Below are 57,671 nucleotides of genomic sequence, written 5' to 3'. Positions count from 1 at the left end.
TATCGGCATCCAGATGTGAATCACTAAATACGCCAAAAAACAGACGTTCATTATCAATAACCTGCGACACCACCCGGTAGTTCAGCGGCAGCCCGGATGGCGCGCCGTACTGCGCAGGGGTGACGGAAACTTCCGTCGCGGTGTCGGCGACGCTGACCAGCAGACCATCTGCTTTGCCGCCTACCAGCATGACCTTAATTAACGGGTGCACTGTGTTCCTCCCGAGTGGGGTCAAAAATGTCATTGAACAAGTCCCAGGCCACGCCCAAGCGCCGCAGGAAAAAACATCGTCGTAAGTACTTTTTTATAGTTCATAGCGGCCTGGAATATAAAAAAAAACAAATTGCACTTTGTAAGCACGCATTATTAGTAGTAAAGGCCGACAAATGATGAAGGAAAAAAGTGGAATTGTGAATCTTAACAACTCTTATTTGTTGCGCCTGGCATTGAGAATGGTCGCAAAATGTACATTGGTTACAGTGGCATGCCGTGCGTTTTGATAGCCCGTACAAGGCGCAAAGCGTCGCCTCCGGGGAAAAACCCTGGCGGCGACGGGTCGCACAGTATCTACAAGCCGCGATTTTTCAACATCGGCTCGATCAGCGGATCGTGCCCGCGCCAGTCGCGATACAGCGCGTCGAGATCGCTGCTGTTACCGCGCGATAAGATCGCCTCGCGGAAACGTTGACCGTTTTCCCGGGTTAATCCCCCCTGCTCGACAAACCACTGATAACCGTCGTCGGCGAGCATTTGCGTCCACAGATAGGCATAGTAGCCCGCCGCATAACCGCCGCCGAAAATATGTGAGAAATAGCTGCTGCGATAGCGCGGTGGAACCGCCGCCAGATCCATCTGCTCCTCGCGCAGCGATTGCTGTTCAAAAGCATCGACATCCTGCGGCAGCGCCTGCGTGGTGACGCTGTGCCAGCGCATGTCCAGCAGCGCCGCCGCCAGCAGTTCGCTCATGTCATAACCCTTATTGAACGTTGAGGCGCGGAACATGCTGTCGCGCAGATCGTCCGGCATAGCGTCGCCGGTCTGGTAGTGCTTCGCATAATGGGCGAAGACCTGCGGCTCGCGGGCCCAATGTTCATAAATCTGCGACGGAAACTCGACGAAATCGCGCGGCGTGTTGGTGCCTGAAAGGCTCGCATAGCGCTGGTTAGCGAACAGGCCGTGCAGCGCATGGCCAAATTCGTGGAACAGCGTGATGACGTCATCCCACGATAGCAGCGCGCAGCCGCCGGCTTTTGGTTTCTGGTAGTTGCAAACGTTGTAAATTACCGGACGCTGGGCACGCAGCGTCGATTGCTCGACGAACACGTCCATCCAGGCGCCGCCGCTTTTGCTGTCACGCGAGAAATAATCGCCGTAAAACAGCGCCATGCCTTCGCCGTTGGCATCAAAGATTTCCCATACCCGCACATCGGGATGGTAAAGCGGAATATCAAAACGTTCGACAAAACGGATGCCAAACAGCTGGGAGGCGGTCCAGAAAACGCCATCTTCCAGCACCCGGTCCAGAGCGAAATAGGGTTTTAGCTGCGCTTCATCGATGGCGAATTTAGCGCGCCGCACCTGCTCGCCGTAATATAACCAGTCCCAGGCCGCAGCCTGAAAATCGCCGCCCTCTTCATCAATAACCCGCTGGATGTCGGCAAGCTCCTGTTCGGCGCGGCGGCGGGCCGCAGGCGCGATGCGGCGCATAAAGGCAAGCGCCTCAGACGGCGTTTTCGCCATCTGGTCGGCCATCGACCAGCTCGCGTAATCGGCGACGCCCAGCAATTCAGCCTTACGCGCGCGGATTTCCGCCAGCCGCAAAACCAGTTCACGGGTGTCGTTGGCATCGCCCTTCTGGTTACGCGTCCAGCCCGCGGCGAACAAATTGCGCCGGGTCTGGCGATCGGCAAGTGCCTGCAGCGCCGGTTGCTGGGTGGTATTGGTCAGCGCCAGCAGCCAACGGTCGTGCAGGCCTTTGTCGCGCGCGGCATCGGCGGCGGCGGCAATCTCATCCGCGGCCAGTCCGTCAAGCTGGTGTTGATAATCAACGACCAGACCGCCGGACTTCACCGCCGCCAGCAGACGCTGCTGGAACTGACTTTGCAGTGACGCTTCCTCGGTATTCAACGCTTTTAGCGCAGTTTTCTGCTCTTGCGCCAACGCGGCTCCCGCCAGCTGAAAACGCTGCCAGCTCACCTCGAGCAGACGCCGCGACTCCGGATCCAGACTCAGGGCGTCGCGTTGCTGCCAGACCTGTTTAACACGCTGGTACAGCGCCTCGTTAAGCCAGATATCGTTGCCAAGCTCGGCGAGCTCGGCTGAGAATTGTTCGTCCAGTTGCTGTATCAGCGGATTGGTATTCGCCCCGGCCATCGCGAAAAAGACTCGGGTTACCCGGCCTAATAGTTGGCCGCTCTGTTCTAACGCAACCAGGGTATTGTCAAAATCCGCCGGCGCCGGGTTATTGATTATCGCCGCAATCTCCTCGCGCTGGCGCCGTACGCCCTCATCAAAAGCCGGGCGATAATGACTATCTTCAATCAAATCAAAATGCGGCGCCTGGTACGGCAGCAGGCTGACGTGTAAAAAGGGGTTATTGTCCGACATCATTCTCTCCTGAACGCGGGTATCCACTAAGATTAGGCAACTCATTGATTGGCCGCAATGATTTATCCAGCCAGCGCGCTATACCAACAGATGACGATACGATTTTCCTTTACCGCGCGGCGTTATCGCGTGCTATGTTATGACAACACAAAAAGCGTTGAGGAACAGTAAGATGATTATTCTGGTGACTGGTGCAACTGCTGGATTTGGCGAAAGTATTACTCGTCGTTTTATCGCTAATGGCCACAAAGTTATCGCCACGGGGCGTCGTGAAGAGCGCCTGAAGACGCTCAAAGAGGAGCTTGGCGATAACCTGTATACCGCGCAACTCGACGTGCGTAATCGCGCCGCCATCGAAGAGATGATCGCCGGGTTGCCTGCACAGTGGCAGGCTATCGATGTTCTGGTGAATAACGCCGGCCTGGCGTTAGGTCTGGAACCCGCCCATCGCGCCAGCGTTGAAGATTGGGAAGACATGATCGATACCAATAATAAAGGCCTGGTGTACATGACCCGCGCGGTGCTGCCGGGGATGGTTGAGCGTAATCGCGGCCATATTATTAATATCGGTTCGACCGCCGGCAGTTGGCCCTACGCTGGCGGTAACGTCTACGGCGCGACCAAAGCGTTCGTGCGCCAGTTCAGTCTGAATCTGCGCACCGATTTGCACGGTACCGCGATTCGCGTCACCGATGTCGAGCCGGGCCTGGTAGGCGGCACCGAGTTCTCCAACGTGCGTTTTAAAGGCGACGATGCGAAAGCCGGTAAAACTTATGAGAACACCCAGGCGCTGACGCCGGAAGATGTCACCGAAGCGGTGTGGTGGGTCGCGAATCTGCCGAAACACGTCAACATAAACACGCTGGAAATGATGCCGGTCAGCCAGAGCTTTGCCGGTCTCAGCGTCCATCGTGAGGGCTAACGTCCTCTGCGGCCTGGCCTGCGGGCCAGGTCTGGGCGGAACGGCAAAAAACGAGTAAAATAATGCTCATAACCCATTAAAAAGTAATCATCAATGGCCGCAGAAACGCAACTGAATCCGACCCAGCCCGTCAATCAGCAAATCTATCGCATCCTTCGCCGGGATATTGTCCATTGCCTGATCCCGCCGGGAACCCCGCTGTCGGAGAAAGAGGTGTCGGTGCGATTTGATGTCTCCCGCCAGCCGGTACGCGAAGCCTTTATCAAATTGGCGGAAAACGGGCTGATTCAGATCCGCCCACAGCGCGGCAGCTATGTGAATAAAATCTCGATGGCCCAGGTGCGTAACGGCTGTTTCGTGCGCCAGGCCATTGAGTGCGCGGTAGTGCGCCGCGCGGGATCGATGATCAACGATGAACAGCTCTATCAGCTGGAGCAAAACCTCAACCAGCAGCGGGTAGCGGTAGAGCGTCAGCAGCTCAATGATTTTTTCCAGCTCGATGACGAATTTCACCAGAAATTGTCCCTTATCGCCGACTGCCAGCTGGCGTGGGACACCATTGAAAATATTAAAGCGACCATCGACCGGGTGCGCTATATGAGTCTCGATCACGTGACCCCGCCGGATATGCTGCTGCGTCAACATCTCGATATCTTTAAAGCGCTGGAAAAACGCGATCTTGATGCCGTCGAACAGGCGATGAATATCCATCTACATGAAATTAGCGAGTCGGTATTGTTGATTCGTCAGGAAAATAGCGAGTGGTTCAGCGAAGAATAATGGGATAAACGGCAGCCAACGTTGCGTCAGCTGCCGTAAAATAGATTACCGCACCACTAACACCGGAACTTTGGCATAGCGTAAAACGGATTCAGCGTTTGAACCAAGAAGATGGGTTGAAATACCCGGTTTGCGAGAGCCAATAACGATAACGTCAAAATTCTCTTTTTCGCTCAGCGCTAATATTTCATCGCGCACATTGCCAAAAACAATGCGGGTATGGATCCGCGTCGCCGGGATTGAAAACAACCGCGAGAGATCGCGCATTTTCTTTTCCGACTCCTCTTTCATGAAGGCTTCAAATTTACGAATATCCGCCGTGAAGCCGCGCAGCAGGGAACTGGTGCTGTTTGGCAGCACGTTCAGCAACGTGATTTCACCCTCTTCGGCAGATGCTAAAAAATCCGCGTGACGAACGGCCTTATCGCTTAAATCCATTTCAAAAACATCGACCGGCAACAGTATTTTTTTGTACATAGCCTGAGCTCCTTAGTCCTGAAGAAACCGTTGGGGTGATTTTATTCTGCCATATTTAAACGTATGGGAATACGATCAATCACCCAAATAAATACTTCAGTAATAAAAATAAACTTCAACAATATATAATTAATTATAGATATTTAGAGTTATGTACAGGCGGGGAATATCACAAGATAATCGTATTGCTAATACAAAAATAGCCCAGCACGCAATACGTTGCCGGGCTATTCATCGTCGGACGTTTTTACTGGCCTTTAGCCCATTCGGCAACGGTCGCCTTCGCGCCGTGAATCTGTAAAGAGAGATACGCCGCCGTCACCGCATCGACAAAACGCGGTTCCTGCGGCAGGCTATCGCCGAAAATGGCCTTAATACCCAGCAGCGCCTGCACGCGCTCGCTACCCTCTTTACTGCCCTGCACCGCCTGTTGAATTACCGGCAGCAGCGGATCGCTGATTTCAATTGCCTGCCCCTGATCATCGACGCCGCTCACGTAGCGCATCCAGCCGGCAATACCCAGCGCCAGCAGGCTGAAATCACTGTGATGCGCCAGGTGCCAGCGAACGGAGTCCAACATACGCTGCGGGAGCTTCTGGCTTCCGTCCATCGCAATCTGCCAGGTGCGATGCTTAAGCGCCGGATTACTATAACGCTCAATGAGCAAACCAGCATAACGCGCCAGATCCACGCCCTGTACACTCAGCGTCGGCGCTTGCTCTTGCAACATTAACGCCTGCGCGGCGCGGCGGTAGTTATCATCCTGCATGCAATCATTGATATGCTGATAACCGGCGAGATAGCCCAGATAAGCGAGGAACGAGTGGCTGCCGTTGAGCATACGCAGCTTCATCTCCTCAAACGGCACCACGTCAGTGACCAGCTCCGCACCGGCTTTCTCCCACTGCGGACGACCAGCCACGAAGTTATCTTCGATAACCCACTGGCGGAACGGTTCACAGGCCACACCAGCCGGATCGCGCACCCCGGTGAGTTGTTCAATTTTATCCAGCGTATCAGCGGTCACTGCCGGAACGATCCGGTCGACCATTGTGGAAGGGAACGTCACGTTCTGCTCAATCCACTGCGCCAGTTCGTCATCAACGGCGCGGGCAAACGCACAAACTACGTTGCGCATTACGTGGCCGTTTTCCGGCATGTTATCGCAGGACATGACGCTGAAAGCCGGCAGACCGGCGGCGCGACGGCGCGCCAGCGCTTCTACCACCACGCCCGGAGCCGATTTCGGCTGGTGTGGAGTTTGCAGATCGGCGGCAATCAGCGGGTTATCGAGCTGCAGCTGGCCGGTGGCCGGAGAGTGGCAGTAGCCTTTTTCGGTGATGGTCAGCGAGACAATCGCCACCTGCGGTTCGCACATTTTCGCCAACACGCTTTCCAGGCCATCGACCTGCGCATGCATCGCCTGCTTCACCACGCCGACGACGCGCGCGGTCCAGGCATCGGCGGACATTTCAGCCACCGTATAGAGCAGGTCCTGCTGTTGCAAATCGGCAATCTGCTGCTCACCGCCAATGAGGTTCACTTCGGTATAGCCCCAGTCGCTGCCGTGTTCGGCGGCAAGGATATCGGCATACACCGCCTGATGGGCGCGGTGGAAAGCCCCAAAACCGAGATGAACGATGCGAGAAACCAGCTTGCTGCGATCGTAAGAAGGAAGCGTTGCCCTGGCGTTTAAAAGCGTGTTTTCCATGGTGTCTCTCATTTTTATGATGACTGATAAATCATTCTCAAACAGAATGTTTTGGTGAGGTAAACCATCGCACGCAATTGGTATGACATCTTTGATTTCCATCAACTACCATACAAGAAGATTCAGCGCTGTCGCGTTTCGTGATCCTGCGCGCAATGGCGGGAATGAAGCCGGGAGTAAACCCGGCTATCAAGGGTTAACGATATGATTATGATTTCGCGTATTGGCGATTCGCGCTTAGCGCCTGACGTGTACCAGCGTCCGCCGCATCATGGTCCAGACTCAGGTCACGGTCGCACACTTCCGGCATCAGTAATGACGAGATAAGACCGATAGCTGAATAGCAAATCAGCATCGCGACAATCGGCCACCACGAACCGGTTACGTTACAGAAGATACCGGCCAGTACCGGCCCGAATCCCACCGCCACCAGACCGCCGGCCTCTTTTGAGATAGCCATTCTGGTGAAGCGATTACGCGAGCCGAACATTTCCGCCATAGTGATATTTTCCAGCGCGAATAAGCCCAGCACCGCCACGTTATGAATGACAATCAGCGATAGCATAATCGTGCTGGCGCTATAACTTTTATCGACAATAATAGCCAGCATCGGCCAGGCCAGAATAATGGCGGAAATATTCACGATAATATAAGGCAGACGGCGCCCAACTTTATCCGACAGCCAGCCTAACAGCGGGATAGTAATAAAACCAATCACTGAGCTAATCATTAAGGCATCGGTCGGAATAGCCTTATCAAATAATAGAGTCTGTACCAGATATCCAGCGAGAAATGTTTGCAACAAACCGGAATTACCGGCCTGTCCAAAGCGTAACCCGGTCGCCAACCAGAATGATTTGCTTTTTAACATCGCGCCGAACGTGTTTTGCGCGGCGGCGGCTTTAGCCTGAATTTCATCGGCTTCGTTGACCTGTTCAAATACCGGGCTCTCTTTCAGATTCAAACGCAACCAGATGGCAAAGATCATTACCACGACGCTTGCGAGGAACGGAATACGCCAGCCCCAGGCGATGAGCTGTTCGCGATCGAGCAGGAAGAACATTATCGCCCAGATGGCCGTGGCGCTCAGCGTCCCGCAGTTGGTGCCCATCGCCACCAGAGAAGAGATGATGCCGCGTTTGCCCTTTGGCGCATACTCCGCCAGCATGGTGCCGGCGCCGGAAATTTCAGCACCCGCCCCCAGCCCCTGAATAATACGCAGGGTCACCAGTAACACTGGAGCAAAAATGCCAATCTGTGCATAGGTAGGTAAAACGCCGATTAACGTGGTACAAATTCCCATCATGGTGATGGTAATAAACAGAACTTTTTTACGCCCGATGCGGTCCCCCATTTTACCGAATATAAAAGCGCCGACGATCCGCGCAATATATCCTGCGCCATAGGTTCCCATCGCTAATATCAGCGCCATGGCCGCCGACTGTTCCGGGAAAAATATCTCATGAAAGACCAGCGCGGCGCCTAAAGAATAAAGCTGGAAATCCATAAATTCCAGTGCCGTGCCAAGCCAACCGGATACCGCGGCGCGGATAAGATCCGTGGTACTTCTCTCATTTTTAGCTGTCGTCATAATAATAATCTCTAAAGTAGGATACAGCGAGGTTATTTATATTTATGCGTTGAAGGTTAATAACACCTTACAACAATGCTTGCGGTCTTCTTCAAATAACGTCATGGCATCGACAACATGCTCGAAAGCAAACTGATGGGTGATTAGCCGATCCGGATTAATTAATCCGTTTGCCAACCATTCGAGAACCAGCGGGAATTTATTGGCATTAAGCCTGGACGAATAAATAGTGAGCTCTTTGCCGGTGATCCCCTGCTGAGCCACCATTGAAGGTTCGGTAGAAAAGCCCATCAGTACGATCCTGCCCGCTGGCGAGGCCAGTGCGATGGCCTCTGCGAAAATCGCCGGGTGGCAGGCGGCGTCGATAATCAGCGTCGGCCGGATCCCCTGCGCTTCCAGCGCCAGCGCCAGCGGCTGTTCCTGATTATTGATGGTCCAGTCAGCGCCGTTTTGCTGCGCCATCTGCAGCCGCTCGGGGATCCGATCGGCGACGATCACCTGCCGCACGTTATAGACGCGCTTGAGCACCTGAATGGTGGTCAGCCCCATTGGCCCGGCGCCGTAGACCAGTGCGATATCCTGTTCGCGTGGTTTAGCCTGGCCGGTGACATTCGCCGCAATGGTAAAGGGCTCCACCATTACCGCATGATGGTCGCTCACGTTCTCCGGTACCGGCCAGGCGTTTTTGGCCGGTACCACCGCGTATTCGCTAAACCCGCCATCGCGATGGACGCCCAGCACCACCAGCGAAGCGCAGACGTTGGGCTTACCGACCGAGCAGGGATAACAGTGGCCGCAGCTGATAACCGGATCAACCGTCACCCGCTGGCCTACGATTTTATCCGTCACGCCCTCGCCCACGGCATCAATCACGCCGAAAAACTCGTGGCCGATGACCCGCGGATATTTGGCGAACGGGTTATGTCCACGATAGATGTGGCTATCTGAGCCGCAAATTCCCGCCAGTTTCACCTTTACCCGTACTTCTCCATTTCCCGGCTGCGGCAGCGGCCGTTCTTCAATCGCCAGCGCGTTTGGCTGTTGGATAACAATGCTTTTCATTTTTCTCTCCTTACCAATTCCACAGCGTGCCATCTTCGAGGCGCGCCACCGGCAGACAGGCGGGTTCATAGGGGTATTTCGCCGCCAGCTTCTCGTCGAATTCGATACCCAGCCCCGGTTTATCGCCCGGATGCATATAGCCATTGTCAAAACGCCAGCTATGCGGGAAGACCTCCAGCATCTGTTCGGAATAGCCCATGTACTCCTGCACGCCGAAATTTGGCACCCACAGGTCGAAATGCAGCGCCGCCGCCATGCATACCGGAGAGAGATCGGACGGCCCGTGAGAACCGGTACGTACCTGGTACAACGAAGCAAAATCGGCGATACGCCTCATGCCGCTGATCCCGCCGGCGTGGGTAATGGTGGTGCGGATATAATCAATGAGCTGCTCTTCAATCAGCTGTTTGCAATCCCAGATGCTATTAAAGACTTCGCCGACGGCAATCGGCGTGACGGTATGCTGGCGAATTAGGCGGAAGCAGTCCTGATTCTCTGCCGGTGTCGGATCTTCCATCCAGAACAGACGATACTCCTCAACGCTTTTACCAAAGCGCGCCGCCTCGATCGGCGTCAGGCGATGGTGCATGTCGTGCAGTAAGTGCTCGTTGAAACCAAATCGTTCGCGCACGGCGGCAAACAACCGCGGGGTGAAATCGAGATATTTTTCCGTTGACCACAGCTGCTCTTCCGGCCACACGCCTTTGGTCGCCGGCTCGTACGCCTGACCTTTACCCTTGGCCATGCCGTAGGTGGTTTTCATCCCCGGAATACCGCACTGCACGCGGATCGCCTTAAAACCCATTTCCTGATGGCGGGCGTAGTCATCCAGTACTTCATCAATGGAATGACCGGTGGTGTGGCAGTAGACCATCACCCCTTCGCGCGAGGCGCCGCCCAGCAGTTGGTAAAGCGGCATTCCGGCGGCTTTGGCTTTGATATCCCACAGCGCCATATCAACGGCGGAAATCGCCGACATGGTCACCGGGCCGCGACGCCAGTAGGCACCTTTGTAGAAGAACTGCCAGATATCTTCGATGCGGTGAGCATCACGGCCAATCAGCTGCGGGCAAAGGTGATCTTTCAGGTATGAGGCGACCGACAATTCACGGCCGTTGAGCGTGGCATCACCGAGGCCGACAATCCCTTCATCGGTGGTGATTTTTAAGGTGACGAAGTTACGCCCTGGGCAGGTAACGAACACGTCGGCGGCAACGATCTTCATGGGTAATTCCTTGCATCTGTACGGTTAGTGATCAAAATTAAATCACCAGACCTACTACCATACAAGTATGATATTTAAAAAAGATGCGAAGGATCACAAACGGGTTTGGTTGTGGGGGGCGACTGGCGCCCCCCGTTAGAGATTAATTGATGCGGTCTTTTACGATGAAGAAATAGCACAGCGCCCCGGTAAAGGTCACGCAGGCGGCGATAACCAAGGCCAGGTTGAAGGAGTGCGTGGTATCCACCACCCAACCGGTGACGACCGGCGCAAAAGAGGCGAAAACAAAGCTGCCGAAGTTCTGGATCGCCGCCACCGACGCGACTTTATTTTCGCTGACCATCACCTGTACCAGCCCCCAGGCCGAGGTCCCGGCAAAGTGGACGCAGAATAGCGCCATGGAGATAAACGCCACCGCCTGGGTCGGCGAACTCGATTGCACCACCAGCAGCGTGCCGAGCGCGGAAAGCGTCAGGCCAACCACAATCGCCGTTTTGCGCGTTTTCGCCAGATCGTAACCGCGGCGCGCCAGCGCATCGACCACTAGCCCGTTGACCCACATGCCCACCGCCGCGGCCAGGAACGGGATCGCCGCCACCCAGCCGGTTTTCGCGAGGCTCAATCCCTGCTGCGCCTGCAGATAACCCGGCAGCCACGCAATATACAGCCAGCCGGTATAGTTAACCCCGGAGAAGCCTAAAATCATGCCCCAGGTGGTGCGCCGTTTGAACAGCGCCAGCCACTCGCTGAATACCAGCGTTGGGCGCGCTTTTTCCGGCGCCGCCAGATACTGGCGCTCCTCCTGTTGCAGGTCGAACTGCGCGCGGTTGCGATACCACGCGTACCAGCACAGGCCCACTACGATCCCCGCAAGGCCGATAACCACGAACATGGTGCGCCAGCCCCAGGCAATCTGCATCAGCACCAGCGCCGGCGGCGCGATCGCCTGGCCAAGCACCGTTGACGAGTTAAAAATGCCGACCGCGGTGCCGCGCTCTTTTTGTACGTACCAGTCGGTAATGGATTTTACCCCCGCCGGCATAAACGGCGCTTCGCCAATACCAAGGCCAATGCGCAGCAAAATAAAGTGGCTAAAGGAGTTCACTACCCCGGTCAGCGCCTGCATCAGTGACCAGAAAATAAGCCCCGCCCCCAATACAATTCGCGGGCCGAAGCGATCGAGCAAAATACCCGAGGGCAGCTGCGCGAAACCATATGATAGCGAGAAGGCGGAAAGCAGTACGCCAAATTCGGTCGCGCTGAGCCCGAGATCGCCACGGATGGCTTCTCCGGCGACGCTTAATGACGAGCGATCGAGGAAGTTGACGATACCGGCGATAAACAGCAGCGTCAGGGTGACTTTTTGCACCCGGCCAATGCGCACGGGTTTGGCGCCAGCTTCGCTGGCAAGGGTTTGTGTAGCCATAATTGCCTCTTACGATAAACAGCACGATGCGGTTAGGGTAAGTAAGGCAACTAGTCGGCTACCATACAAGAATCAAGGTTAAAATTAGCGTGGATGATCACAAAGGGCGATTTTTTTATCCTGCTGCGCGACGTTAAGCCCGCCCCCAGCCAGCAACGATGATCAGCATGCCGCACAGCGCAATCGCCGCGCCCGCCCAATCATAGTGGCTCAGCTTCACGCCGTCGACGAAACGCAGCCACAACAGCGCAGTACAGACGTAGACGCCGCCATAGGCGGCATACACTCTGCCGCTGGCCTCCGGGTGCAGGGTCAGCAGCCAGACGAACATCGCCAACGCCATCGCGGTCGGGATCAGCAGCAGCGGCGAACCTTCCCGCTTCAGCCATAGCCACGGCAGATAACAACCGATGATTTCGCACAGCGCGGTAGCAAAGAAAAGTAACGTGGTTTTCAGCATTAAAGTTTGGTAAATGAGACAATTTGTTGCGCTAGTGTACGCGATAATCCGCACATACCCATGCCATTTTGTCCGGTAGGCGCGGGTAGCGAGTTGTAGTAAACTTGTCCAACTGGTTAACCCTTTTTATCACTCAAAGGAAATCGTGATGAAAATGACACGCAATAAACGCTGGTGCCTGACCGCCCTGCTGGCGGCAAGCGCAATGGTCTATACCGCTTCGTCCTTCGCGCAAACCGACAAACTAGTGATCGAGTCCGGCGACAGCGCGCAGAGCCGTCAGCAAGCCGCAATGGAAAAAGAGCAGTGGAACGATACCCGCTCGCTACGGCAGAAGGTGAATAAACGCGCGGAGAAAGAGTGGGACAAAACCGACGTCGCCTTCGATGCGCAGGATAACTGCCAGAAGAGCGCCAACGTCAACGCCTACTGGGAACCTAACACCCTGCGCTGTCTTGACCGCCGTACCGGTCGCGTTATTACGCCATAATTCCCCGGCGCCCGTGGGCGCCATCCTCTATTAATGCACACAGGATTTCCCATGTCTGACGCCCCTCACGTCAAACTCCGCCCGCTTGAGCGCGAAGACCTGCGCTTCGTCCACCAGCTTGATAATAACGCCAGCGTAATGCGTTATTGGTTTGAAGAACCTTACGAGGCCTTCGTCGAACTCTCTGACCTTTACGACAAACACATTCACGATCAAAGTGAACGCCGTTTCGTCATCGAATGTGATGGTGAAAAAGCCGGGCTGGTTGAACTGGTGGAGATAAACCACGTTCACCGTCGCGCCGAGTTCCAGATTATTATCTCCCCGGAATATCAGGGCAAAGGGCTGGCGACGCGCGCCGCTAAGCTGGCAATGGACTACGGCTTTACCGTTCTGAATCTGTATAAGCTGTATCTGATTGTCGATAAAGAAAACGAAAAAGCGATCCACATCTACCGCAAACTCGGTTTTATGGTCGAAGGCGAGCTGATTCACGAGTTCTTTATCAACGGCGAATACCGCAATACCATTCGCATGTGCCTGTTCCAGCATCAGTACCTTGAGAAACATCGTCCTCAAGGCCAGACGCTACTCAAGCCCACGGCTCAGTAATAGTCGATAGTGTTTTTGATGCTGTAGTGTCGCGTCATCGCTGGCTGGACGCTTTCATCGACAACCTGCATCTCGCAGCGGATCGGGTTGTCGTGATCGTCATAGTCACAGGTTTGATTCACCTTACCTAACGCGCGATCGTTAAATACACTCACCGCGCTGTAATCGAGCTTTTTACGCGGATCGGTGGACGGCGTCGATATGACACTGAAGCGCTCATCTTTCGCGGTGGTGGTTTTGCCCAGCGGATAGCCTTCGCTGTCGTAGCGATAGCTGGAAGTGCTTTCTTTCCCGCGAGCCGTCACCACAAACCCGTTGTCATCAGTCTCCCAGCTGACGCCCGCCGCCGGCATCTCGGCGAGCTGGCATTTCCCCTGCAGCCGCAGGCGTTTCTCCTGCGTTTGCGCATCGAGATAGTAATTCGCGTCCAGTACTAGCGTGGCGCCGGTTTTGTTTTCGAGGTCGGTAAAATCCAGCAGATCGAAACAGCCTTCTGCCGACACCTGGGCACGCACCCGCTTCACCATTTCCCCCTGGTCATCAAACAGAATTTGGGTAAAGGTTTTAACCGGGCCGCGCAGCGGGTCGAACTCAAACTCATTGGAAAAACTGGCCATCTCCGGGGTAAACGCCGCCGGCGTTGACGGCTTGTCACAGGCGCTGAGCAGCAACGCCGCCGGGATCAGCAAAAACAGTTTATTCACAGCCGCTACCTTTTTGGGAACATTCCAATCATTTTAGCAAATACAATTGTTTACACCAATTCTGCTATGCTTAAAACTGGATGACATCAATAAGGAGCTTATGATGAAACTATCCCCATGGTTGTGCGCGGCCCTGCTGCTGGGTTCGGCATCCGCACTGGCTGCGCCGGACTCCTGCGAGCGGGTAAAAGGCGAGATCCAGCAGAAGATTATCAACAACGGCGTACCGGCCGACGGTTTTAGCCTGGCCATAGTGCCGAACGATCAGCCTGACCAACCCGGCGCTCAGGTGGTGGGCCACTGCGCTAACGACACCTTCAAGATAATCTATACCCGCAGCGGCGACGCGGCGGCGACCGATTCAGACGGGCAATAACCGCCGCTTTCGAGTGAAGGATCTTATCTCTGGTTGACCGGAGATAAGATTCGCCTACCCCTATTTAAGTATTATTCCTCACCCATGCGCCAGCAGCCCCGCGGTTGCCAGCGGCATTTTGCATAATAAAAATCATGGAGTGAGCACAATGTCCAACCCTGAACATCCCGGCGGCGTCAGCCGTCGCACCCTCATAAAATCCTCAGCAATCGGTTCACTGGCCCTGGCCGCCGGCGGCCTGTCCCTGCCTTTCAGTCTACGCGCCGCGGCCGCCGCCGTGCAGCAAGCCACCGTGGCAGAAGAAAAAACCGTCTGGGGAGCCTGCTCGGTTAACTGCGGCAGCCGCTGCGCGCTGCGCCTGCACGTCCGCGACGACGAAGTGGTGTGGGTGGAAACCGATAATACCGGCCACGATATCTACGGCGATCATCAGGTTCGCGCCTGCCTGCGCGGGCGCTCTATTCGCCGGCGTATCAACCACCCCGATCGTCTAAACTACCCAATGAAACGCGTCGGCAAACGCGGCGAAGGAAAATTCGAGCGCATTAGTTGGACCGAAGCGCTGGATACCATCGCAGAAAGTCTGAAACGCGTGGTAAAAGAGTACGGCAACGAAGCGGTCTATATTAACTACTCTTCCGGAATTGTCGGCGGCAATATGACCCGCTCTTCCCCTTCCGCCTCGCCGGTGATGCGGCTGATGAACTGCTACGGCGGATCGCTCAACCAGTACGGCACCTACAGTACGGCGCAGATCGCCTGCGCCATGCCCTATACCTACGGCAGTAACGACGGCAACAGCACCTCGGATGTTGAAAACAGTAAACTGGTGGTGATGTTCGGCAATAACCCGGCGGAAACCCGCATGAGCGGCGGCGGCATCACCTGGTACCTGGAGCAGGCGCGTGAGCGCTCTAACGCCCGTATGATCGTCATCGACCCACGCTATACCGATACCGCTGCAGGGCGTGAAGATGAGTGGATCCCGATTCGTCCCGGTACCGATGCCGCGCTGGTTGCCGGTATCGCCTGGGTATTAATTAATGAAAATCTGGTAGACCAGCCGTTCCTCGATAAATACTGCGTCGGCTACGATGAGAAAACCTTGCCGGCCGGCGCGCCGGCCAACGGCCACTATAAGGCCTATATTCTTGGCCAGGGGGACGACGCTACCGCCAAGACGCCGCAGTGGGCCTCGCGCATTACCGGTATTCCCGCCGATCGCATCATTAAGCTGGCGCGCGAAATTGGTATGACCAAACCCGCCTATATCTGCCAGGGCTGGGGCCCACAGCGCCAGGCGAACGGCGAGCTCTCCGCGCGGGCTATCGCCATGCTGCCGATTTTAACCGGCAACGTCGGCATTAACGGCGGCAACAGCGGCGCCCGCGAATCGACCTATACCATCACCATTGAGCGCCTGCCGGTGCTGGAGAATCCGGTAAAAACCGCCATCTCCTGCTTTAGCTGGACCGACGCTATCGCCCGTGGGCCGGAGATGACCGCCACCCGCGACGGCGTGCGCGGCAAAGAGAAGCTGACGGTCCCTATCAAATTTCTGTGGAACTATGCTGGCAACACCATCATTAATCAGCATTCCGACATCAATAAAACCCACGATATCCTGCAGGACGAGAGCAAATGCTCGACGATCGTGGTTATCGAAAACTTTATGACCTCGTCGGCAAAATATGCCGATATTCTGCTGCCGGACCTGATGACCGTAGAACAGGAAGATATCATTCCTAACGACTACGCCGGCAATATGGGCTATCTGATTTTCATCCAGCCCGCCACTAAGGCGAAGTTCGAACGCAAGCCTATCTACTGGATCTTAAGTGAAGTGGCAAAACGCCTTGGCGACGATGTGCATCAGCGCTTCACCGAAGGACGGACTCAGGAGCAGTGGTTACAGTATCTGTACGCCAAAATGGTCGCCAAAGACCCAGCGCTGCCGGGCTATGACGAGCTTAAAAAAATGGGCATCTACAAGCGTAAAGATCCGAACGGCCATTTCGTCGCCTATCGCGATTTCCGTCGCGATCCTGAAGCGCATCCGCTAAAAACGCCTTCCGGCAAAATTGAGATTTACTCCAGCCGCCTCGCCGAGATTGCCGCCCGCTGGCAACTGGAAAAAGGCGAAGTCATCAGCCCGCTGCCGGTCTATGCCTCCACCTTTGAAGGTTGGGACGATCCGTTACGCAACCAGTTTCCGCTGCAAATGTTTGGCTTCCATTATAAGGCGCGTACCCACTCCAGCTACGGCAACGTCGATGTCTTACAAGCGGCCTGCCGTCAGGAAGTGTGGCTTAACCCCATCGATGCTGAAAAACGCGGAATTAAAAACGGCGACATGGTGCGCGTCTTTAATCAGCGCGGCGAACTGCGTATTCCGGCAAAGGTCACGCCGCGCATTATGCCAGGGGTAACGGCGATGGGTCAGGGAGCGTGGCACGATGCCAATATGGCCAGCGATCGCGTCGACTACGGCGCCTGCATGAACACCCTCACCACCCAGCGGCCTTCACCGCTGGCGAAGGGAAACCCGCAGCATACCAACCTGGTCGAAATCGAGAAGGTTTAAGGAGTAAACCATGAGCGCTCAATACGGATTTTTTATCGATTCCGCCCGTTGCACCGGCTGCAAAACCTGCGAGCTGGCCTGTAAAGACTACAAGAACCTGACGCCGGACGTCAGCTTCCGTCGTATCTACGAGTATGCCGGCGGCGACTGGCAGGAGGACAACGGCGTCTGGAATCAGAACGTTTTTGCCTACTACCTCTCTATCGCCTGTAACCACTGCGAAGACCCGGCGTGCACCAAGGTCTGCCCGAGCGGGGCAATGCACAAGCGCGAAGATGGTTTTGTGGTGGTCAATGAAGAGGTGTGCATTGGCTGTCGCTACTGCCATATGGCCTGCCCGTACGGCGCGCCGCAGTACAACGCCGCTAAAGGGCATATGACCAAATGCGACGGCTGTCACGAACGTGTGGCACAAGGCAAAAAGCCGATTTGCGTCGAGTCCTGCCCGCTGCGGGCGCTGGACTTCGGGCCGATTGCCGAACTGCGTGAAAAGCACGGCCAACTGGCCGCCGTGGCGCCGCTGCCGTCAGCGCACTTCACCAGGCCGAGCATTGTGATAAAACCAAACGCCAACAGCCGTCCGTGCGGCGATACCACTGGCTATCTGGCCAATCCGAAGGAGGTCTGAAATGGGAAATGGATGGCATGAATGGCCGCTAGTTCTGTTTACGGTACTGGGGCAATGCGTAGCTGGCGCAGTCATCGTCAGCGGCCTGGGCTGGGTGTCGCTCTCCGGTCAGCGCGAAGCGCGAGAGCGGCTGGTGCGCAGTATGTTCTTTATCTGGCTATTGATGGGAATAGGTTTTCTCGCTTCCGTAATCCATCTCGGCTCGCCGCTACGGGCATTTAATTCACTGAACCGCGTTGGCGCTTCAGCGCTCAGTAATGAAATCGCCAGCGGCGCCCTCTTCTTCGCCGTTGGCGGATTCTGGTGGCTACTGGCGGTGCCAGGAAAAATGCCGGCGGCGCTCGGCAAAATCTGGTTGTTTCTCACCATGCTGCTGGGGTTGCTGTTTGTGATGGCGATGACCCGGGTCTACCAGATTGACACCGTGCCAACGTGGTACAATGGCTACACTACCAGCGCGTTCTTCCTGACGGTACTACTCAGCGGGCCGCTGTTCGCCGCCCTGCTGCTGAAGCTGGCGAAAGTTGACTTCAACGGCTGGTTTTTTGCCGCGATTAGCGTTGCCGCCCTCATCATCAGCGTGGCCGTTGTTGTCTTGCAAAGCGCTAACCTCGCCACGATCCAAAGTTCAGTACAACAGGCGAACGCCCTTCTCCCGGATTACGGCGGACTGCAGGTGCTACGGCTGCTCCTGCTGGCGCTCGGTCTCGGCTGCTGGCTGTGTCCGTTAATCCGCCGCCAGCCGCCGCGCGCCGCCGGGTTATTCATCGGGCTGGTATTGGTTTTAGTCGCGGAGTGTATAGGCCGCGGCCTGTTTTATGGCCTGCATATGACCGTGGGTATGGCGGTTGCTGGTTAACGAGACGGCGCGCCTGTGCGCGCCGCAGTAAGGAATAGGGTAATGATGCAGATCCCAAATCGCGACGCCGTCGCACTAAGCGCCCGCACGTTGGGCGCGCTGTTCTCTTTTGCACCGAATAGCGAGCAAAACGCGCCGCTGGTCGCCGCTTTTCTCGATGGTAGCTGGCAGCCGCAGTGGCCGTTCCCGGTCTCCGATTCACTGGCAATAGACTTCGCCGCCAGCAGCGACGAGGCGCTGCCGCAAGCCTGGCAGCGTCTGTTTATCGGCCCATGGGCGCTGCCCGCTCCGCCATGGGGCTCGGTGTGGCTGGATAAAGAGTCGGTGTTATTCGGCGACTCTACGCTTGCGCTGCGCGAATGGATGCGGGCCAGCGGTATCGCGCTGGATATTGAGCGCAACGAACCCGAAGACCACTTCGGCACCTTGCTGCTGCTGGCCGCATGGCTGTGCGAAACAAATCAGGATGAGTTGTTTACTCAACTGCTGGCCTGGCATTTACTGCCGTGGTCCGGGCGTTTCCTGAGCGTCTTTATTGAAAACGCAGGGCATCCGTTCTATCGGGCGCTGGGCCAACTGGCGCAGTCGACGCTGGCTAACTGGCAGGAAAATTTGCCCATCGCGGTGGCGGAAAAACAGCTGTATCGTTAACTCACCCGCCGCGTCGATCCCCGGCGCGGCACTTATAGCTTTTGCATCTAAGGTTATTCCCTATCACAATAACGCTATGACTCCCAATTTCATTCCCACTAATGCATCGTCTTCATAACTACCCTGATGTGCAGGTGATGTTCCGTCGCCTGATCATCGCCACGCTCGTCGGCATCTTTGCGGCGCTGGCCGTGGCGCTGTTTCGCCACTCGATGCTGGCGCTGGAAACATTATTTCTCGGTAACGATAGCGGTAGCCTGGTGAACGCCGCGCAGTCGCTGCCGTGGTGGCGTCGGCTGCTGACGCCAGCGCTTGGCGGGCTCGCCGCCGGGACATTGCTGTGGCTATGGCAACGGCGTAGCGTCTCGCGTCCGCACGCCCCGACCGATTACATGGAAGCGCTGGAAACCGGCGATGGCTGTTTCGATACGCCGGCAAGCCTCGTGAAATCGCTGGCGTCGCTACTGGTGGTTGTAACCGGCAGCGCCATTGGCCGAGAAGGAGCCATGATCCTGCTGGCCGCGCTGGCCGCCTCGATGTTCGCCCGCCGTTTTACGCCGCGCGCTGAATGGAAGCTGTGGGTCGCCTGCGGCGCTGCCGCCGGGATGGCCAGCGCCTATCATGCGCCGCTGGCGGGTAGCCTGTTTATTGCCGAAATTCTCTTCGGCACCCTGATGCTGGCCTCGCTCGGGCCGGTGGTGATCTCTGCGGTGATCGCCCTGCTGCTGACCAATCTACTCAACGGCGGCGCCGCGCCGCTGTACCACGTCGTCTTTCAGCAAAACCTGACCGCGCTGCATTACGCATTAATGCTGGCAACCGGCCTGCTGGCCGGGCTGTGCGGGCCGCTATTCATCTGGCTGATGGACTACAGCCACCGTGGCTTCGTGAGACTGAAACTGTCGCCGCCGTGGCAGCTGGCGCTGGGAGGCCTCATCGTCGGCATGTTATCGCTTATTACCCCGGCGGTGTGGGGCAACGGTTATAGCGTTGTGCAAAGCTATCTGCTATCGCCGCCGCTATTTAGCGTCATTATCATCGTCTTTGTCTGTAAGCTGTTGGCGGTGCTTGCCAGCAGCGGCTCCGGCGCGCCGGGCGGCGTTTTTACCCCGACGCTATTCGTCGGGCTGGCAATAGGAATGCTGTTCGCTGCTTTTAGCGGTATGTGGCTGCACGGGGATCGCGATATGGCGATTATGATTGGTTTAACCGGAATGGCGGCGTTTCTCGCTGCAACAACGCATGCGCCGATGATGTCGACGCTGATGATTTGTGAAATGACCGGGCAGTATGTGCTGCTGCCCGGTTTATTGATCGCCTGCGTACTGGCGTCGGTACTGTCGCGGACGTTACGCCGGGATTCGATCTATCGCCATTACGCTGCCGAGAACGTCTAAATCAACATACTGGCTGAGTTCACGCTGTTCGGCGCGCGGCAGATAAGGCAGCTCGCCAATCAGCGGCGCGGGTAGCTTTTTGCTCAGCACATCGATGATTTCAGCGTAGTGCGCAAGACCAGGGTTAATGCGGTTGGCGACCCAGCCGATTAACGGCAGACCATCGTTGGCCACCGCCTGAGCGGTCAATAACGCATGGTTGATACACCCTTCCTGAATGCCCACCACCAGCACCACCGGCAGTTGCTCCTGCACCACCCACTCGGAGAGCGGGCGTAAGTCGTTCATCAGGCTGCGCCAGCCGCCGGTACCTTCCACCACGACATGATCCACTTTGCCGCTGAGCTGCTGCAGGCCGTCGCTTAATAAGCCGTAGTTGATCGGGCAGCTGTGCGCCACGCTGCTTTCTTCTTCACTTAACGCGATGGGATTGACAGCATCATACGGCAGCGACAGCGTCGACACGCTCTGTAAGACCAGCGCGTCTTTATTACGCAGTCCGTCCGGCGTCTCTTTGCTGCCCTTCGCCACAGGCTTATACCCGGCGACGCTTTTACCGCTGGCAGCAAGTGCCTGCAGCAGCGCGCGGGAAACCACCGTCTTCCCGACAGCAGTGTCAGTACCTGTTATAAAGAAACGCTTAAACATCACTAACCCCAAAGTTGTGTATACGAAAGATACATAAGAGAAATAATCAACAGTGGGAAAAGTCTACGCGAAGCCGCCGGGGCTCAGATTGAGATAGCGCAATTTTTGGTGCGACTATGAAAAAATGTTAACCCTGTAACAGTCGGATAAGGAGCGATCCGTTATAGAGGGCGTCTTTCACCAAAGCCGCGCCAGCCATCGTTCCGCGGTTTGAGAACTGGGTACTCTCAACCGCGATATGACGACTATAGGCCGGTAGCGCCTGTTGCCGAATACAGTCAGAAATTGCCGGAAACAAAATATCGGACGCCTGGTTGAACGGCGAACCAATAAGGATTTTTTGCGGGTTAAACAGGTTGACCATGATAGCCAGAATACGCCCTACATGGGCGCCAACGCCGGTAATGATATCCCGCGCCAGTAAATCACCCTGCTGCGCCGCCTGGCATAACCATTCAACGCTTAACTGCTGTTGATGCAGCATAGAGCTCATCGATTTTGCCATGCGCATCTGCGCCAGCTCCAGCACGCTTTCGACACTGGCGATGGTTTCCAGGCAGCCGTGGTTGCCGCAATAGCAGCGTTTACCATAAGGATCGACCTGGGTATGGCCAATCTCCACCAGGCTACTGCTACCGGCGTGCAGCAGGCGGCCATCGGTGATCACTCCCGCGCCGACGTTGTGGTCGATCACCACCTGGATGACGTCGCGCGCGCCCCGTGATGCGCCAAACAACGATTCGGCCATAGTCCAGGCGCTGATATCGTGCTGTATATAGACCGACACCCCGGTGTGACTAGCCAGCGCTTCGCCAAGCGGCATGTCTTTCACATCATCGTAAAATGGCATCCGGTGAATGATGCCGTTTTCAGTATCGATGATCCCCGGCAAGGTGATGGCGATAGCGGTAAGGCGCTCAAGCTTGTGCTGATGGCGAATAAAAAACTGATCGATTTGCTCGATGATCCGCGTCAGCAGCGGTTGCGCATGCTGCAGCGGCAGATCCAGTTGTTCTTCCACCACCAGCTTGCTGCTCAAATCGCGCAGCGCCAGGTGGATTTCCCCCCGACTGATGCGCAACGACAAATAATGCCAGGCTTCCGTTTCAACCATCAGCCCGACCGCAGGGCGGCCGCGGCTCCCCGGCTCCTGGATTTCTGTCTCCTGCACCAGATGCGCTTCCAGCATCTCGCGAACAATTTTGGTAATGCTGGCCGGCGCCAGTTGCGCAAATCGGGAAAGGTCGATACGCGATACCGGGCCAAGCTGATCAATCAGGCGATACACGGCTCCTGCGTTGGTCTGCTTTATTTGATCGATATGGCCTGGTTGACTGTCCGCTACCACCATTGACTCCCTTATTTTCGCGCTTCGAAATAAACTTCCGGCTATGGTGAAGCACTTCGATGGTACACGTCAAATTTTTACTTAGCCTTGTGATTTACCGCACATTTTTGGCTCTTTTTTGTCTCATTTTGCTAATGCGGCGGCGGCGAGAAGATAATCGCGAAAACGCTGCGCCGCCAGCCCCTGTTCGCGGTGTTTGGCCCACACCAGCCACATTTCCGATACCGCATCGGGTTCACTAATCGGCAGCCAGCGCATTTCATTCAACTGCACCCGCTTAAACGACGCCGGTAGGATCGATACCCCAAGACCAGAAGCCACCAGGCCGATGATGGTCATTGCTTCGCCGACCTCCTGGGTGATAACCGGCGCGGTAGCGTAGCGACGCATCAGCCCGAGAATATCGTCATACAGGCCGGTACCAACATGCGGATCGAAAAAGACAAACGGCTCGCGCGCCAGCTCAAGCAGACTGACCGCCTGTTGACGAGCCAAAGGATGATCGCTGGGCACCATCGCCAGTAGCGGTTCGCGCAGCACCTTTTCCCAGCACAACGTATCCGGCAGCTGCGTGTTGCGCATCAGGCCAAGGTCAAGCGCCCCTTCATTCAACGGCACTATCTGTTCGCGGGTGTTGGTTTCGCGGGTTTGAATATGAACATCGGGATATCGCCGACGAAAAGTAGAAAGCGTATCGGAAACCGCTTTGATGAACGGCGCGGATGAGGTGAAGCCAATACGCAGTTCACCGGTTTCGCCGTGATGCAGGCGCCCGGCGCGGGCGGCGGCGTCTTCAACCTGCGACAGAATTTGTCGGCTATCGGCGAGGAACTGCTTCCCCGCAGGAGTCAGGCTAACGCTACGGTTGGTGCGGGCAAACAGCCGCGCGCCAATTTGCTGTTCGAGAATCTGAATTTGCTGGCTTAACGGCGGCTGGGAGATGTTGAGGCGCGCCGCCGCGCGGCCAAAATGTAGCTCTTCTGCTACGGCGACGAAGTAACGCAGATGACGCAGCTCGATATTCATATTTAAAACATCTTATTTGAGATTATTAATATATTAGACGGAATATTTACAATTTTATACCCTAAAAATGTGAGCTGAATGGTCACATCAGTTTGTTTGTAATCCAGCGGTATATAAGCAAGGAATTCTCCGTGAGTAACACAACAACCGCCGGCACCGCGCCGGCGAGCAGCGCCAGCGATAAGGCCGTAAACCAGCCAAATCAATTTATTAAACGCGGTACCCCGGCGTTTATTCGCGTCACCCTGGCGCTGTTTTCCGCCGGACTGGCGACATTCGCCCTGCTCTACTGCGTGCAGCCTATTCTGCCGGTGCTGTCGGGCGAGTTCGGCGTAAGCCCTGCCAGCAGCAGTATTTCGTTATCGATTTCCACCGCGATGCTCGCCGTCGGGCTGCTTTTCACCGGACCGCTGTCTGATGCCATTGGTCGTAAACCGGTGATGGTCACCGCCTTACTGTTGGCGGCGTGTTGCTCATTATTATCAACGATGATGACCAGCTGGCACGGTATTCTGATCATGCGCGCGTTGATCGGCCTGTCGCTCAGCGGCGTGGCCGCCGTGGGAATGACTTATCTCAGCGAGGAGATCCACCCAAGCGTGGTGGCGTTTTCGATGGGGCTTTACATCAGCGGTAACTCAATAGGCGGCATGAGCGGCCGCCTGCTCACCGGGGTCTTTACCGATTTCTTCGGCTGGCGCGTGGCGCTGGCGGTGATAAGCGCCTTCGCCCTCGCAGCGGCAATTATGTTCTGGCGTATTCTTCCGGAGTCTCGCCATTTTCGCCCTATTTCGTTGAAACCGAAAACGCTGCTGATTAACTTCCATCTGCACTGGCGCGATCGCGGACTGCCGCTATTGTTCCTCGAAGGTTTCCTGCTGATGGGCGCATTTGTGACCCTGTTCAACTATATTGGCTACCGCTTGATGATGTCGCCATGGTCGCTGAACCAGGCGGTGGTTGGCCTGCTGTCGGTCGCCTACCTGACCGGGACCTGGAGTTCGCCAAAAGCCGGCGCGCTGACGGTGCGCTATGGCCGCGGGCCGGTGATGTTGTTCTTTATTGCGGTGATGCTGTTTGGCCTGCTGATGACGCTATTCTCGCCCCTGTGGCTGATTTTCATCGGCATGCTGCTGTTCTCCGCCGGCTTTTTTGCCGCGCACTCGGTCGCCAGCAGTTGGATCGGACCACGGGCGCGTCGCGCGCGCGGCCAGGCATCCTCGTTGTACCTGTTCAGTTACTATCTCGGTTCCAGTATTGCGGGGACGCTCGGCGGGGTCTTCTGGCATCATTACGGCTGGAACGGCGTCGGCGGCTTTATCGCGCTCCTGTTAATGGCCGCGCTGCTGACCGGCGCCTGTTTGCACAACCGCCTGAAATAATCGTTAAACGACGTGACCTTACGGGTCACGTCCGCTCACCACAGCCCGAGCACCGATGGTAACCCCAACAGTTCTCTGAGAGCATCCATAGAAAGCAGTGCGAAAAACACCCACGTGAACGGATTCATACTCGCCTCCGCTGACAGCCAACGCCTGTAATTAGTGTAGTCGCTGGCGAGGCGCGCCGTCCGTTATGGTATTCACATACGCATTTTTCGCCGCACGCAAAATGTCGTTCCCACGACTCGACCAAATCCCCCCAACGCGCTAGTGTACCCTCTGACAACAGATTTATTTCACTCGCCACAGGCCAGCAGAGACTATGACTGAAAACAACAACTATCAGCAGCTCACCCGCACATTCCAACGGCTCTCCCGCTTCTCTCACCTTGCCGCCATCGCCGGCTGGGATATGTTCGCCATGATGCCGCCCGGCGGCAGCCGCGCGCGCGGCGAAGCGCTGGCGGAGCTCGGGGTGCTGCAGCACCAAATTTTGACCAACAAGAAGGTTGGCGAATGGCTGCGGCACGCCCAACAGGAAGACCTTAACGATCTGGAGCAAGCTAACCTGCGCGAAATGACCCGGCAGTACCAGCAGGCGGCGCTACTGCCGGAAAGCCTGGTGGAGGCGAAATCACTGGCCGGCAGCCGCTGCGAACATGCCTGGCGCAGCCAGCGTCCGGCTAACGACTGGCAGGGATTTGCCGAAAACCTGCGCGAAGTCGTTAAGCTCAGCCGCGAAGAGGCGCAGATCCGAGCCGAAGCGAAAGGGTGTTCCCGCTATGACGCCCTGCTGGATATTTTTGAACCCGACATGACCAGCGCGCGTCTTGACGTGCTATTCGCCGATCTGAAATCCTGGCTGCCGTCGCTGCTGGCAAACGTCGTCGATAAGCAAGCGCAGAAAACGCTGCTCGAGCCGCAGGGGCCCTTCGCCATCGCCGATCAGCGCGAGCTGGGGCTGGAAGCGATGCGGGTTTTAGGCTTTGATTTTGACGGCGGGCGTCTGGATATTAGCGCACACCCCTTCTGCGGCGGGGTGCCAGAGGACGTCCGGATCACCACCCGCTATAACGAAAACGATCTGCTCAGCGCGCTATTTGGCGTGATCCACGAAACCGGCCACGCGCGCTATGAACAGAACCTCCCGCGTAACTGGGTCGATCAGCCGGTTGGGCTGGCTCGTTCAACGGCGATTCATGAATCTCAGAGTCTGTTCTTCGAAATGCAGCTTGGCCGCAGCGAAGCCTTCCTCAACCGCCTGCTGCCCGCCGTGCGTCAACGCTTTGGCGACCAGCCGGCGTTCAGCGCGGAAAACTTTATCGCCTGGAACCAGCGCGTGAAGCCGGGCTTCATTCGCGTCGATGCCGACGAAGTCAGCTACCCGGCGCACGTCATTCTGCGCTATGAAATCGAGCGGGCGCTGATCGACGGCGATATTGAAGTAGACGATATTCCAGCCCTGTGGGATGAGAAAATGCAGAGCTGGCTAGGTATTTCGACCCTCGGCAACTATCGTGACGGCTGTATGCAGGATATTCACTGGACCGATGGCGGTTTCGGCTATTTCCCTTCCTATACGCTGGGGGCGATGTACGCCGCACAGTTAATGGCGGCCGCCAGACGCGCGCTACCGAATCTCGCGCAGGATATCGCCGGCGGCGATTTTAACGCCCTGTTCGACTGGTTGCGGCAAAATATCTGGCAACACGGCAGCCGCTTTACCACTTCGCAGCTGATTAAAAATGCCACCGGCGAAGATCTCAACAGCGAGTATTTCCGCCAGCATCTTACCGCCCGTTATCTCTAAGCCTGTGCGCCGGGGCCTGCTCCGGCGCGTTTCGACTGACCAGACGGGTATTGTACAAACGGTTACACGCCGATACCAAACACTCACGGAAAGCTCGAAAAGACAAGCATATAGTTACTTCAACGGCCCCGCAGTGGGGTTGAAATGAAGAAACCTTTTCGAGGATATCAGAATGAAAAAAGTATTAGCTCTGGTCGTTGCCGCTGCTATGGGTCTGTCTTCCGCTGCTTTCGCTGCTGATGCAGTAAGCACCACTCAGGCACCTGCTGCTGCAACTCACAGCACCACTGCCAAGACCACTCACCATAAGAAACATCACAAAGCTGCCGCCAAACCGGCTGCAGAACAGAAGGCCCAGGCTGCCAAGAAACACAAAAAAGCCGCGGCAAAACCTGCAGTAGAGCAAAAAGCTCAGGCTGCGAAAAAACACCACAAAGCCGCCGCTAAACCGGCCGCGCAGAAAGCTCAGGCTGCCAAAAAGCACCACAAAACTGCCGCTAAACCAGTAGCGCAGAAAGCTCAGGCTGCCAAAAAACACCACAAAACCACTAAACACACCGCAGCTAAACCTGCTGCTCAGCCGGCTGCATAATCTTTCCGGTTAGTCTGGTTTTGTATAAATCGGCGCTGTTTCAGCGCCGTTTTTTTCTGGAGAGCGCTATGCTGCGACGTTATCGTTTTGAGCTCATCCTGATACTGCTGATAATCTGCGCGCTGGTGGCAACCCGCTTTTTCCTCTACTAGGCGTCGCTATTCATCCCCCTCAATGGGAAAACCGGCTGCACGTATCGCCTGACGGCAATCGCTGACTCCCGCCGCATATCCCGCTTCAATTTCGCATACCGGGCTCGCGCTGGAGAAAGGTAAGCGAATCGGCGTCGCCAGTTGACGTTCCAGCTCGCTAATTTTTTGCCGCGCCGCCAGCAGCTCCACCGCCAATTCAGCGGTCAACACTTCGCTATCTGCTCCTGCAATCACCGCCCGTAATCGCGTCTCATCGATAGTCATCATATCCGCCAGTTCTGCATTCACTGGCGGATATTATAGCCCACGCCACCTCACGGCGCTGGCGGGTCATTACAGGGCATGTACCGCCTCAATGACGAGATAGCCCATCGCGCCCCACATAAAAATTGAAACCAGCGAAACATAAACTAATGCGCGAATACCTTGTTTAGACATACACCCTCCCACTGCGGGAAATGACATTGCGCTTATGATGGCCGGGTCAACCTCACATTTCACTCAATGGGAACCAGCGAAAACGATGTTTACAGTGAGAAAATGTTTCGTAGTGAAAATAATTGAGAAGATGGTAAAAAAACGCCAATGACGATGAACTTTCGTGCTCGCAAGGCGACTAAAACACCCGCAAAAAATTGCGCTTTGCGAATGTCCTGCAAGGCAAAGTGATTATTTTTCCCGCGCTTTATGTACGTTCCGATACACGAATTATGTTGCGTTACCCGCCGCTTTCTGCGGAAATGACAACAGCAGAGATAATGCGTTAACCATCTGAATTCACATGGTTCTTGCATAGATGAAATGACTTCAGGATTCATTTTAACTGCCGTTTGGCTTAATAAAAATTATTCTTAACTTTCATAAACTTAAATCTCCTGCTACTTTCAATAGACATAATTATCTCCCCAGAGAGTGATATGCGTAGAGACGTACTGTTATTACTGTGTTCGTTTTGTATTTTTCCTCTGTTTGCTCACGCCGATGATGACGGCATGAGCGCGAAAGATATCAAAACGCTTTTTTTCGGCCATGACGATCGTAAAGCGGTCAGCGACCCGGCCAGTTCCCCCTGGGATGCCATCGGCCAGTTAGAAACCGCCAGCGGTAATTTGTGTACCGCAACGCTGATTTCGCCGCATCTGGCCCTCACCGCCGGTCACTGTTTGCTGCAGCCGCCGAAAGGCAAGCCGGATAAGGCCGTCGCGTTGCGTTTTATCTCGCGTAAAGGTAATTGGGTCTATGAAATTCACGGGATTGATGGCCGTACCGATCCGTCGTTGGGTAAACGGCTTAAAGCGGACGGCGATGGTTGGATTGTTCCGTCTTCCGCAGCCCCCTGGGACTTTGGCCTGATCGTCCTGCGCTACGCGCCCGGCGGCATTACGCCAGTTCCGGTTTTCCGCGGTGATAAAGAAGCGCTAACCGCGGCGCTGAAAGCAACGGACCGCAAAGTGACGCAATCCGGTTACCCGGAAGATCATCTGGATAGCCTCTATAGCCATCAGGATTGTCTGGTGACGGGATGGGCGCAGGCCTCAGTTCTATCACATCAATGCGATACGCTACCGGGAGACAGCGGTTCTCCGCTGCTGTTAAAAACGGAAAACGGCTGGCAGGTCATTGCGGTGCAAAGCTCGGCGCCGGGCCCGAAAGATCGCTATCGCGCCGATAACCGGGCTATTGCCGTGACCGGTTTTCTCGACAAGCTGGAAGCGCTGGCCAATGAGTGATTATCCCTGCTGCTGGCGCAGTTGAAGCAATGAATCGATCGGCATCGGTTGACTGAAATAATATCCCTGAAGTCGATCGCATCCCGCCCGCCGCAGCAGCGCCAGCTGCTGCTGACTTTCAACCCCTTCGGCAACCACGGTGATCCCCAGCGCATTAGCGATACGTACCGTGCCGCGCACCAGTTCTGCCGCCTGCGGGTCGACATCCACCAAGCCGGCTAACGACTTATCAATCTTCAGACTATCAAAACGACAGCTGCGTAGATAACCAATACTGGAATAACCAATACCGAAATCGTCCAGCGCGACGGTGATACCCAACGATTTCAGGTTTTCGATAGCCATGCGGGCGCGCTCCGGGTTTTCCAGTACGTAGCTTTCGGTCACCTCAAGCTGCAGGCGGCGCGCAGGAAACTGACAGCGTCCCAGGGTTTGGATCACCCGCGTTTCAAATTCCGGGTCGCGGAACTGCGCCGGTGAGATATTGACGGAAAGGAGCAGATCTCCCATCGGCTGTAAATCGTAACAGGCTTGCGCTAGCGCAAACTGACCAAGCGCGTAGATCAATCCGCTACTTTCGGCGATGGGAATAAAAGCATCCGGCGCCAGCGGGCCTTCAGGGCGCCGCGACCAGCGCAGCAACGCCTCTACGCCTTCCATCACCAGCGTATCGGCGTTGACAATCGGCTGATACCAGACATCAAATTCGCCTTTTTCGAGACCTTCGCGGATGCCATTTTCGATGTGTAGCTGGTGCTGGCGCGTTTCGTTAAGGGTGTCATCATACCAGGCCGCTCTCCCCTTGCCGCTCTTCTTCGCGTGGTACATAGCCATGTCTGCGCGACGAAACAATTCGGTACTGGAACAAACCGCCGGCACGCCGCTGGCAATACCGATACTGGCGCTGATATATATTTTGCGCGCGCTGAGTTCAATGGGCGATTTTAATAATTCCAGTACCGCCCAGGCAAACGCCGAAGCCTGATTAACCGCTTGTTCACCGCTGACGGTCATGGCGAATTCATCCCCGCCCATCCGCGCCAGCATCGCCCCCGCCGGAACCCGATCCTGCAGTTCGCGGGCAATATGCGCTATCAGCGCGTCGCCAACGTCATGGCCGTAGTTATCATTAACGTCTTTGAAACCATCGAGATCGATAAATACCACGCTTTGCATTTCATTCTTGCCGCAGTCGCCCATCGTATTCAAACGTTCGATCAACGCCCGACGGTTCGGCAAACGGCTCAGCCAATCGGTCAACGCATTTTTTCGCGCCTGCTGTTCGCCGCGCGCCAGTTTGTATAGCCCCAGGCTACTGAGCAGAATGAATAGCAGAATTAAACTCGCCGCCAGAATGGCGATAAGCCTGATGGTGTTTGACGCGGCGCGCGCCGCCTCAGCACCAGGAAGACGCGGCTGCCAGCTCAGATATGCCAGCGTTTCGCCGCCTTCTGTACGTAATGGTACGCTGTATTCGCCGGCGAACTGCGTCGTATGCAGGCGATTAATCTGGAAAGTAGTCCCCAGGGTTTCCAGCATGGTCGGATTAATGTGGCGGGTAATGACCAGATAGCGACGGGTCTTGTCATAAACCGGCAAGCGGCCGATCGTCGGGCGAATCAAGCCGATACCGACAAACGCGATACCTGCGCGAGTACGGGTAATACCAGCAAAGGCATTTTCACCGCGTCTCAGCGCATCCGCGTGCTGCTCGATGAGGGTTCGCAACCCGCTGCCGAAAAAACCAATATCGGATTCGGTAAATGGCTCGCTGCGAAAAGCGCCCCACAGGATGCGGTAGTTTTCATCCAGGATAAAAGTGCCGTCGTAGAGATTATTAATCTTAAAACCCGATCCCCACGAATCATACAGCCAGTGTGAGTCAAGATGGGGCGTATAGGTTTGTTTAACCGCATCATCCCAAATCGAATTATCCAGTACCAATGACAGCACCCGATTGACCGATGTCTGTACAGCCCCTTCCACCGAGAGCATCGTACGGTGCTTATCAATTTCATTGGTTTTAATACTGACCAGGTGTTGTGACAAATAGAAGAGAGAAATAACGGAGACCACCAGCCCCAGGCCGGCGAGAAAGACCAGTACGGAAAGAATTTTGGCAGAGGGGATATTCCGCCAGCCTGGCAAAGGGATCATGCGCTGTCCTCATAGCGGCCTACAGAAAGATGCCGAATCTGCTTTTTAAGCGTAATACAGAGGACAGAATTTGCCGCCTGCCTACGCAGGCGGCATCATATCAAGCCAGTTTTATCAATACCATGCCGGCTACCAGCAGCACGACGCCTACCCAGCCTTTATGATTAAGGCGTTGTCCGAAGAGGATCCAGCCGGCGGCGATAGTCGCCGCGATCCCAAACCCGCCCCATAACGCATAAGCGACGGAAAGGTCGATACCTTTTACCGCCTGCGACAGGGCGCTGAAAGCGCCTAGCACCGCCGCCAGCGACAGAATACCGTAGGTCTTACGACGGAAACCGTCGGAAAACTTCAGAAATACGTTCGCGGTAATTTCCAGTACGATAGCCAGCGCCAGCCAGGCGCCGTGAATCCACTCAAACTGTTGCATGAGCTTTCTCCTCGCGCTGTTTCACCGCTTTCCTGGTGCCGGACTTAATCAGCACAATACCCGCGACCAGCGTTGCCAGCCCGGCCAGTTTTACGATAGACAGGCTTTCGTCAAACAGCAGCACGCTGAATACGGTAATTAATAAAATACCGATACCTTCCCATAGCGCATACGCCACACCGAGAGCAATTTTTTTAACGGCGAAGGCCAGGAAAATATATGAAAGCGCAATCATTGCCAGCATTAAAATATAGCCTGTATGACCGCCGCTGACGCTGGCCCATTTCATAGACAGCGTGCCGGTTATTTCAGCAACGATAGCTAAGGCTAATAAAATCCAATAAAACATAATCCCTTCTCCTGCTTGAGAATACAATCCATGACGGCTCACGAAGGTAAACCGAAAAAATTCTGACGTAGTTTTAGCCGTGCGCGGTGCGCCAGCTCAGGCAGAGAGAATGGGACTATAGCGCAGAGCGCCAGTGCTGTTCGCCAGCAAATCGGGAAAGGATGAAAGGTAATGCGTGATGAGTCGAAAAATAAAGGCTGAACTGATTGTTCATAAAATTACAATTATCCGCGGTGTTGCTTCTCGTCATTGCGGAAAAAAATTGTCCTCGGTAGTTAAACACAAGTAAATTTGTACCATAGTGTTAATATTAACTCAAAGTCTTTGCAATTCTTTACGTCCAAGGTGCGATTTCGATTAGTATTTTCTCAAACTGATCTCCATCATAAACGCGAATAGCAAAGTCGCTATGATCAAGGACGTTTTCATCTCCAGCGTAAGGAACCCAATGGCCAAACCCATCATCACCCTTAATGGACTCAAGATCGTCATCATGCTGGGCATGTTGGTTATCATCCTTACCGGCATCCGCTTTGCCGCCGATATTATCGTCCCCTTTATCTTAGCGCTGTTTCTGGCGGTGGTCATTAACCCGCTGGTCCAGCTGATGGTGCGCTTCCGGGTGCCCCGGGTGCTGGCGATTTCTCTACTGGTGGGCGCCATCGTGCTGCTGGCGGTGGTACTGCTGGCGTCGCTTGGCACATCGCTTAACGAACTGGCGCGTACCCTGCCGCAATACCGCACGTCGCTGGCCGAACCGCTAAAAACGGTCACGCCATGGCTACAGCGCTTTGGATTTACCGTCTCCGCCATTGAGCTGAATAAGTATATCGACCCCAACGCGGTGATGACGCTGGTGACCAGTCTACTGACCCAGTTGTCGAATGCGATGTCGTCCATTTTCCTGTTGCTTCTCACCGTGGTATTCATGCTGTTGGAAGTGCCGCAGCTGCCCGCCAAGCTCCAGCAACTGATGTCGCGGCCGGTTGAGGGGATGGGCGCCATTCAGCGGGCGATTGATAGCGTGTCCCACTATCTGGTGCTGAAAACCGCGATAAGCCTGGTCACCGGGCTGGTGGTCTGGGGCATGCTGGCGCTGTTAGACGTCCGCTTTGCTTTTATGTGGGGGCTGCTGGCCTTTGCGTTGAACTATATTCCCAATATCGGTTCGGTACTGGCGGCCATCCCGCCGATTCTGCAGGTGATGGTATTTGGCGGCCTGTATGAGGCGCTGATCGTCACTGCCGGTTACCTGATTATCAACCTGGTGTTCGGCAATATTCTCGAGCCGCGTATCATGGGCCGCGGGCTGGGGCTCTCCACGCTGGTGGTGTTCCTGTCGTTAATTTTCTGGGGCTGGTTACTTGGCCCGGTCGGCATGCTGCTGTCGGTGCCGTTGACCATCATTGTGAAAATCGCCCTTGAGCAAACCAACGGCGGGCAGAGTATTGCTTTCTTACTTAGTGACTTAAGTAAAGAATAACCGGCAATCGGGCTGGCTTATCCGCCAGCCTTCTCCTCTTTTCATCTTTTCCGCTTAGACCGTTACTCCTTTCTTATTATTGATCCCCATCACAAATGGGCACATCCAATCATTACTCTAAAGCTAACGATTAGCCGGCGTGCTTAATTGATGCGCAGCGCCGCGCCGCGCACACTAACTTCCACCAGGACAAACGAAACGATTTGTCGAATCAGGAGGTTAACAATGAATGCTGAACAAACGACGGGACGGGTCTGGAACCGTCGCCGGACGGAAAAACAGCGGCGGCTGGCCGAAGCGAAGATTGCCGGCAAAGTCATCCCCACTGACCAACTGGTCAGCGTACTGGAAAATCTGCTCGCCCCGGGCGATCGGGTAGTACTGGAAGGTAACAACCAGAAACAGGCTGATTTCCTCTCCCGCATGCTCGCCGAGGTTAATCCGCAAAAAATCCACGACCTGCATATGATTATGCCAAGCGTCGGGCGCAGCGAGCATCTGGACCTGTTTGAAAAAGGCATTGCCCGTAAACTGGATTTCTCTTTCTCCGGCACGCAGAGCCTGCGAATTTCGCAGCTGCTGGAAGATGGTCTGCTCGAAATCGGCGCCATCCACACCTATATCGAACTCTACTCCCGCCTGTATGTCGATCTGTCACCAAACGTCGCGCTGATCGCCGGCTATAAAGCGGACCGTAAAGGCAACCTGTACACCGGGCCAAGTACCGAAGATACCCCGGCGCTGGTCGAAGCCGCCGCCTTCCATGACGGCATTGTGATAGCCCAGGTCAACGAACTGGTGGACGACGAATGCGATCTGCCGCGCGTCGATATTCCCGGCTCGTGGATTGATTACGTGGTGGTCGCCGATAAACCGTTCTTCATTGAACCGCTGTTCACCCGCGACCCGCGTCTGATTAAGCAAGAACACATTCTGATGGCGATGATGGCGATTAAAGGCATCTACGCGGAACATCAGGTGCAGTCGCTTAACCACGGTATCGGCTTTAATACCGCCGCCATTGAGCTGTTACTGCCCACCTACGGCGAACAGCTCGGACTGAAAGGCAAAATCTGTAAACACTGGACGCTGAATCCGCATCCTACCTTAATCCCGGCCATCGAAAGCGGCTGGGTGGAAAGCGTGCACTGCTTCGGCGGCGAACTGGGGATGGAAGAGTATATCCGCGCCCGCCCGGATATCTTCTTTACCGGCCCGGATGGCTCAATGCGTTCCAACCGCGCCTTCTGCCAGCTGGCAGGTCAGTACGCGGTAGATATGTTTATCGGTTCGACCCTGCAGGTTGATGGTCTGGCTAACTCCTCAACCGTCACCCGCGGTCGTCTTTCCGGTTTCGGCGGCGCGCCGAACATGGGTCACGACCCGCACGGTCGTCGCCACGCCACCCCGGCCTGGCTCAATATGATCACTGAACCAGACCCGATGCAGCGCGGTAAAAAACTGGTGGTGCAGATGGTCGAAACCTTCCAGGCCGGCGTGAAACCGACCTTCGTTGAAACGCTCGATGCGGTCGACGTCGCCAAAACCTCCGGCATGCCGCTGGCGCCGGTGATGATTTATGGCGATGACGTAACCCACGTGCTGACCGAAGAGGGTATCGCCTACCTGTACCGGGCGGAGAGCCTTGAAGAGCGCCGGGCGATGGTCGCCGCGGTGGCCGGGATCACCGATATTGGCCTCGGCGTGGACGCCAAACGCGTCGCCGCGCTGCGCCAGAGCGGCAAAGTCGTCTACCCGGAAGATATCGGCATTCGCCGCAGCGATGCCACCCGCTCGCTACTGGCCGCCGGCAGCGTCGCCGAGCTGGTGGAATGGTCCGACGGACTGTACAACCCACCGGCAAAATTCCGGAGCTGGTAATGAAAAATCTCTCCCCCCTACACGCAGAAAGCCGCGTCAGCTGGCTGGCGCATACCGCCAGCGCGTGTCTGATTGACGAAGCCCGTCTGAGTCCGAAACCGGGACTGGTCGATAGTCGCGGCAGCGGCGCGCATCAGGATCTTAATCTGGAACTGATGGAACGCTCCGCCCGCAGCCTGCAGCCGACCTTTCACGCGCTGGCGCAGCAAAGCTGGCAGCGTCCGGTGGATATCGCCCTGCGCGAAACCGTCGGCCGCCTCGGTCGCGAAGGCGAAGCGCAGATGATGATGGCCACCGGCGGGGTCAATACCCACCGCGGCGCCATCTGGGCGCTGGGCCTGCTGGTCAGCGCGGTGGCGATGTTGGGTGGAGAGGGTCAATCACAGGCGATCGCCGCCGCCGCCGCCGCCCTCGCCCGCCTGCCTGACGGCTTCGCGCCGAAAAGCTTTAGTAAGGGGCTGCGCGCCAGCCGCCGTTGGCAGGTGCCGGGCGCACGCGAGGAAGCGCAGCGCGGATTTCCGCATGTTATCACCCTGGCGCTGCCGCAACTGCAACAAAGCCGGGCGCGAGGCGCCAGCGAGCCGCAGGCGCGTCTCGACGCGCTGATGGCCATCATGACCTCGCTGAGCGATACCTGCGTGCTGTCGCGTGCCGGCATGAACGGCCTGCACGCCATGCAGCAAGGCGCCCGCGAGGTTCTGGCGGCTGGCGGTTGCGCCAGCGCCGCCGGTCGCGCCTCGCTAGCGCGCCTTGATGCGCAGATGCTGGCGCAAAACGCCTCGCCGGGTGGCGCGGCCGATCTCCTTGCCGCCACCCTGTTTCTCGACCGGGTTTCCGGCTAACGCATTCAGAGGATGTTATGGAACAGATTACATTGTCATTTCCTGCCAACCGCGCCCTCAGCGGCAAAGCATTGGCAGGGGTCGTAGGTTCTGGCGATATGGAAGTGCTTTATACCGCCGCACAGGGCGCCACGCTCAACGTACAGATCACCACCTCAGTGGATAACAGCCAGGCGCGCTGGCAGGCGCTGTTCGACAGGTTGAACCTGATCAACGGCCTGCCCGCCGGGCAGTTGATTATCCACGACTTCGGCGCCACGCCGGGCGTCGCCCGTATTCGTATTGAACAAGTATTTGAGGAGGCCGCTCATGCGTAACGATCGCAGCTTTATCGAACTGCGCGCTCGCGAACGCGCCCACGCCCTGCTGGACGATGGCAGCTACCGCGAACTGCTGGACCCGTTTGAAGGCATTATGTCGCCGTGGCTTGGCGCACAAGGCATCGTCCCGCAGTCCGACGACGGTATGGTGGTCGCCAAAGGCACTATCAACGGCCAACCTGCGGTGGTGATTGCCATCGAAGGCACCTTCCAGGGCGGCAGCATGGGCGAAGTCTCCGGCGCCAAAATGGCCGCCGCGCTGGAGCTGGCGGCGGAAGATAACCGCAACGGTATCCCGACCCAGGCGGTGCTGTGCCTCGAAACCGGCGGCGTACGTCTGCAGGAGGCCAACCTCGGTCTGGCCGCCATCGCCGATATTCATGCCGCGATTGTCGACCTGCGCCGCTACACCCCGGTGGTCGGCATTATTACCGGTACCGTCGGCTGCTTCGGCGGCATGTCCATCGCCGCGGCGCTGTGCAGCTACCTTATCGTCACCCGTGAAGCCCGTCTCGGCCTCAACGGCCCGCAGGTTATCGAGCAGGAAGCCGGAATTGAAGAGTACGACTCCCGTAACCGTCCGTTTATCTGGAGCATGACCGGCGGCGAAATTCGCGCCGCCAGCGGCTTGGTCGACGCGCTGGTTAACGATGGCGTTAACGCGGTTAAAACCGCAATGAATGAGGCGATCGCCAAAGGCGTACCGGCACAACACCGCAGCGACAACTATGACGATTATCTGCGTCGCTTGAGCCAATTCGATACCCGCCAGCAGGCGGATACCGCGCAGATTAAACAGCTTTTTGCCCGGGAGGATAAATAATGAGTCAGTTCCCAAACCGCGCCGCGCTATGGCTGAACAAACTGGCGCCCAACGCGCCGCTGATGAGCGGGTTATGCGCCTCTGTTCAGGTTGCAGATGGCCAGATTGATGGCGAAAACGTCCGCTTTATCGCCGTGGTGCCTGACGCCAACAACCATTACCCGCGCGCTGCCGGTGGCGAAGTCGGCCTGCTGGAAGGCTGGACGCTGGCGAAAGTGGTCAACGAAACCATCGCCGCCGACGCCGATCTGCCTGTCAAACGGCCGATCGTCGCGGTAATTGATGTCCCGAGCCAGGCCTATGGCCGCCGCGAAGAAGCCTTTGGCATCCACCAGGCCCTGGCCGGGGCGGCAGGCGCCTACGCCAAAGCCCGTCTTGCCGGCCACCCGGTGATTGGCCTGATTGTCGGAAAAGCGATGTCCGGGGCGTTTCTGGCCCACGGCTATCAGGCCAACCGCCTGATCGCCTTTAACGATAGCGGCGTGCTGGTCCACGCGATGGGTAAAGAATCGGCAGCGCGCATTACGCTGCGTACCGTAGAGGCGCTGGAGAAACTGGCGGCGACGATCCCGCCGATGGCCTATGACGTCAGCAACTACGCTACGCTCGGCCTGCTTTCCGCCCTGCTCGATATCAGCAATCCGGATGCGCCAGACGAAGGCGATCTGTCGCTGGTCAGCCGTACCCTGCGCGACGCCATCGCTGACGCGCGCACCGATACCTCACTGAAGTGTCGCCTGGGCGCGGAAAACCGCCGCAGCTCACAGCTGGTTCGCGATCGCATGCGCGCCAGCTGGTAAGACGTTCGTACGTAAGTAGTAGAAGAAAACCTGCCGGAAGCAGTCTCCCGGAGCGCGGAATAAACGCTCCGGGAAGGGACGGCTTTTAGAAAAAATAACAATCGCGCCAGTACTCTATTTTATTTACAGGTGATTTATGACTTATGTGATTATTCATGCTCTCGCGCCCATTTTCGTTATCATGCTGCTGGGTTTCTGGGCCGGAAAGGCCGGGATGGTAGATAACAAAAACGTCTCGCTGCTTAATATTTTTGTAATGGATTTTGCCTTACCCGCCACGCTATTTAGCGCGACGGTACAAACACCGTGGGCCGGTATCGTCGCCCAGTCGCCGCTAGTGCTGGTGCTGACCGGCGCGATGTGGATCACCTATGCCGCGATCTACTTCCTCGCCACCAGCGTGTTCAAACGCACGCCGCAGGATGCCGCAGTGCTGACCCTCACCGTCGCCCTGCCAAACTATGCCGCGTTAGGTCTGCCGATCCTCGGCAGCGTGCTGGGTGAAGGCGCGTCAACCTCGCTGTCGGTGGCGGTCTCTATCGCCTGCGGCTCGGTACTGATGACCCCGTTCTGCCTGCTGATTCTGGAACGTGAAAAAGCCCGCGCCGCAGGTGAAAACAGCGGTTCTACGCTGGCGATGCTGCCGGTGCTGATGTGGCGTTCGGTGAAAAAACCGATCGTTTGGGGCCCGCTGCTTGGGGTGGTACTTTCCGCTATCGGCATTAAAATGCCGGACCTGCTGCTGGCGTCGATCAAACCGCTGGGACTGGCCGCCACCGCCGCCGCGCTGTTCCTCACCGGGGTGATCCTGTCGGCACGTAAACTGCAGCTCAATGCGCTGATCGCTACATCAACCATCGTGAAACTGCTGGTGCAGCCGTTTATTGCCTGGGGCCTGGTGATGTTACTTGGTCTGCACGGCTCTATCGCCATTACCGCGATCCTGATGATTGCGCTGGCCGCCGGCTTCTTCGGCGTGGTCTTCGGCAACCGCTTCGGCGTGCAGTCTCCGGATGCTGAAGCCGTGCTGCTGTTGAGCTCGGTTCTGTGTATCCTGTCGCTACCGCTGTTTATCTCTTTGACTTCAGGACTGTAAACCATGTCATCAACGCCGCGTCCCCACGATTTAGTTTGGTTAAACCACGCCAGCGCCCTGGAAGACATTGCCGAGCCGTGGGTGGTTCAGCAGTGGCGAGCCGCGCTGCCGGTGGTGGTGAGACGCGACGTTGACGGCCAGGCCCGCATCCCGGTTGGGGTGCGGGGCATGAAGCGCGAACAACGCGCCGCCGGCTGGGTTCAGCCGCACAATATCGTGCGCAGCGTCAGCCCGGAGATGCTTGTTGATCGTGAGGTCTTGCTCCATTCGCCTTTTGTTTCGCAGCCGCCGGTCCAGGCGGCTATCGCCCTCACCTTACACCGCTGGCCCTGGGGCTGGGGCGTCACCGGCAGTACCGGCTACGCGCTGGCAACCGAAATCCCGGTGCTGCATGCGGCAAGCGATCTGGATTTGCTGATCCGCGCGCCGCAGCCGCTGGACCGCGAGGCATTGCTGGAATGGCAGGCCCGGGTGGCCCTACTACCGTGCCGCGCCGATACCCAGATAGAAACACTGTACGGCGCCTTCGCCCTTAATGAGTGGCTGCGCGATGGCCGCGCGCTACTGAAAACATCCCGCGGCGCACGCTTAACCGCGACGCCGTGGCACAGGGAGGAATGATGAAGATTATATTTACTTTTCCCGGTCAGGGCGGCCAGCGCCCCGCAATGCTGGCGGCAATCCCCGATCGCGAGGCTATCCTCTCCCAGGCGCGCACAGTGCTGGGGGATGAAGTCGATACTCTCGATAGCGCCGACGCGCTAAAGCATACCCGTGCAGTACAACTCTGTCTGCTGATCGCCGGGGTAGCCTGGGCGCGCGAACTACAGCGCCAGGGCGTGGATCCGCAGATGGTCAGCGGGCTCTCTATCGGCGCGTTTCCGGCAGCGGTGATTGCCGGCGCGCTCGATTTCGCCAGCGCGCTGCGCCTGGTGGCGCTACGCGGTGATTTAATGGAGCAGGCTTATCCCGAAGGTTACGGGCTGACGGCGATTATGGGGCTGACCCGCCCACGGGTTGAGGCGCTGATGGACGGCCATGAGGTTTATCTCGCCAACCTGAATGCCGAAACGCAGATAGTGATCGCCGGGCGCGATGAAGCCATGGCCGAGGTAGCGCAGCTGGCGCTGCAGGCTGGCGCCAGTAAAGCCCAACGGCTGGCGGTCAGCGTGCCGTCGCACTGCGCGCTGTTGGCTAAACCTGCCGCCGCCCTGGCAAAAGCCTTTACCGACGTCACCTTAACGCGCCCTCAGCGCGCCTATTTAAGCGGCTCGACGGCGCGCGTGCTGTGGGATCCGCAGCGGATCGCCGACGATCTGGCGATGAACATGGCGCGCACCGTACATTGGCAGGAGGCGATGATCGCCGCCGATGAACGCGACGCGAGGCTGGCAATCGAGATGCCGCCCGGCGGCGTGCTCACCTGCCTGACCCGCCAGGCGGGCTGGCGCGGCGAGACCATTTCGCTGGAGCGCAGCGGCGTGGACGTCGCCCGCCATCTGGCGCAGCGGCTTAGCGATTAATACTGCGGGCGTACATGCGCCCTTCCGCCGCCAGCGCCAGCAGGTCGGCATCACGCTCGCGATGGTGTGAATAGACGATAGAGATCAGCTGGCGCATCTGATAGGGTTCCGCCAGCTTTAACAGCTGCACATCGTTTTCATAGACTTTCTTCATCCGCCCCGGCAGCAGCGCGAAGCCCACGCCCGCCTGCACCAGGCTTATCATCGAAAAGATATCATTCACCCTGGTCACAATTTCCGGCTCAAAACCGGCTACCTGAAAGGCCTCCTGAAACCCGGCATAAGTCGCAAATCCTTCCGCCAGCGAGACAAACTTGCGATCGGCGTAATCGCGTAGATCGGCGAGCTGAGTGGTATCCAGCTGTTCCGTCGCCGGCGCGGCGAGAAAGATATCGTCTTCAAACAGCGGCACTACGTCGAAAGCCGAATTATTGTATTCGCCTTCATTGGTCGCGATTAAGATAGCGTCAAGGGCATCGTCTTCCAGCATATCCAGCAGCATCTGATTGGAGCCCATCGTCAGATCTAGTTCAAGCTCCGGGCGGCGTAATTTCATCCCCATAATGATGCGCGGAACGGTTTCCAGCGTCAGCGAATAGAGTGTACCGATGCGCAATCGCCCCTGACCGACGCCGGCGACTTTACGCGTCGCCTCAAGCCCGCGGCTCATCAGACTCATCACATCCTGGCAGTATTCGAGCAGCGTCCACGCCGCCTGCAGCGGCAGCAGGTTGCGTCCTTTGTGAACAAACAGCGGGCAGCCGACACCCTCTTCGAGCGTATGCAGCGCGCGGTGAACGCTAACGCTGCTGAGCTTCATGGCTTCGGCGGTTCTGGCGATATTGCCCTTCGCCATAAACATCATAAAGACCGATAGCTTGCGGAAGGTGATCTCCTGGTTAATATCGTCTCTCATAGCCCTTCCACACTCCTGGTTTAATTTTCTTTTTCAATTCAAACCAGTATATCTTTTATGAGGCCAAAGTTGCAGGCAGCGCGCGGCCTCAGCCGGTAAATAACGCAAAAAAGGGAAGACCATGGTCTTCCCTTTTGTTCACTGCCCGGATGCGTCGTTACAGCGCCATATCGTGCTGCGGCGAGGCTTCGCGCGGCGTCTCTGCCGGTTTGGCGGTCGCGGTCGGCGCGGACTCTGGCATCTGAATGACCGGAGGCTTGGTCAGTTGCAGCGCCGCGGCGGTGTCATCCCAAACCTGCTGGGTCAGGGCCACGTTGCCGTTCAACTTCTCGCCGTAGCTCGGCACGATAGCGCGAATGCGGCTCTGCCATTCCGGCGAGTTAAACTGCTGCGGGAACATCTGCTTGAGAACGTTCAGGGTGATCGGCGCGGCGGTGGAAGCACCTGGCGATGCGCCGAGCAGCGCAGAAATCGTTTTCTGCTGATCGACCACCACTTCGGTACCGAGCTTCAGAACGCCGCCCTTCTCCGCGTCTTTTTTGATGATCTGCACGCGCTGACCGGCCTGAATCAGTTTCCAGTCTTCTTTGCGCGCGTTCGGGTAGTACTCTTTCAGCGCCGCAAAGCGGTCATCATCGCTGAGCATAACCTGGCTAATCAGGTACTTCACCAGATCGAAGTTGTCGAGGCCAACGTGGGTCATCGGCAGTACGTTGCTGGTGGTGGTGGTGCTCAGCAGATCGAAGAACGAACCGTTTTTCAGGAACTTGGTGGAGAAGGTGGCGAATGGCCCGAACAGCACCACGCGCTTACCATCGAGGTAACGAGCATCCAGGTGCGGTACCGACATCGGCGGCGCGCCAACCGAGGCCTGACCATAGACTTTCTGCTGGTGCAGTTTAGTCAGCTCCGGGTTTTCGGTCATCAGGAACGAGCCGCCTACCGGGAAGCCCGCATAGTTGTCCGCTTCCGGAATGCCGGTTTTCTGCAGCAGCTTCAGCGCGCCGCCGCCGGCGCCGATGAAGACATATTTGGCGTCGATAGCCTGCTCTTCACCGCTCTTCACGTTCTTAATCGTCACGTGCCAGGAGTTGTCGGCATTGCGTTTGAAATCGGTGACTTCAGAAGAGGTCTGCAGCGAGAAATTGCTGCTCTTTTTCAGGCTGCCGATCAGCTGACGGGTGATTTCACCGTAGTTCACGTCGGTACCGACCGGCGTCCAGGTGGCGGCCACTTTTTGCTGCGGATCGCGTCCTTCCATGACCAACGGCGCCCACTGTTTAATTTGCGCGTGATCGGTGGAGAATTTCATTCCCTGGAATAAGGTAGTCTGCTGCAGCGCGTTATAACGCTTTTGCAGATAATCAACATTATCGCCCCACACGAAACTCATATGCGGCGTGGAATTAATAAACGAGTGCGGGTCGTGCAAAATACCGCGTTTGACCTGCGCCGACCAGAACTGGCGCGAAATCATAAACTGTTCATTGATATCCAGCGCTTTGCTGACATCAATAGAACCGTCTGCACGCTGCGGCGTGTAGTTCAGTTCCATATTTGCCGAGTGACCGGTACCGGCGTTATTCCAGCCGTTAGAGGACTCCAGCGCGACGCCGTCGAGTTTCTCCACCATCACCTGTTTCCACTCCGGCTGCAGCTCCTGCAGCCAGGTGCCCAGCGAGGCGCTCATGATGCCGCCGCCGATCAGCAGAAAGTCAGTTTTTTTCGAGGTATCGCCATTTGCGTAGGTCGCCGTACTGACGAACATCGCTAATGCGGTCATAGATATAATCGTTTTTTTAATTGCAGGCATAATAGAAATATCGCGTAGCAAAAGTGTAATAAGAGCCGCCATATTAACGCACTTTTACTTTATTTTAAAATATCATTTACACTTCGATATTTTAATGCAAACAGTTTTTTAACTTAAAAAAGCAGTTTATTTATTTCACTGGCATTCATTGTGAAAATAGCGGCGGAAAATCAGGATGATTCAGGCGATAAGAAATCTGGCGCCGGTTTATTTAGTTATTTAACAAACCGGCGCGGCGAGGAGATTAATTAACGTTACTGAGCGTTTTCTCTTGCGCTTCACGTAAGGCGACACGCAAATGGTTGTTGTTTTCGCTGAGCAGATCCCGTGCCTGCCAGGCATCGAGCCCCGTCATCAGCATCAGAATCGCCGTCCGACAATGCTGATTGCAACTGGCCAACGCGGCTTTAGCTTGCGCGCGCGTACACTCTGCGGCGGCCATCACCATGGCGATTTGTCGCTCCTCCCAGCGCGGGCTGGTTGCCTGTAGATCAACGCGCAGGTTGCCGAACACTTTGCCGCTGCGTACCGCAAGGCCAGTGGTTAACAGGGTGAGGATCTGCCGCTGCGCCAGTTGCGCTTTCGGGTTGCCATAACCCGCCACCGCTTCCGGCCCGGTCTGCGGCGCAATCATAATATCCGCCAGCTGCGCGGCTTCGCTATCAGGCTGCTGCGTCAGGATAGCAATCGGTGTGCCCAGCGACCAGGCGTGACGCATAGCCCCCCACACCCACGGCGTTTTGCCGCTGACGGTGAGCGCCAGCAGCATATCGTTGGCGCTCAGGGACAATAGCTGCATATCCCGTAAGCCCGCGTCATAATCGTTAGCCGCCCGCTCGGCGGCCTGCAGCGCGCTCCCTTCACCACCGGCAATCATCGCCACCAGTGAGTGATTGGCTTCAGGGGAATAGTCATTAACCGTTTGCAACGCCGCCTGCCCGGATGCCCCGGCGCCAACGATCACCAGCCGTCCTCCCCGGCTCAGAGTCGCCGCGGCGTTATCCACCAGCCGGGTAATCTGCGGCAGGCAGGCATCGATAGCAACGGCTATCTGTTTGTTATCCTGCTGCAGCAGGGTCAGCATATCGAGGGTGGCGAGCGTATCGATATGGCGCGTTTGCGGGTGGCATCGTTCCAGCATTGATGCGGTTGGCTTACTGCTCATAAAACCTCCATTTAAAACCGAACTCACTGCGGCTACATCAACAGCGGTGAAATATCCATTCATTCATCACGGCTATTTGATTGATGCAGCCAGTGTAAAGCCTTCATCCACGGCTTTACCGCCACGGGGGTCACAGTTTGTTCACTCGACACCTAATCGCGGCGCGACTGCGCGTTATCCGAGCATGAGGGCTACGCATGTCAGGCAGCGGATATCCAGAAAGCGGTTTTACTGTTATTACACGGCTTTATGAAAGCCGCCCTATCGGCGATAATGATCGTTCAACGAATCGATCGGGGTTGTCATGAAGGAAGCCGAGCTACAGCCGCCCGCCCGCAAGCGCGCCCGCAACCTGAAATTAAGTACCGCCGTCACGCTAATGATTGGCAGCGTTATCGGCGCGGTGCTTCTACTGGTCTACGCGCTATGGTTTATGCAGATCAGCAACGCCACCCGCGACGGCTTAAAAGAGACGGCGCTGGCGGTGGCGCGCACCATGGCCGATATGCCGCAGGTAAAGCGTGGTCTCGGCGAGCCGCCGCAGAGTAATATCATTCAGCCGCTGGCGCAGGCCATTACCCGGCGTAACGATCTGCTTTACGCGATTGTGACCGACATGCGCGGCATTCGCTATTCGCATCCGGATAGCGCCATCATCGGTAAACCGTTTATCGGCGAGGATATCCGCCCGACCCTCGCCGGGCGGGAAAACGTGGCGATTAACCACGGCGTACTGGCGCCGGCGCTGCGCGTGTTCACCCCGGTATTCAATGAACAACATCAGCAGATTGGCGTGGTGGTGGTAGGTATTTCGCTGAGTAAAGTCGACGAACAGATCGCCAATAGCCGCTGGGACGTCCTGCTGACCATTCTGTTCAGCGCGCTGGTCTGCGCTATCGGCACCTGGAGCCTGGTGCGCGGCTTGAAACGCATTCTGCTCGGGCTGGAGCCGCAGGATATCTCCACCCAGTTTCAGCAGCGTCAGGCGATGCTGCACTCGCTGAAAGAAGGCGTGATCGCCGTGGATAGCAGCGGCCAGGTCACGTTGATTAACCCGGCCGCCCGCGGCATGTTACTCAGCGGGCCGGATAAAAGCATCGATCGCACCCCGCTGCTGGCGGACTTGCAGGAAGTTTTGCGCAGCGGCGAACCCATTTATGACCGCGCGCTCGGCTGTAATGGCTTGTTGCTGATCAGCAATACCGTCCCGGTGCGCAGCCAGAACGCCATCGTCGGCGCCATCAGCACCTTCCGCGATAAGACCGAGATGAGTCAACTGGTGCAGCGTCTGGACGGCATGATGAGCTACGTTGATGCCCTGCGCACCACTTCGCACGAGTTTATGAACAAGCTGCACGTGATCCTCGGCCTGCTGAATATGAAAAGCTATGACAAGCTGGAAGAATATGTGCTGCAGACCGCCCATGCCTATCAGGCCGACATCGGCGAAATTCAGCACCGGATAAAATCGCCGGTGGTCGCCGGCTTCCTGATTGGTAAAATCCAGCGCGCCAAAGAGCGAGGCTTCTCTTTGAACCTCGCCGAAGAGAGCCTGGTGCCGGATTGTCCCAATGAAAAACAGGTCACCGTGCTGGTGACCGTGTTGGGCAATCTGATTGAAAATGCGCTGGACGCGATGAGCGGCCAGACGGAAGGCGAAGTGAGCCTGCTATTGCACTATCAGGATGGCTGGTTAAGCGGCGAAGTGAGCGACGACGGCCCGGGGATCCCGGCGGCTAATATCGACGCCATCTTTAATAAGGGCTTCTCCACCAAAGGCGAGAATCGCGGCGTCGGCCTGTTTCTCGCCAACCAGCAGCTCCACGAACTCGGCGGCACGTTGTCAGTCGAGTCCGAGCCTGGCGTATTTACTCAATTTTTTGTTCACCTGCCCTGGGATAGTAAAAGGAAAAAAGCGTGATAAATGTATTAATTGTTGACGACGATGCGATGGTTGCCGAGCTGAACCGCCTGTACGTGGCGCGCATCCCCGGTTTCAGCTGCTGCGGCACCGCGTCGACGCTCGGCAAAGCCCAGGAGATGATTAACGACCCGCAGATGGCGATCGATTTGGTGCTGCTGGACGTTTACATGCAGCAGGATAGCGGCCTCGATCTGCTGCCGACCATTCGCGCCAGCGGCCGCGCCATCGACGTGATTATGATAACTTCCGCCGCCGATGCCGCCACCGTTCAAACCGCTATGCACTATGGCGTGGTGGATTATCTGATTAAGCCATTCCAGTTCCCGCGCTTTGAAGAGGCGCTGACCGCATGGCGTGAAAAACGTAAACTGATGACCGGCCAGCCCTATTACGAGCAGGCGGATGTCGATCGTCTACTGCACGGCGGCACGCCGGAAGCGGTTGACGCGCGTAAGCTGCCGAAAGGCTTAACGGCGCAGACCTTACGCACGCTGTGCCAGTGGATTGATAGCCACCCTGATGTGGAGTTCTCTACCGATGAACTGGCGGCGGCGGTAAATATCTCGCGCGTCTCCTGCCGCAAGTATCTGATCTGGCTCGCGCAGATCAATATTCTCTACACTACCATCCATTACGGCGCGACCGGCCGACCGGTGTACCGCTATCGGCTGGTCGCCGAGCAGTACGGCCTGCTCAAGCAGTACAGTCAGTAATCTGATAGCCGCTGTCGAGCAGTTGAAAGCGGATGCGCTGCGGTGACGACAGAATCACGCCGCGGTTTTTGGTGACAAAAATCGCTTCAATGTCGTCCCGCAGGCGCAGCGCCGCGCAACCCTTCTCCACGCCAAGACCATACAGCAGCGTGGTCCAGATATCGCCGTCCAGTGAATCCGCGGAAATGACCGTGACGCTGTCGAGTTCGTTATCCAGCGGATAGCCGCTGCGCGGATCGAGGATATGGTGCCAGCGTTTGCCATCCTGCTCGAAATAGCGTTCATAGGTGCCTGAAGTGACAACCGACTGCCCGGCAACGGCAATCGAGCCGATAAGTTCCTGCTCAGCGGCAAAGGGTTTTTTCAGCCCAATCGACCATTCCCCTAATGTATGTACATTGCCGCCGAGGTTAATCAGCGCCTGTTCAATCCCCTGCTGGCCCAGGTAATCGCGTACCCGGTCGGCGATATATCCTTTGGCGATTGCGCCAAGGTCTATTTCCATTCCGGCCTGTGCCAGCCACACGCTCTGCTTTTCGTCATCAAGAATGACATCCTGCGGGCGGGTTAACGGCAGCCGCGCCGCAATATCCGCCGCCGACGGCACGCTATGACCCTGAAAGCCAATGCGCCACAGTTTAACCAGCGGGCCGATAGCCAGATTAAAGGCGCTGTCGCGCACCATACTGGCGGCTTTAGCGCACTTAATCAGCTGGTACACCGGACGGCTAACGGTAACGGGATGATGCCCGGCGGCATGGTTGATATCCATCACTTGCGACTGCGCGCGGTTAACGGTGAGCAGATCTTCGTAGCGTTTAATTAACTGAAAGACGCGGGAGGCCAGCGCCTCATCGTGGGAATAGAGTTTGAGCAGGATGGGCGAGCCCATCAACACGGCGGAGTAGCTATAGACGCGGTTATCGGACATTGGGCTCTCCTTAGAAGGGATAAGCCGGGCGGCTAAGCCAGCCCGGCATCAGCATTTACCTATTATCCTCTGGCACGTTTCGCCGCCTGATGGCCCGCGAGGGTACCGAAGATGATGATATCCGCGACCGCGTTACCGCCGATGCGGTTACCGCCATGGATACCGCCAACCACTTCACCCGCGGCGTAGGCGCCGCGAATCGGCTGCTGCGCCACATTCAGCACTTCGCCATCGGTATTAATGGTCACGCCGCCCATAGTGTGGTGCACCCCTGGGGCAATACGAATGGCGTAGAACGGGCCTTCGTTAATCGGCGCGCGCAGCGCGGTTGTGCGGCCAAACGCTTCATCGTGCTGTTTTTCCACTGCGCCGTTGTAGCATTCCAGCGTAGCGAGGAACGCATGGTAATCCATCCCCAGCTTCTCCGCCAGTTCACGCGGCGAGCTGGCGCTGGTGACGAAGCCTTTGGCGATATACTCGTCGGCGGCTTTGTTTTTCGCCCGCACATGCTCGTCGAAGACGATGTAAGCATAGTGTTCCGGCAGCGCGATAATCGCCGCAGACACTTTATCGCGGGTCTCCATCTCGTTGAAGAAGCGGTTCCCCTGCTGGTTAACGAGAATAGCGCCGCCGCCGCGAATCGATTCGGAAATCAGGTACGAGGTCTGCTGCTCGACGGTCGGGTGAATTTGAATTTCGCCCATGTCCACGGTGCCGGCGCCAATGCGCTCCAGCAGCGCGATACCGCTACCGGTCGCCCCTTTATGGTTGGTGGTCACGAAGCCTTCGAGGTCAGGACGATATTTCACCACCATCGCGCTGTTGGCGCTGAAGCCGCCGGTCGCCACGATGATACTTTTGGTCTGCACGTCGATGATCTCTTGTTCATCGTTGATAAGACGCACGCCGCTCACTTCGTCGTGGCGCATCAGGATCTCTTCTACCGAGGTATCCAGCAGCACATCGATACCGCGTTTGGTGATATTACGCACCAGACCGCTAATCAGGTAGCCGCCAACCGCCGATCCGTCGCGCGGACGGTGGGTACGGTCGATACTCATCCCGCCGGTGGTGGTGATATCGTTAAGCATAATCCCACGGTCCGCCAGCCATTCAATGGCTTGCGGCGCGTTTTCAACGAAACGGCGCAACAGCTGCGGGTTATTTTTATTGTGGCCGCCCTTCAGGGTTTCCCGGTAGAACAACTCCTTACTGTCTTCGATACCTTTCACCCGCTGGAAGCGGGTTTCCGCGGCGTTCATCCCGGCGGAAGCTTTAATGGTGTTGCCGCCAATAGTCGGCATTTTTTCGACGATCAGCACGCTGGCGCCTTCGTCGTGGGCCTGAATCGCCGCGGCCAGACCGGCGCCGCCGCTCCCCACCACCACAACGTCATAGCTTTTCGGCGCGGCATCGTTGCCGCCCTCTTCCGCGGCCAGCGCTTTGCTGGATTTCAGCATCGCTTTGGACACCGCTTTTTTCACCGCTTCGCTCTGGCTGGTCGCGCCGGAGATAGCATCGACGTGCGGCGTGTTGGCGGTCAGAATACGTTCGCGGATCTCTTCGAAGCTGGTGGTAAATTCAACGCTCTGCACTGGGCTTGCGGCCAGCTCGATATCCGCAATGCGATCGTTTTCGAGGCTGACGTTAATGACCAGTTCGTTGGCATCGTCCTGAACGGTTTCGACAAACACCCCCGGTTTAAATTTCGCGTCGCCCATGCTCATGTCGCGGATCATCGCCTCGACCAGCGAGAAACGCCACAGCGGTTCCGGAATATTCAGCGCCTCGCGCTGGGTGCTGTCGATAAAGAGTTCCAGCTCTTCGCAGGCGGCGATACGTGAAGCCCAGTCCGGATAGGCGATGCAGGCGCGGCCGACGGCCATCAGATCATAACCGTGATCGAGGCCCTGTTCGGCGTCGGCGGCGTTAACCACCCCGCCGACGCCCATCACCGGCACCTGCGCCAGCGTTTCAGAACGCATGGCGCAGTACTTTTCAATCAGCGGCGTCGGATCGCTGGTATCAACGATAGACGGGCGCAGCGTCGCGCCAACCGAGAAGTGCAGGTAATCAACGCCGCGGGCGGCCAGTTTCTCCAGCAGATACATGGTGTCATCGAAGCGGATCCCCGGGACTTCCATCTCTTCCGGCGAGAAGCGATAGCCGATAATAAAGGCATCGTCAGCGTACTGACGGGCCATTTTATGCGTGATGTCCAGTACCGCCAACGGGAATCTGGCGCGGTTGTCGCGGCTGCCGCCCCACTCATCGTCACGCTGGTTGGAGTTCGGCGAATAGAACTGTTGAATAAGATAGGTGTTGGCGCCGTGGATTTCGACGCCGTCGAAACCGGCGAGAATGGCGCGGCGAACGCCGTCGCCAAATTTGGCAATCATGCCTTCGACTTCTTCACCACTGAGGGCGCGCGGCATGGCGGCGCCGTCGCGCGGCGCGGCAATAGCGCTCGGCGCCACCGGCTGGCGACCGCCAATCAACTGTGGGTCAACCATGCGGCCGCCGTGGTAAATCTGCAGAATCGCTTTTGAGCCTTCCGCTTTAATCGCTTCGGCGATTTTCGCCAACCCGGCGATTTTTTCATCGTTATCAATGCCGATAGCGCCCGGGAAGGCCAGACCATAATCATCAATAAAGCAGCATTCAACGATGATAGTTCCGATGCTGCCAGCGCGGGCGCGATAGTATTCAACGAGCTCGCTGGTGACGGTACCATCGAAATAACCGGTGCAGGTGGTCATTGGCGCCATTAGCAAACGGTTTTTCAGTTCAGTCCCATTCGGTAAAGTAAATGGCTGCAGAATTCGTTCGTTACTGGTCATATTAATACTCCAGATTTTAAATATTGAAATTCAGAATTGGGTGACGGAAATTTTATTGATTGTTTATTTTCATTCCTGTTGTCATGCCAATAATATAGCGTGTTTTTTAGTTACTAAATTAATTACGTTAGTTAAAAAACTATTTAATACCTGCAATAACAGCAATACCTCCATTGTATTATTAAATTTATATATCGCATTTACATAATACAAATGAATGATAACATTTCGGTCACTTTTGTTAACGCTAGAAAAACGCGCAAAACAAAAATAAAACACATTATTTCAATAACTTAAATAACAAATCTGTTTAGCCATTTATTATTATTTAAGCGTTCCATTAACAATTGACGTTTCTTACGGATAATAACCACATCATCATATGTGGTTATTGCCAAACGAAAAAAAAGATCCAGATCACCTGTTTTTTTTGATCTCGATCAATTGCAATGCAACGTGAAAGCGCAATATATAAATACCCAATGAATTTAATTTAACGCCGCGCAAAACGCGTTAAATAACCGTTTAAGCAATAAGCAATCTCGACCATTAATAATTAAAGAAACTTTCGCAACTAAAAAAATCGAGCGTTGTAAGCGAAGACGGAACCGTATTTTCAACTACTAGCAGATACTCATTATGAAAGAGAAAAAGACAACCATACCGCCTGCCGGTGCCGCGTCTAACGCGGCGTATAAACGTCTGATCATGATGGCGTTGCCCATTATCGTCGCCGTACTGCTGCTGTTCGTCCCGGTGCCTGACGGCTTACCACCTTTCGCCTGGCACTATTTTGCTATCTTCGTCGGCGTCATCGTCGGCCTTATCTTCGAACCGCTGCCGGGCGCCGTTATCGGTATCACCGGGGTGGTGGTGATTGCTTTATGTAGCCAGTGGCTGCTGTTCAGCCCGGAACAGATGGCGGCGCCAAGCTTTAAGCTGGCCGGCGCGTCATTTAAATGGGCGGTGAGCGGCTTTGGCAACTCTACCGTGTGGCTTATCTTCGGCGCGTTCATGTTCGCCGCGGGCTATGACAAAACCCAGTTCGGCCGCCGTCTGGCGCTGATTCTGGTAAAATATCTTGGCCGCCGCAGCCTGACGCTGGGCTACGCCATTACCTTCGCTGACCTGCTGCTGGCGCCGTTTACCCCGTCCAACACCGCACGTAGCGGCGGGACCATCTACCCGATCATCGCTAACCTGCCGCCGCTGTACGGTTCTAAACCTAACGATCCGAGCGCACGCCGTATTGGCTCTTATCTGATGTGGGTCGCCATTACCGCCGCCTGTATCACCAGTTCCATGTTCCTGTCGGCGCTGGCGCCGAACCTGCTGGCGCTGGCGCTGGTAAAAAGCATCGTCGGTATCAACATCTCCTGGGGTACCTGGTTTATCGCCTTCCTGCCGCTCGGTATCCTGTTGATTCTGGCCATGCCGCTGCTGGCGTACTGGTTCTATCCGCCAGAAGTTAAAATCAATAACGAAGTACCGCTGTGGGCCGCTCGTGAACTGGAGAAACTGGGCAAACTGTCGCGCAATGAAATCCTGCTGCTGGTGTTTGTTTGCTTCGCGCTGATGATGTGGATCTTCGCCGCCGACTGGATTGAACCGGCGCTGGCTGCTCTGCTGGTTATCGTGCTGATGCTGTGGACCGGCGTGCTGTCCTGGAGCGATATCACCAATAACAAAGCGGCATGGAATACCTTTGTCTGGTTCGCCACGCTGGTCGCGCTGGCTGACGGTCTTTCCTCCACAGGCTTCATCGCCTGGCTGGGTAAAGAAGGCGGCGCGCTGATGAGCGGTATTTCTCCGGGCGTTGCGACCATCGTCCTGCTGCTGGCGTTCTATCTGCTGCACTACCTGTTCGCCAGTACCACCGCGCACACTACCGCGCTGCTGCCGGCCATGCTGACCATCGCTTCGACTATCCCGGGAATGAATATGGAAGTCTTCGTCCTGCTGATGGTGACCTCGCTGGGCGTGATGGGCATCATCACTCCGTACGGTACCGGCCCGAGCCCGATTTACTACGGCAGCGGCTATCTGCCGACCAAAGATTACTGGCGCCTCGGCACCATCTTCGGCGCCATCTTCCTGGCCGCCCTGCTGCTGATTGGCTATCCGTGGATGTCCATGATGTTCTGATTCATAACCGCCGGGTCTTCCCCCGGCGGTTTTTATCTTTATGGAGTATGTGAATATGTCGACGAAACCCTTTGTTTATCAAGACCCGTTCCCGATGGCGCATGACGATACCGAATACTATTTGCTCAGCAAAGAGCACGTCTCCGTCGCCGAATTCGATGGTCAGGAAGTATTGAAAGTTGAACCACAGGCGTTAACCCTGCTGGCGCAGCAGGCCTTCCACGATGCCGCTTTCATGCTGCGCGTCTCACATCAGCAGCAGGTCGCGGCCATCCTGCTCGACCCGCAGGCCAGCGAAAACGACAAATACGTCGCGCTGCAATTCCTGCGTAATTCCGAAATCGCCGCCAAAGGCGTGCTGCCAACCTGCCAGGATACCGGCACCGCCATCATCATGGGTAAAAAAGGCCAGCGCGTATGGACCGGCGGCGGCGATGAAGCCGCGCTGGCGCAGGGCGTCTATAACACCTATACGGAAGACAACCTGCGTTACTCGCAGAATGCGCCGCTGGATATGTATAAAGAGGTCAACACCGGCACCAACCTGCCGGCGCAGATCGATCTCTACAGCGTCGATGGCGACGAATATAAATTCCTGTGTATGGCGAAAGGCGGCGGTTCCGCCAACAAAACCTATCTGTACCAGGAAACCAAAGCGTTAATCACCCCGGCGAAGCTGAAAAACTACCTCGTCGAGAAGATGCGTACCCTCGGTACCGCGGCCTGCCCGCCCTACCACATCGCCTTTGTGATTGGCGGCACCTCGGCGGAAGCGACGCTGAAGACCGTTAAGCTGGCTTCCGCCCGCTACTATGACGACCTGCCGACCGCGGGCAACGAGCACGGTCAGGCCTTCCGCGATGTGCAACTGGAGCAAGAGCTGCTGCAAGAAGCGCAAAACCTCGGTCTCGGCGCGCAGTTCGGCGGGAAATATTTCGCCCACGATATCCGCGTCATCCGTCTGCCGCGCCACGGCGCTTCGTGCCCGATCGGCATGGGCGTCTCCTGCTCCGCCGACCGCAATATCAAAGCTAAAATCAACCGCGACGGCATCTGGATTGAAAAACTGGAAAGCAACCCGGGGAAATACATTCCTGAACACCTGCGCCAGCAGGGCGAAGGCAATGTGGTTAGTATCAACCTGAACCAGCCGATGAGCGAGATCCTCACGCAGCTGTCGGCGCACCCGGTCTCCACGCGTCTGAGCCTTAACGGCACCATTATCGTGGCCCGCGACATTGCCCACGCTAAGCTGAAGGAACTTATCGATAACGGCGAAGCGCTGCCGCAGTACGTGAAAGATCACCCGATCTACTATGCCGGCCCGGCCAAAACGCCGGCCGGTTATGCCTCCGGTTCCCTCGGCCCGACCACCGCGGGACGTATGGATTCTTATGTCGATCTGCTGCATTCGCACGGCGCCAGCATGGTGATGCTGGCCAAAGGCAACCGCAGCCAGCAGGTGACCGATGCCTGTCATAAACACGGGGGATTCTACCTCGGCAGTATTGGCGGCCCGGCGGCAGTCCTCGCGCAACAGAGCATTAAGAGCCTCGAGTGCGTGGCCTATCCGGAACTGGGTATGGAAGCTATCTGGAAAATCGAAGTCGAAGATTTCCCGGCCTTTATTCTCGTTGATGATAAAGGTAACGATTTCTTCCAACAGATCCAAAATCAGCAGTGCGCCGGGTGTAAACAACACGGCTAATTCCCTCCCCGCCCGGCGGCTCATCGTCGGGCGTATTCTCCCCCTTTATTCTTGAATTCACCCGACGCTGAACTATGCTCAATCCAGCAGCCGCTCAGAGTTTGACCAGCTGAAAAATAACAATAATTCCCCCTTTTCCGGTGTCGCATATGAACAGGATCCAGGCGTTATTAACGGCGTGTTTTCTGCTATGGCTGGCCTTTCCGCTTTCGGCGGCAGAACCTCGTCAGCAACCCACCGCTCGCGAGCAGGCGCGAACCGTCGCGATTTTCCATCAACCGATCGTCATGCTACAGGCTACATTCGGCCAGACCACGCCGGAAGAACGGGTTCTGCGTATCCGCAATACGCTACGCGCCTTCACCGAGGCCGATATCAGTCAGCCGCTGCAGGTGGTGCCAGTCACCCGCTACAACCAGCCGGGGCGGCTGTTTCTGATGAATGGCAAACCTATTATGTTGCTAAGCCAGGCCGACCTTGATGAAGGCGACGATCTTAGCCTCGATCAGGCGGCGCAGCGCGCTCTTGCCCGTATGGAAGCGCAACGGACGTCGCTGCGTGAACAGTACAATACCCGCTATCTGCTGCTGGCGACGCTAAAATCCGCCGCCGGCGCGTTGCTCCTCGCCCTGGCTGGTTATCTCGCGTTCCGTTCGTGGCGTCGAGTACGGCGCTTTTTCCATCTGCGGATCCTCGAAAAACGCAGCATGATCCCACATAACTGGCGGCGTTTTCTCGGCAACATTGAAAGCCGGTTATACGCGCTGCTGGTCATACTGCTTGGGGTACTGGCGGGTTATGTCTGGCTGAGTTGGGTATTCAGCCTGTTTCCGTGGACCCGGGTATGGGGAGAATCGCTCGGTGAGTGGTCGGTAGGAGTAATTCGTGATATTTCGCTGTCCATCGTGTCGGCGCTGCCGGGATTGATGATCGTACTGCTTATCTTTCTGATTACGTGGTTTATCATCCGCCTGCTGAAGGTGGTGTTGGATCAGGTCGCCGCCGGGCGTCTGCAGATCCCCGGCCTGCATCCGGAAACCGTCGGCGCCACGCGAAAGCTTATCGCCGTGGTTATCTGGCTCTTTGCGCTCTCCGCCGCCTATCCTTTCCTGCCTGGCGCAAACTCTCTGGCCTTCAAGGGGATTAGCGTGTTCTTCGGCCTGATGTTGACGCTGGGCTCAGCGGGGGTGATGAATCACGCCATGAGCGGACTGGTGCTGATTTATACCCGCGCGCTGCATAAAGGCGACTGGATCCGCATCGCCGATAACGAAGGCCAGGTCAGCGAGATCGGCATGCTGGCGACCAAAATCCTGACCCGCGAGAACTATATTGTCACCCTGCCGAACGCGGTGGTGGTCAGCGGTAAAATAACCAATCTCAGCGCCAGTGACCCGCAACAGGGAATCAACCTTACCACCGGCGTGACCATTGGTTACGACACGCCGTGGCGGCAGGTACAGGCGATGCTGGAACTGGCGGCCCACCGCGCCCATGGAGTGGATCATCAGGTGGCGCCGGTAGTTCGCAAACTGGGATTGCTCGACTGGTATACGTCGTATGAACTGCAGGTGCGGCTGTTGCCGGAAACGACGCTGCCGGAGGGGCGCAACGCGCTGCACAGCAGCATTATCGATGTATTTAACGAGTTTGGCGTACAGATTATGTCGCCCAATTTTGTCATGCAACCGAAAGGCGCGGTGGTGGTCGCCAAAGAGGATTGGTATACCGCCCCGGCCGTCGCGCCGCAGGAGCGCGACAGGTAACATCATCCCACGCCGACGCAGCTTCATCAGGTAATGCCGGATGGCGCTGCGCTTATCCGGCCTACGATCCGTGCAGCCTGCCTTTAATTTATTCCCCATGCTGGCTGCAACTGCCGGTGTTGGTGGCCTCAAAATCGCTGAGACGTTCCCGGAAGGCCGGGGCAGCCCGCATGGATGCGGGCTGAGGGCCGTGTTTTGCAAGGACGCTGCCTCGGCCCGACCCGAAGCCTGCCGGGATAAGTCGAAGGTACCACGAAGTGGCGATTTTGGCGGCCAGAGCCTGGGGGTACAGGGGGCGGCGGCGACTGGCCGCCCCCTGTGCGCTCCCTGCGCCACGGAAAACATATTGCAGAAGAATTAACCGGGAGCGCAAGATGCTCTGGAGCGAAACGGGATAAACGCTTTTCTGAAGCTAAAAAGTTGCCAACGATAACAGTATCAACAACCGCATCGACAACAAATCAGCGCCGCGAAGCAGTTCCCCGCTACGCCTGCGCGGCGTCGATTTCGGCAAACACCTGCTGCGCCAGATGCAACGTGGCGTTCGCCGCCGGTAAACCGCAGTACAGCGCCGAATGCATAATCAACTCTTTCAGCTCATCACGGGTCACGCCATTATTAAAGGCGGCGCGCAGATGCATCTTAAGTTCCGCCTCGCGGTTCAGCGCAATCAGCATGGCGATGGTGATCATGCTGCGGGTATGGTGATCGAGACCCGGACGGGTCCAGGTTTCTCCCCAGGCGTAACGAGTGATGAAATCCTGAAACTCCTCGTTCAGCGGCGTCAGATTCTGCA

The 57,671-nt window shown here is 56.5% G+C and carries 51 protein-coding genes and 1 pseudogene (2 of these 52 running past the window's edge); 28 read left to right on the top strand and 24 right to left on the bottom strand.

Going from position 1 to position 57,671, the window contains the following annotated elements:
• On the bottom strand, positions 1-211 hold the 5' portion of the coding sequence (locus PGR29_RS00825; RefSeq protein WP_087860683.1) for a hypothetical protein. Its footprint begins 50 nt before the window's first position; 211 of the gene's 261 nt are visible here — the first part of the coding sequence; it begins with the start codon at positions 209-211; the stop codon falls past the left edge of the window.
• Between the two features lie 356 nt (positions 212-567).
• Positions 568-2,607, bottom strand: a complete 2,040-nt coding sequence (dcp, locus tag PGR29_RS00820; RefSeq protein ID WP_271032469.1) for a peptidyl-dipeptidase Dcp — start codon at positions 2,605-2,607, stop codon at positions 568-570.
• Positions 2,608-2,779: 172 nt separating this feature from the next.
• Here dcp and ydfG point away from each other — a divergent pair, with 172 nt between their 5' ends.
• Complete coding sequence (ydfG, locus tag PGR29_RS00815) at positions 2,780-3,529, top strand: bifunctional NADP-dependent 3-hydroxy acid dehydrogenase/3-hydroxypropionate dehydrogenase YdfG (RefSeq protein WP_113373456.1); 750 nt, start codon at positions 2,780-2,782, stop codon at positions 3,527-3,529.
• Between the two features lie 93 nt (positions 3,530-3,622).
• Positions 3,623-4,309 carry a GntR family transcriptional regulator gene (locus PGR29_RS00810; RefSeq protein WP_113373457.1) on the top strand — a complete coding sequence of 229 codons (687 nt, stop codon included), beginning with the start codon at positions 3,623-3,625 and terminating at the stop codon, positions 4,307-4,309.
• Positions 4,310-4,354: 45 nt separating this feature from the next.
• Here the strand turns inward: PGR29_RS00810 and PGR29_RS00805 are convergent, their stop codons facing one another.
• The 7 genes and pseudogenes from PGR29_RS00805 to PGR29_RS00775 form a co-directional block, all read right to left on the bottom strand.
• Positions 4,355-4,786 carry a universal stress protein gene (locus PGR29_RS00805; protein WP_213316001.1) on the bottom strand — a complete coding sequence of 144 codons (432 nt, stop codon included), beginning with the start codon at positions 4,784-4,786 and terminating at the stop codon, positions 4,355-4,357.
• 247 nt (positions 4,787-5,033) lie between these two features.
• Positions 5,034-6,497 (bottom strand): mannitol dehydrogenase family protein, encoded by a 1,464-nt coding sequence (locus PGR29_RS00800; RefSeq protein ID WP_316423847.1) that lies wholly within the window; start codon positions 6,495-6,497, stop codon positions 5,034-5,036.
• A gap of 208 nt (positions 6,498-6,705) precedes the next feature.
• Positions 6,706-8,088 (bottom strand): MFS transporter, encoded by a 1,383-nt coding sequence (locus tag PGR29_RS00795; protein WP_087860678.1) that lies wholly within the window; start codon positions 8,086-8,088, stop codon positions 6,706-6,708.
• A gap of 42 nt (positions 8,089-8,130) precedes the next feature.
• The gene (locus tag PGR29_RS00790) at positions 8,131-9,150 is read right to left on the bottom strand and encodes a Zn-dependent oxidoreductase (RefSeq protein WP_316423846.1); all 1,020 of its coding nucleotides are present in this window, start codon (positions 9,148-9,150) and stop codon (positions 8,131-8,133) included.
• Between the two features lie 10 nt (positions 9,151-9,160).
• Positions 9,161-10,375: a D-mannonate dehydratase ManD gene (gene manD / locus PGR29_RS00785; protein ID WP_087860676.1), complete on the bottom strand. Its 1,215-nt coding sequence runs from the start codon at positions 10,373-10,375 to the stop codon at positions 9,161-9,163.
• 142 nt (positions 10,376-10,517) lie between these two features.
• Positions 10,518-11,801, bottom strand: a complete 1,284-nt coding sequence (locus tag PGR29_RS00780) for an MFS transporter (RefSeq protein WP_047048077.1) — start codon at positions 11,799-11,801, stop codon at positions 10,518-10,520.
• A gap of 133 nt (positions 11,802-11,934) precedes the next feature.
• Positions 11,935-12,317, bottom strand: a pseudogene (locus PGR29_RS00775) (YnfA family protein).
• Positions 12,318-12,409: 92 nt separating this feature from the next.
• Here PGR29_RS00775 and PGR29_RS00770 point away from each other — a divergent pair.
• Positions 12,410-12,751 (top strand): DUF1283 family protein, encoded by a 342-nt coding sequence (locus PGR29_RS00770; RefSeq protein ID WP_015366763.1) that lies wholly within the window; start codon positions 12,410-12,412, stop codon positions 12,749-12,751.
• Between the two features lie 51 nt (positions 12,752-12,802).
• A complete protein-coding gene (speG, locus tag PGR29_RS00765; protein WP_015366764.1) occupies positions 12,803-13,363 on the top strand; it encodes a spermidine N1-acetyltransferase in 561 nt (186 codons plus the stop codon).
• Here the strand turns inward: speG and PGR29_RS00760 are convergent.
• A complete protein-coding gene (locus PGR29_RS00760; RefSeq protein ID WP_316423845.1) occupies positions 13,357-14,067 on the bottom strand; it encodes a YnfC family lipoprotein in 711 nt (236 codons plus the stop codon). The genes speG and PGR29_RS00760 overlap by 7 nt on opposite strands.
• A gap of 103 nt (positions 14,068-14,170) precedes the next feature.
• Here PGR29_RS00760 and PGR29_RS00755 point away from each other — a divergent pair, with 103 nt between their 5' ends.
• The 6 genes from PGR29_RS00755 to clcB all read left to right on the top strand — a co-directional run bounded on the left by PGR29_RS00755 (position 14,171) and on the right by clcB (position 20,562).
• Entirely contained in the window at positions 14,171-14,443 is a 273-nt protein-coding gene (locus PGR29_RS00755; RefSeq protein ID WP_087860674.1) for a DUF1161 domain-containing protein, read from the top strand.
• A 148-nt stretch (positions 14,444-14,591) separates the two neighbouring features.
• Positions 14,592-17,027: a selenate/tellurate reductase subunit YnfE gene (ynfE, locus tag PGR29_RS00750; RefSeq protein ID WP_316423844.1), complete on the top strand. Its 2,436-nt coding sequence runs from the start codon at positions 14,592-14,594 to the stop codon at positions 17,025-17,027.
• A 10-nt stretch (positions 17,028-17,037) separates the two neighbouring features.
• Positions 17,038-17,655 (top strand): DMSO/selenate family reductase complex B subunit, encoded by a 618-nt coding sequence (locus PGR29_RS00745; RefSeq protein WP_015705293.1) that lies wholly within the window; start codon positions 17,038-17,040, stop codon positions 17,653-17,655.
• A gap of 1 nt (position 17,656) precedes the next feature.
• Positions 17,657-18,514: a DmsC/YnfH family molybdoenzyme membrane anchor subunit gene (locus PGR29_RS00740; protein WP_316423843.1), complete on the top strand. Its 858-nt coding sequence runs from the start codon at positions 17,657-17,659 to the stop codon at positions 18,512-18,514.
• A gap of 42 nt (positions 18,515-18,556) precedes the next feature.
• Positions 18,557-19,165 carry a Tat proofreading chaperone DmsD gene (gene dmsD / locus PGR29_RS00735; protein ID WP_213317614.1) on the top strand — a complete coding sequence of 203 codons (609 nt, stop codon included), beginning with the start codon at positions 18,557-18,559 and terminating at the stop codon, positions 19,163-19,165.
• A 101-nt stretch (positions 19,166-19,266) separates the two neighbouring features.
• Positions 19,267-20,562 carry a voltage-gated ClC-type chloride channel ClcB gene (gene clcB / locus PGR29_RS00730; RefSeq protein ID WP_316423842.1) on the top strand — a complete coding sequence of 432 codons (1,296 nt, stop codon included), beginning with the start codon at positions 19,267-19,269 and terminating at the stop codon, positions 20,560-20,562.
• Here clcB and bioD read toward each other — a convergent pair.
• From bioD to PGR29_RS00715, 3 genes are all read right to left on the bottom strand, one after another.
• Entirely contained in the window at positions 20,515-21,210 is a 696-nt protein-coding gene (gene bioD, locus PGR29_RS00725) for a dethiobiotin synthase (protein WP_087858536.1), read from the bottom strand. The genes clcB and bioD overlap by 48 nt on opposite strands.
• Before the next feature lie 127 nt (positions 21,211-21,337).
• Positions 21,338-22,558 (bottom strand): sugar metabolism global transcriptional regulator Mlc, encoded by a 1,221-nt coding sequence (gene mlc / locus PGR29_RS00720; protein ID WP_316424331.1) that lies wholly within the window; start codon positions 22,556-22,558, stop codon positions 21,338-21,340.
• Between the two features lie 123 nt (positions 22,559-22,681).
• Positions 22,682-23,584 carry a LysR family transcriptional regulator gene (locus PGR29_RS00715; protein WP_316423841.1) on the bottom strand — a complete coding sequence of 301 codons (903 nt, stop codon included), beginning with the start codon at positions 23,582-23,584 and terminating at the stop codon, positions 22,682-22,684.
• Between the two features lie 131 nt (positions 23,585-23,715).
• On the opposite strand from PGR29_RS00715, the gene PGR29_RS00710 reads away from it, so the two are divergent.
• A complete protein-coding gene (locus PGR29_RS00710; protein WP_063447887.1) occupies positions 23,716-24,966 on the top strand; it encodes an MFS transporter in 1,251 nt (416 codons plus the stop codon).
• A gap of 35 nt (positions 24,967-25,001) precedes the next feature.
• Here PGR29_RS00710 and PGR29_RS24885 read toward each other — a convergent pair whose 3' ends face one another.
• The gene (locus PGR29_RS24885; RefSeq protein ID WP_020078946.1) at positions 25,002-25,094 is read right to left on the bottom strand and encodes a KPN_01571 family protein; all 93 of its coding nucleotides are present in this window, start codon (positions 25,092-25,094) and stop codon (positions 25,002-25,004) included.
• Positions 25,095-25,288: 194 nt separating this feature from the next.
• On the opposite strand from PGR29_RS24885, the gene PGR29_RS00705 reads away from it, so the two are divergent.
• The gene (locus tag PGR29_RS00705; protein WP_113374708.1) at positions 25,289-26,776 is read left to right on the top strand and encodes a carboxypeptidase M32; all 1,488 of its coding nucleotides are present in this window, start codon (positions 25,289-25,291) and stop codon (positions 26,774-26,776) included.
• A gap of 172 nt (positions 26,777-26,948) precedes the next feature.
• On the top strand, positions 26,949-27,368 hold the full coding sequence (asr, locus tag PGR29_RS00700) for an acid resistance repetitive basic protein Asr (RefSeq protein WP_113374707.1): 420 nt from the start codon (positions 26,949-26,951) through the stop codon (positions 27,366-27,368).
• Positions 27,369-27,526: 158 nt separating this feature from the next.
• Here asr and PGR29_RS00695 read toward each other — a convergent pair whose 3' ends face one another.
• Entirely contained in the window at positions 27,527-27,784 is a 258-nt protein-coding gene (locus PGR29_RS00695) for a hypothetical protein (RefSeq protein ID WP_271032611.1), read from the bottom strand.
• A gap of 653 nt (positions 27,785-28,437) precedes the next feature.
• On the opposite strand from PGR29_RS00695, the gene PGR29_RS00690 reads away from it, so the two are divergent.
• Positions 28,438-29,250, top strand: a complete 813-nt coding sequence (locus PGR29_RS00690) for a trypsin-like serine peptidase (RefSeq protein ID WP_162750230.1) — start codon at positions 28,438-28,440, stop codon at positions 29,248-29,250.
• On the opposite strand, the gene PGR29_RS00685 is transcribed toward PGR29_RS00690, so the two are convergent.
• The 3 genes from PGR29_RS00685 to mdtJ form a co-directional block, all read right to left on the bottom strand.
• Positions 29,251-31,407: a putative bifunctional diguanylate cyclase/phosphodiesterase gene (locus PGR29_RS00685; protein WP_213794762.1), complete on the bottom strand. Its 2,157-nt coding sequence runs from the start codon at positions 31,405-31,407 to the stop codon at positions 29,251-29,253.
• Between the two features lie 100 nt (positions 31,408-31,507).
• Entirely contained in the window at positions 31,508-31,837 is a 330-nt protein-coding gene (gene mdtI / locus PGR29_RS00680) for a multidrug/spermidine efflux SMR transporter subunit MdtI (protein WP_087858531.1), read from the bottom strand.
• Positions 31,824-32,186, bottom strand: a complete 363-nt coding sequence (gene mdtJ / locus PGR29_RS00675) for a multidrug/spermidine efflux SMR transporter subunit MdtJ (RefSeq protein WP_087858530.1) — start codon at positions 32,184-32,186, stop codon at positions 31,824-31,826. Before mdtJ ends, mdtI begins: the two co-directional genes overlap by 14 nt.
• A 448-nt stretch (positions 32,187-32,634) precedes the next feature.
• Here mdtJ and PGR29_RS00670 point away from each other — a divergent pair, with 448 nt between their 5' ends.
• From PGR29_RS00670 to mdcH, 9 genes are all read left to right on the top strand, one after another.
• Positions 32,635-33,669 carry an AI-2E family transporter gene (locus PGR29_RS00670; RefSeq protein ID WP_087858529.1) on the top strand — a complete coding sequence of 345 codons (1,035 nt, stop codon included), beginning with the start codon at positions 32,635-32,637 and terminating at the stop codon, positions 33,667-33,669.
• Between the two features lie 225 nt (positions 33,670-33,894).
• Positions 33,895-35,550, top strand: a complete 1,656-nt coding sequence (gene mdcA / locus PGR29_RS00665) for a malonate decarboxylase subunit alpha (protein ID WP_115659185.1) — start codon at positions 33,895-33,897, stop codon at positions 35,548-35,550.
• Positions 35,550-36,392: a triphosphoribosyl-dephospho-CoA synthase gene (locus tag PGR29_RS00660; RefSeq protein WP_316423840.1), complete on the top strand. Its 843-nt coding sequence runs from the start codon at positions 35,550-35,552 to the stop codon at positions 36,390-36,392. Before mdcA ends, PGR29_RS00660 begins: the two co-directional genes overlap by 1 nt.
• 17 nt (positions 36,393-36,409) lie before the next feature.
• Positions 36,410-36,709: a malonate decarboxylase acyl carrier protein gene (mdcC, locus tag PGR29_RS00655; RefSeq protein ID WP_008805033.1), complete on the top strand. Its 300-nt coding sequence runs from the start codon at positions 36,410-36,412 to the stop codon at positions 36,707-36,709.
• Positions 36,702-37,535 carry a biotin-independent malonate decarboxylase subunit beta gene (locus tag PGR29_RS00650; RefSeq protein WP_012541866.1) on the top strand — a complete coding sequence of 278 codons (834 nt, stop codon included), beginning with the start codon at positions 36,702-36,704 and terminating at the stop codon, positions 37,533-37,535. Before mdcC ends, PGR29_RS00650 begins: the two co-directional genes overlap by 8 nt.
• Positions 37,535-38,335, top strand: coding sequence for a biotin-independent malonate decarboxylase subunit gamma (mdcE, locus tag PGR29_RS00645; RefSeq protein ID WP_316423839.1), 801 nt, complete (start codon positions 37,535-37,537; stop codon positions 38,333-38,335). Before PGR29_RS00650 ends, mdcE begins: the two co-directional genes overlap by 1 nt.
• A gap of 136 nt (positions 38,336-38,471) precedes the next feature.
• Complete coding sequence (locus PGR29_RS00640; protein ID WP_004148291.1) at positions 38,472-39,431, top strand: AEC family transporter; 960 nt, start codon at positions 38,472-38,474, stop codon at positions 39,429-39,431.
• Positions 39,432-39,434: 3 nt separating this feature from the next.
• Positions 39,435-40,052 (top strand): malonate decarboxylase holo-ACP synthase, encoded by a 618-nt coding sequence (locus tag PGR29_RS00635; RefSeq protein ID WP_113374704.1) that lies wholly within the window; start codon positions 39,435-39,437, stop codon positions 40,050-40,052.
• Positions 40,052-40,954 carry a malonate decarboxylase subunit epsilon gene (gene mdcH, locus PGR29_RS00630; RefSeq protein ID WP_316424330.1) on the top strand — a complete coding sequence of 301 codons (903 nt, stop codon included), beginning with the start codon at positions 40,052-40,054 and terminating at the stop codon, positions 40,952-40,954. The genes PGR29_RS00635 and mdcH overlap by 1 nt, the downstream gene beginning before the upstream one ends.
• Here the strand turns inward: mdcH and PGR29_RS00625 are convergent.
• The 3 genes from PGR29_RS00625 to PGR29_RS00615 all read right to left on the bottom strand — a co-directional run bounded on the left by PGR29_RS00625 (position 40,944) and on the right by PGR29_RS00615 (position 44,848).
• Positions 40,944-41,870, bottom strand: coding sequence for a LysR family transcriptional regulator (locus tag PGR29_RS00625; protein WP_213317623.1), 927 nt, complete (start codon positions 41,868-41,870; stop codon positions 40,944-40,946). The two genes, mdcH and PGR29_RS00625, sit on opposite strands and share 11 nt — an antisense overlap.
• Positions 41,871-42,027: 157 nt before the next feature.
• A complete protein-coding gene (gene mqo, locus PGR29_RS00620) occupies positions 42,028-43,683 on the bottom strand; it encodes a malate dehydrogenase (quinone) (protein ID WP_316423838.1) in 1,656 nt (551 codons plus the stop codon).
• 244 nt (positions 43,684-43,927) lie between these two features.
• Positions 43,928-44,848: an N-acetylmuramic acid 6-phosphate etherase gene (locus tag PGR29_RS00615; protein WP_316423837.1), complete on the bottom strand. Its 921-nt coding sequence runs from the start codon at positions 44,846-44,848 to the stop codon at positions 43,928-43,930.
• Between the two features lie 304 nt (positions 44,849-45,152).
• Between PGR29_RS00615 and PGR29_RS00610 the strand changes: the two genes are divergently transcribed.
• The gene (locus PGR29_RS00610) at positions 45,153-46,769 is read left to right on the top strand and encodes a sensor histidine kinase (RefSeq protein WP_087858520.1); all 1,617 of its coding nucleotides are present in this window, start codon (positions 45,153-45,155) and stop codon (positions 46,767-46,769) included.
• Complete coding sequence (gene dcuR, locus PGR29_RS00605; protein WP_087858519.1) at positions 46,766-47,485, top strand: two-component system response regulator DcuR; 720 nt, start codon at positions 46,766-46,768, stop codon at positions 47,483-47,485. The genes PGR29_RS00610 and dcuR overlap by 4 nt, the downstream gene beginning before the upstream one ends.
• Here the strand turns inward: dcuR and PGR29_RS00600 are convergent.
• Positions 47,466-48,416 (bottom strand): FAD:protein FMN transferase, encoded by a 951-nt coding sequence (locus PGR29_RS00600; protein ID WP_113374701.1) that lies wholly within the window; start codon positions 48,414-48,416, stop codon positions 47,466-47,468. The two genes, dcuR and PGR29_RS00600, sit on opposite strands and share 20 nt — an antisense overlap.
• A 62-nt stretch (positions 48,417-48,478) precedes the next feature.
• On the bottom strand, positions 48,479-51,256 hold the full coding sequence (locus tag PGR29_RS00595; protein ID WP_316423836.1) for a flavocytochrome c: 2,778 nt from the start codon (positions 51,254-51,256) through the stop codon (positions 48,479-48,481).
• Positions 51,257-51,895: 639 nt separating this feature from the next.
• Between PGR29_RS00595 and PGR29_RS00590 the strand changes: the two genes are divergently transcribed.
• From PGR29_RS00590 to PGR29_RS00580, 3 genes are all read left to right on the top strand, one after another.
• Positions 51,896-53,401: an anion permease gene (locus PGR29_RS00590; RefSeq protein ID WP_032707943.1), complete on the top strand. Its 1,506-nt coding sequence runs from the start codon at positions 51,896-51,898 to the stop codon at positions 53,399-53,401.
• 55 nt (positions 53,402-53,456) lie between these two features.
• Positions 53,457-55,109 (top strand): class I fumarate hydratase FumA, encoded by a 1,653-nt coding sequence (gene fumA, locus PGR29_RS00585; RefSeq protein ID WP_316423835.1) that lies wholly within the window; start codon positions 53,457-53,459, stop codon positions 55,107-55,109.
• Positions 55,110-55,258: 149 nt separating this feature from the next.
• Positions 55,259-56,875 (top strand): mechanosensitive ion channel family protein, encoded by a 1,617-nt coding sequence (locus tag PGR29_RS00580; RefSeq protein ID WP_316423834.1) that lies wholly within the window; start codon positions 55,259-55,261, stop codon positions 56,873-56,875.
• Between the two features lie 485 nt (positions 56,876-57,360).
• Here the strand turns inward: PGR29_RS00580 and pcaC are convergent, their stop codons facing one another.
• Positions 57,361-57,671: the 3' portion of a 4-carboxymuconolactone decarboxylase gene (pcaC, locus tag PGR29_RS00575; RefSeq protein ID WP_015705266.1), read on the bottom strand. It continues 79 nt past the right edge of the window; 311 of the gene's 390 nt are visible here — the last part of the coding sequence; its start codon lies beyond the right edge, outside the window — the gene reads right to left on this strand; the stop codon is at positions 57,361-57,363.

Source organism: Klebsiella sp. 141203, assembly GCF_032601985.1.
In the GTDB taxonomy this organism is placed as follows: domain Bacteria; phylum Pseudomonadota; class Gammaproteobacteria; order Enterobacterales; family Enterobacteriaceae; genus Klebsiella; species Klebsiella aerogenes.
This window is presented reverse-complemented; position numbering and strand designations above follow the sequence as displayed.

Bases quoted from the DNA above. Each gene is read 5' to 3' on its own strand.
- dcp (WP_271032469.1), bottom strand. From the start codon at position 2,607: ATGTCGGACAATAACCCCTTTTTACACGTCAGCCTGCTGCCGTACCAG.
- ydfG (WP_113373456.1), top strand. From the start codon at position 2,780: ATGATTATTCTGGTGACTGGTGCAACTGCTGGATTTGGCGAAAGTATT.
- PGR29_RS00810 (WP_113373457.1), top strand. From the start codon at position 3,623: ATGGCCGCAGAAACGCAACTGAATCCGACCCAGCCCGTCAATCAGCAA.
- PGR29_RS00805 (WP_213316001.1), bottom strand. From the start codon at position 4,786: ATGTACAAAAAAATACTGTTGCCGGTCGATGTTTTTGAAATGGATTTA.
- PGR29_RS00800 (WP_316423847.1), bottom strand. From the start codon at position 6,497: ATGGAAAACACGCTTTTAAACGCCAGGGCAACGCTTCCTTCTTACGAT.
- PGR29_RS00795 (WP_087860678.1), bottom strand. From the start codon at position 8,088: ATGACGACAGCTAAAAATGAGAGAAGTACCACGGATCTTATCCGCGCC.
- PGR29_RS00790 (WP_316423846.1), bottom strand. From the start codon at position 9,150: ATGAAAAGCATTGTTATCCAACAGCCAAACGCGCTGGCGATTGAAGAA.
- manD (WP_087860676.1), bottom strand. From the start codon at position 10,375: ATGAAGATCGTTGCCGCCGACGTGTTCGTTACCTGCCCAGGGCGTAAC.
- PGR29_RS00780 (WP_047048077.1), bottom strand. From the start codon at position 11,801: ATGGCTACACAAACCCTTGCCAGCGAAGCTGGCGCCAAACCCGTGCGC.
- PGR29_RS00770 (WP_015366763.1), top strand. From the start codon at position 12,410: ATGAAAATGACACGCAATAAACGCTGGTGCCTGACCGCCCTGCTGGCG.
- speG (WP_015366764.1), top strand. From the start codon at position 12,803: ATGTCTGACGCCCCTCACGTCAAACTCCGCCCGCTTGAGCGCGAAGAC.
- PGR29_RS00755 (WP_087860674.1), top strand. From the start codon at position 14,171: ATGAAACTATCCCCATGGTTGTGCGCGGCCCTGCTGCTGGGTTCGGCA.
- ynfE (WP_316423844.1), top strand. From the start codon at position 14,592: ATGTCCAACCCTGAACATCCCGGCGGCGTCAGCCGTCGCACCCTCATA.
- PGR29_RS00745 (WP_015705293.1), top strand. From the start codon at position 17,038: ATGAGCGCTCAATACGGATTTTTTATCGATTCCGCCCGTTGCACCGGC.
- PGR29_RS00740 (WP_316423843.1), top strand. From the start codon at position 17,657: ATGGGAAATGGATGGCATGAATGGCCGCTAGTTCTGTTTACGGTACTG.
- dmsD (WP_213317614.1), top strand. From the start codon at position 18,557: ATGATGCAGATCCCAAATCGCGACGCCGTCGCACTAAGCGCCCGCACG.
- clcB (WP_316423842.1), top strand. From the start codon at position 19,267: ATGCATCGTCTTCATAACTACCCTGATGTGCAGGTGATGTTCCGTCGC.
- bioD (WP_087858536.1), bottom strand. From the start codon at position 21,210: ATGTTTAAGCGTTTCTTTATAACAGGTACTGACACTGCTGTCGGGAAG.
- PGR29_RS00715 (WP_316423841.1), bottom strand. From the start codon at position 23,584: ATGAATATCGAGCTGCGTCATCTGCGTTACTTCGTCGCCGTAGCAGAA.
- PGR29_RS24885 (WP_020078946.1), bottom strand. From the start codon at position 25,094: ATGAATCCGTTCACGTGGGTGTTTTTCGCACTGCTTTCTATGGATGCT.
- PGR29_RS00705 (WP_113374708.1), top strand. From the start codon at position 25,289: ATGACTGAAAACAACAACTATCAGCAGCTCACCCGCACATTCCAACGG.
- asr (WP_113374707.1), top strand. From the start codon at position 26,949: ATGAAAAAAGTATTAGCTCTGGTCGTTGCCGCTGCTATGGGTCTGTCT.
- PGR29_RS00695 (WP_271032611.1), bottom strand. From the start codon at position 27,784: ATGACTATCGATGAGACGCGATTACGGGCGGTGATTGCAGGAGCAGAT.
- PGR29_RS00690 (WP_162750230.1), top strand. From the start codon at position 28,438: ATGCGTAGAGACGTACTGTTATTACTGTGTTCGTTTTGTATTTTTCCT.
- PGR29_RS00685 (WP_213794762.1), bottom strand. From the start codon at position 31,407: ATGATCCCTTTGCCAGGCTGGCGGAATATCCCCTCTGCCAAAATTCTT.
- mdtI (WP_087858531.1), bottom strand. From the start codon at position 31,837: ATGCAACAGTTTGAGTGGATTCACGGCGCCTGGCTGGCGCTGGCTATC.
- mdtJ (WP_087858530.1), bottom strand. From the start codon at position 32,186: ATGTTTTATTGGATTTTATTAGCCTTAGCTATCGTTGCTGAAATAACC.
- PGR29_RS00670 (WP_087858529.1), top strand. From the start codon at position 32,635: ATGGCCAAACCCATCATCACCCTTAATGGACTCAAGATCGTCATCATG.
- mdcA (WP_115659185.1), top strand. From the start codon at position 33,895: ATGAATGCTGAACAAACGACGGGACGGGTCTGGAACCGTCGCCGGACG.
- PGR29_RS00660 (WP_316423840.1), top strand. From the start codon at position 35,550: ATGAAAAATCTCTCCCCCCTACACGCAGAAAGCCGCGTCAGCTGGCTG.
- mdcC (WP_008805033.1), top strand. From the start codon at position 36,410: ATGGAACAGATTACATTGTCATTTCCTGCCAACCGCGCCCTCAGCGGC.
- PGR29_RS00650 (WP_012541866.1), top strand. From the start codon at position 36,702: ATGCGTAACGATCGCAGCTTTATCGAACTGCGCGCTCGCGAACGCGCC.
- mdcE (WP_316423839.1), top strand. From the start codon at position 37,535: ATGAGTCAGTTCCCAAACCGCGCCGCGCTATGGCTGAACAAACTGGCG.
- PGR29_RS00640 (WP_004148291.1), top strand. From the start codon at position 38,472: ATGACTTATGTGATTATTCATGCTCTCGCGCCCATTTTCGTTATCATG.
- PGR29_RS00635 (WP_113374704.1), top strand. From the start codon at position 39,435: ATGTCATCAACGCCGCGTCCCCACGATTTAGTTTGGTTAAACCACGCC.
- mdcH (WP_316424330.1), top strand. From the start codon at position 40,052: ATGAAGATTATATTTACTTTTCCCGGTCAGGGCGGCCAGCGCCCCGCA.
- PGR29_RS00625 (WP_213317623.1), bottom strand. From the start codon at position 41,870: ATGAGAGACGATATTAACCAGGAGATCACCTTCCGCAAGCTATCGGTC.
- mqo (WP_316423838.1), bottom strand. From the start codon at position 43,683: ATGCCTGCAATTAAAAAAACGATTATATCTATGACCGCATTAGCGATG.
- PGR29_RS00615 (WP_316423837.1), bottom strand. From the start codon at position 44,848: ATGAGCAGTAAGCCAACCGCATCAATGCTGGAACGATGCCACCCGCAA.
- PGR29_RS00610 (WP_087858520.1), top strand. From the start codon at position 45,153: ATGAAGGAAGCCGAGCTACAGCCGCCCGCCCGCAAGCGCGCCCGCAAC.
- PGR29_RS00600 (WP_113374701.1), bottom strand. From the start codon at position 48,416: ATGTCCGATAACCGCGTCTATAGCTACTCCGCCGTGTTGATGGGCTCG.
- PGR29_RS00595 (WP_316423836.1), bottom strand. From the start codon at position 51,256: ATGACCAGTAACGAACGAATTCTGCAGCCATTTACTTTACCGAATGGG.
- PGR29_RS00590 (WP_032707943.1), top strand. From the start codon at position 51,896: ATGAAAGAGAAAAAGACAACCATACCGCCTGCCGGTGCCGCGTCTAAC.
- fumA (WP_316423835.1), top strand. From the start codon at position 53,457: ATGTCGACGAAACCCTTTGTTTATCAAGACCCGTTCCCGATGGCGCAT.
- PGR29_RS00580 (WP_316423834.1), top strand. From the start codon at position 55,259: ATGAACAGGATCCAGGCGTTATTAACGGCGTGTTTTCTGCTATGGCTG.